The 41,618-nt window shown below is 73.6% G+C and carries 36 protein-coding genes (1 of these 36 running past the window's edge); 17 read left to right on the top strand and 19 right to left on the bottom strand.

Annotation, left to right across the window (positions count from 1 at the left end):
• From B124_RS04345 to B124_RS04335, 3 genes are all read left to right on the top strand, one after another.
• On the top strand, positions 1-588 hold a 588-nt coding region (locus B124_RS04345; protein WP_496501272.1), incomplete at its 5' end, for a UDP binding domain-containing protein.
• A 52-nt stretch (positions 589-640) separates the two neighbouring features.
• A complete protein-coding gene (locus B124_RS04340; protein ID WP_496501271.1) occupies positions 641-2,071 on the top strand; it encodes a polysaccharide pyruvyl transferase family protein in 1,431 nt (476 codons plus the stop codon).
• A complete protein-coding gene (locus B124_RS04335) occupies positions 2,071-3,156 on the top strand; it encodes a hypothetical protein (RefSeq protein WP_496501270.1) in 1,086 nt (361 codons plus the stop codon). Before B124_RS04340 ends, B124_RS04335 begins: the two co-directional genes overlap by 1 nt.
• Positions 3,157-3,437: 281 nt before the next feature.
• Here the strand turns inward: B124_RS04335 and B124_RS04330 are convergent, their stop codons facing one another.
• From B124_RS04330 to B124_RS04290, 9 genes are all read right to left on the bottom strand, one after another.
• The gene (locus tag B124_RS04330; RefSeq protein WP_496501269.1) at positions 3,438-4,040 is read right to left on the bottom strand and encodes a TetR/AcrR family transcriptional regulator; all 603 of its coding nucleotides are present in this window, start codon (positions 4,038-4,040) and stop codon (positions 3,438-3,440) included.
• 18 nt (positions 4,041-4,058) lie between these two features.
• Positions 4,059-5,342 (bottom strand): hypothetical protein, encoded by a 1,284-nt coding sequence (locus B124_RS04325; protein ID WP_496501268.1) that lies wholly within the window; start codon positions 5,340-5,342, stop codon positions 4,059-4,061.
• The gene (locus B124_RS04320) at positions 5,342-5,827 is read right to left on the bottom strand and encodes a cupredoxin domain-containing protein (protein ID WP_496501267.1); all 486 of its coding nucleotides are present in this window, start codon (positions 5,825-5,827) and stop codon (positions 5,342-5,344) included. The genes B124_RS04325 and B124_RS04320 overlap by 1 nt, the downstream gene beginning before the upstream one ends.
• Positions 5,824-8,082, bottom strand: coding sequence for a right-handed parallel beta-helix repeat-containing protein (locus B124_RS04315; protein WP_496501266.1), 2,259 nt, complete (start codon positions 8,080-8,082; stop codon positions 5,824-5,826). Before B124_RS04315 ends, B124_RS04320 begins: the two co-directional genes overlap by 4 nt.
• A gap of 143 nt (positions 8,083-8,225) precedes the next feature.
• Positions 8,226-9,122 (bottom strand): lysozyme, encoded by an 897-nt coding sequence (locus B124_RS04310; RefSeq protein ID WP_496501265.1) that lies wholly within the window; start codon positions 9,120-9,122, stop codon positions 8,226-8,228.
• A gap of 1,538 nt (positions 9,123-10,660) precedes the next feature.
• On the bottom strand, positions 10,661-11,005 hold the full coding sequence (locus tag B124_RS04305; protein ID WP_496501264.1) for a hypothetical protein: 345 nt from the start codon (positions 11,003-11,005) through the stop codon (positions 10,661-10,663).
• Between the two features lie 294 nt (positions 11,006-11,299).
• On the bottom strand, positions 11,300-13,156 hold the full coding sequence (locus B124_RS04300) for an ABC transporter ATP-binding protein (protein ID WP_496501263.1): 1,857 nt from the start codon (positions 13,154-13,156) through the stop codon (positions 11,300-11,302).
• On the bottom strand, positions 13,153-15,129 hold the full coding sequence (locus B124_RS04295) for an ABC transporter ATP-binding protein (protein ID WP_496501262.1): 1,977 nt from the start codon (positions 15,127-15,129) through the stop codon (positions 13,153-13,155). The genes B124_RS04300 and B124_RS04295 overlap by 4 nt, the downstream gene beginning before the upstream one ends.
• Positions 15,130-15,163: 34 nt before the next feature.
• Positions 15,164-15,448 carry a hypothetical protein gene (locus tag B124_RS04290; protein WP_496501261.1) on the bottom strand — a complete coding sequence of 95 codons (285 nt, stop codon included), beginning with the start codon at positions 15,446-15,448 and terminating at the stop codon, positions 15,164-15,166.
• A gap of 371 nt (positions 15,449-15,819) precedes the next feature.
• Between B124_RS04290 and B124_RS04285 the strand changes: the two genes are divergently transcribed.
• The 4 genes from B124_RS04285 to B124_RS04270 all read left to right on the top strand — a co-directional run bounded on the left by B124_RS04285 (position 15,820) and on the right by B124_RS04270 (position 19,318).
• Positions 15,820-17,055 (top strand): L,D-transpeptidase, encoded by a 1,236-nt coding sequence (locus B124_RS04285; RefSeq protein ID WP_496501260.1) that lies wholly within the window; start codon positions 15,820-15,822, stop codon positions 17,053-17,055.
• Positions 17,056-17,171: 116 nt separating this feature from the next.
• Positions 17,172-17,939 carry an enoyl-CoA hydratase/isomerase family protein gene (locus B124_RS04280; RefSeq protein ID WP_496501259.1) on the top strand — a complete coding sequence of 256 codons (768 nt, stop codon included), beginning with the start codon at positions 17,172-17,174 and terminating at the stop codon, positions 17,937-17,939.
• Positions 17,940-18,199: 260 nt separating this feature from the next.
• Positions 18,200-18,781: an ATP-binding protein gene (locus B124_RS04275; protein ID WP_496501258.1), complete on the top strand. Its 582-nt coding sequence runs from the start codon at positions 18,200-18,202 to the stop codon at positions 18,779-18,781.
• 54 nt (positions 18,782-18,835) lie between these two features.
• Positions 18,836-19,318 carry a PaaI family thioesterase gene (locus B124_RS04270; RefSeq protein ID WP_496501257.1) on the top strand — a complete coding sequence of 161 codons (483 nt, stop codon included), beginning with the start codon at positions 18,836-18,838 and terminating at the stop codon, positions 19,316-19,318.
• Positions 19,319-19,337: 19 nt separating this feature from the next.
• On the opposite strand, the gene B124_RS04265 is transcribed toward B124_RS04270, so the two are convergent.
• Positions 19,338-19,910 carry a TIGR03086 family metal-binding protein gene (locus B124_RS04265; RefSeq protein WP_496501256.1) on the bottom strand — a complete coding sequence of 191 codons (573 nt, stop codon included), beginning with the start codon at positions 19,908-19,910 and terminating at the stop codon, positions 19,338-19,340.
• A gap of 250 nt (positions 19,911-20,160) precedes the next feature.
• Between B124_RS04265 and B124_RS04260 the strand changes: the two genes are divergently transcribed.
• A complete protein-coding gene (locus B124_RS04260; RefSeq protein ID WP_496501255.1) occupies positions 20,161-22,005 on the top strand; it encodes a sensor histidine kinase in 1,845 nt (614 codons plus the stop codon).
• A gap of 92 nt (positions 22,006-22,097) precedes the next feature.
• Here the strand turns inward: B124_RS04260 and B124_RS04255 are convergent, their stop codons facing one another.
• Positions 22,098-22,781, bottom strand: a complete 684-nt coding sequence (locus B124_RS04255) for a response regulator (RefSeq protein WP_496501290.1) — start codon at positions 22,779-22,781, stop codon at positions 22,098-22,100.
• Between the two features lie 197 nt (positions 22,782-22,978).
• Between B124_RS04255 and B124_RS04250 the strand changes: the two genes are divergently transcribed.
• From B124_RS04250 to B124_RS04240, 3 genes are all read left to right on the top strand, one after another.
• Positions 22,979-23,599, top strand: a complete 621-nt coding sequence (locus B124_RS04250; protein WP_496501254.1) for an Rv1733c family protein — start codon at positions 22,979-22,981, stop codon at positions 23,597-23,599.
• 623 nt (positions 23,600-24,222) lie between these two features.
• A complete protein-coding gene (locus tag B124_RS04245) occupies positions 24,223-24,978 on the top strand; it encodes a S1 family peptidase (protein WP_496501253.1) in 756 nt (251 codons plus the stop codon).
• 68 nt (positions 24,979-25,046) lie between these two features.
• The gene (locus B124_RS04240; RefSeq protein WP_496501252.1) at positions 25,047-25,559 is read left to right on the top strand and encodes a hypothetical protein; all 513 of its coding nucleotides are present in this window, start codon (positions 25,047-25,049) and stop codon (positions 25,557-25,559) included.
• Positions 25,560-25,590: 31 nt separating this feature from the next.
• Here the strand turns inward: B124_RS04240 and B124_RS04235 are convergent, their stop codons facing one another.
• Positions 25,591-26,325 carry an ANTAR domain-containing protein gene (locus B124_RS04235; protein WP_496501251.1) on the bottom strand — a complete coding sequence of 245 codons (735 nt, stop codon included), beginning with the start codon at positions 26,323-26,325 and terminating at the stop codon, positions 25,591-25,593.
• Positions 26,326-26,770: 445 nt separating this feature from the next.
• On the opposite strand from B124_RS04235, the gene B124_RS04230 reads away from it, so the two are divergent.
• Entirely contained in the window at positions 26,771-27,421 is a 651-nt protein-coding gene (locus B124_RS04230) for a LysE family translocator (RefSeq protein ID WP_496501250.1), read from the top strand.
• Positions 27,422-27,485: 64 nt separating this feature from the next.
• On the opposite strand, the gene B124_RS04225 is transcribed toward B124_RS04230, so the two are convergent.
• From B124_RS04225 to B124_RS04210, 4 genes are all read right to left on the bottom strand, one after another.
• Positions 27,486-28,625 (bottom strand): DUF3800 domain-containing protein, encoded by a 1,140-nt coding sequence (locus B124_RS04225; protein ID WP_496501249.1) that lies wholly within the window; start codon positions 28,623-28,625, stop codon positions 27,486-27,488.
• A 123-nt stretch (positions 28,626-28,748) separates the two neighbouring features.
• Positions 28,749-29,771 carry a hemolysin family protein gene (locus B124_RS04220; RefSeq protein ID WP_496501248.1) on the bottom strand — a complete coding sequence of 341 codons (1,023 nt, stop codon included), beginning with the start codon at positions 29,769-29,771 and terminating at the stop codon, positions 28,749-28,751.
• Positions 29,768-31,225, bottom strand: coding sequence for a hemolysin family protein (locus B124_RS04215; protein ID WP_496501247.1), 1,458 nt, complete (start codon positions 31,223-31,225; stop codon positions 29,768-29,770). The genes B124_RS04220 and B124_RS04215 overlap by 4 nt, the downstream gene beginning before the upstream one ends.
• 225 nt (positions 31,226-31,450) lie before the next feature.
• Complete coding sequence (locus B124_RS04210; protein ID WP_496501289.1) at positions 31,451-32,398, bottom strand: LysR family transcriptional regulator; 948 nt, start codon at positions 32,396-32,398, stop codon at positions 31,451-31,453.
• Positions 32,399-32,589: 191 nt separating this feature from the next.
• Here B124_RS04210 and B124_RS04205 point away from each other — a divergent pair, with 191 nt between their 5' ends.
• Complete coding sequence (locus tag B124_RS04205) at positions 32,590-33,237, top strand: snapalysin family zinc-dependent metalloprotease (protein WP_496501246.1); 648 nt, start codon at positions 32,590-32,592, stop codon at positions 33,235-33,237.
• A gap of 180 nt (positions 33,238-33,417) precedes the next feature.
• On the opposite strand, the gene B124_RS04200 is transcribed toward B124_RS04205, so the two are convergent.
• The 3 genes from B124_RS04200 to B124_RS04190 all read right to left on the bottom strand — a co-directional run bounded on the left by B124_RS04200 (position 33,418) and on the right by B124_RS04190 (position 38,197).
• Complete coding sequence (locus tag B124_RS04200; RefSeq protein WP_496501245.1) at positions 33,418-34,587, bottom strand: chitinase; 1,170 nt, start codon at positions 34,585-34,587, stop codon at positions 33,418-33,420.
• Positions 34,588-34,759: 172 nt separating this feature from the next.
• A complete protein-coding gene (locus tag B124_RS04195) occupies positions 34,760-36,085 on the bottom strand; it encodes a DUF2252 domain-containing protein (protein WP_496501244.1) in 1,326 nt (441 codons plus the stop codon).
• Positions 36,086-36,301: 216 nt separating this feature from the next.
• Entirely contained in the window at positions 36,302-38,197 is a 1,896-nt protein-coding gene (locus tag B124_RS04190; RefSeq protein WP_496501243.1) for a sugar-binding protein, read from the bottom strand.
• A gap of 244 nt (positions 38,198-38,441) precedes the next feature.
• Here B124_RS04190 and B124_RS04185 point away from each other — a divergent pair, with 244 nt between their 5' ends.
• From B124_RS04185 to B124_RS04170, 4 genes are all read left to right on the top strand, one after another.
• On the top strand, positions 38,442-39,326 hold the full coding sequence (locus B124_RS04185) for an SAM-dependent methyltransferase (RefSeq protein WP_496501242.1): 885 nt from the start codon (positions 38,442-38,444) through the stop codon (positions 39,324-39,326).
• Between the two features lie 49 nt (positions 39,327-39,375).
• Positions 39,376-40,251, top strand: a complete 876-nt coding sequence (locus B124_RS04180) for an SAM-dependent methyltransferase (protein WP_496501241.1) — start codon at positions 39,376-39,378, stop codon at positions 40,249-40,251.
• Positions 40,252-40,343: 92 nt separating this feature from the next.
• Positions 40,344-41,312 (top strand): hypothetical protein, encoded by a 969-nt coding sequence (locus B124_RS04175; RefSeq protein ID WP_496501240.1) that lies wholly within the window; start codon positions 40,344-40,346, stop codon positions 41,310-41,312.
• On the top strand, positions 41,309-41,618 hold the start of the coding sequence (locus B124_RS04170) for a vWA-MoxR associated conflict system protein (protein WP_496501239.1). It continues 1,760 nt past the right edge of the window; only the first 310 of its 2,070 coding nucleotides appear in the window; its start codon is at positions 41,309-41,311; its stop codon lies off the right edge, out of view. Before B124_RS04175 ends, B124_RS04170 begins: the two co-directional genes overlap by 4 nt.

Here is a 41,618-nt window from a genome sequence, read left to right as displayed (position 1 = left end):
TATGACGAGCGGATCGGGAAGAAGTTCCTGCGCGCCGGGATCGGCTTCGGCGGCGGCTGCCTGCCCAAGGACATCCGCGCGTTCATGGCCCGCGCCGGCGAACTCGGCGTGGACCAGGCGCTGACGTTCCTGCGCGAGGTCGACTCGATCAACATGCGCCGCCGCGCCCACATGGTCGAACTCGCCCGCGAAGCCTGCGGGGAGACCTTCCTCGGCCGCCGGATCGCCGTCCTGGGCGCGACGTTCAAGCCCGACTCCGACGACGTACGCGACTCCCCCGCCCTCAACGTCGCCGGGCAGATCCACCTCCAGGGCGGCCAGGTCACCGTCTACGACCCCAAGGGCATGGACAACGCCCGCCGGGAGTTCCCCACGCTGCGCTACGCCGACTCCGCCGAGGACGCCGTCCGCGGCGCGGACGTCGTGCTGCACCTCACCGAGTGGAGCGAGTTCCGCAGCCTCGACCCGCGCCGGCTCGCCCGGGCCGCCGGGACCGCGCACCTCATCGACGGCCGCAACACGCTCGACCCGGCGCCGTGGCGCGCCGCGGGCTGGACATTCAGAGCCATCGGCCGCCCCGAACTCTGAACCGTCCCACCCACCGGGCACCGCCCCCACACGGACAGGAACTCCCCCCGCCATGAAGCACCTCCTCATCCGCTCCGGCAAGAGCCCGTTCCACGTCCCGACGCGGACCGAGGTCGTCCAGCAGGACCTCATCGGCACCAACGCCGGGAACCTGGTGTTCAGCGACGCCACGCACAAGCTGCTCCAGGTTCCCGGCACCGAGGTCGTCTCCAACGGCATCAAAACGGACTACTCCAAGGAGCGCGCGGCAGAGATCAACGAGCAGTACGACGCCTTCGTCGTCCCGCTCGCCAACGCCTTCCGCCCGTCGTTCGAGCCGTCGCTGGGCCGGCTCAGCAGACTCATCGAGCAGCTCACCGTCCCCGTCGTCGTCATCGGCGTCGGCGCCCAGGCCGGCACGGACTACGACACCGAGCGCCTGCAGGCCATCGAGCCGTCCGTCAAGCGGTTCATGAAGGCGGTGCTCAAGCGGTCCGCGTCCGTGGGCGTACGCGGCGAGCTGACCGCCGACTACCTGAAGGGACTCGGCTACAAGGACAAGGACGTCGAGGTCATCGGCTGCCCGTCGATGTTCCTCCACGGCGACACCTTCCCCGCGGTCCGCAGGCCCGAGGGCGGGATCACCGACGCCTCCCGCATCGCGGTCAACGTCTCGCCGGACGCTCCCCGCGTCGGCCCGATCGCCGCCATCGTGCAGCGCGCGTACGAGCGCTTCGCCGACCTGACGTACTACGCCCAGAACCTCACCGACGCCGAACTGCTGCTCTGGGGCGACACCTCCGTCGAGAAGGGCACGGCGGCCGAACTGCCGAACCGCGCGTCGCACGGCCTGCTGCGCGACGACAAGATGCGGGTGCCCACCGACCCGTACCGCTGGATGGCCGAGCTGCGCGAGCACGACTTCGCCTTCGGCACCCGCATCCACGGCAACATCACCGCGCTGCTTGCCGGCACCCCCGCCGTCGTGCTCGTCCACGACTCGCGCACCCTCGAACTCTGCCGCTACTTCGGCATCCCGCACGAGATGCTGGCCGACCAGCCCGCCGACCTGGACCCGGCGGACCTGTACGAGAAGGCCGACTTCGCCGGGCTGGAGAACGGCCACCAGGAGCGCTGGGACCGCTTCGCCGGCTTCCTCGACCGCAACGGCCTGAAGAACACCTACACCCACGGCGACCGCGGCGCGGCCTTCGAGGAGCGCATGGCCGGCCTCGACCTGCCGCCCTCGATGCGGCTGTGGGACGGCGCAGAAGACGGCGCCAACCGCTACCGCGTCTCCTGGCTGCACGAGCGCGCCGAGATCATCCGCAAGCGGCAGGACGGGGCGGCGCGCCGCATCGGCGAGCTGAAGGAGCGCAACGAGGAGCTGACCGCGCAGGTCGAGCGGCTGGAGAAGCAGCTCGCGGGGCTGGAGCGGCGGGTCAACGCCATGGGCGCGCGTTCGCGCCTCGGCATCTTCAAGCGACGGGGCGGGAGAGGCTGATGGCGCAGCGGCAGGGGGCGCTCCCGCCGGGTACCCGGCTGGTGCACATCGGGCCGCACAAGACCGGCACCACGACGCTGCAGGGGGCCTTCCACCGCGGGCGGCGCGCGCTGGCCGCCCACGGCGTGCGGTATGCCGGCGCCACACGGCAGCCCGCGCACGCCGCCTCCGCGATCGCCGGCGGGACGCCCGTGAACAGCCTGGAGGCGCCGACCATGGCGCACTGGGAGAAGCTGTGCGCGGAGGTCGCCGGTGCGGGGCGGCGGCGCCGGGTCGTCATCAGCAGCGAGCGCTTCGCCAACGCCGACGACGACGCGGCGCGTGCGGTGGTCGACGGGCTCGGCGGGGAGCGGGTGCACGTCGTCGTCACGCTGCGACCGCTGGTGAAGATCCTGCCGTCGCAGTGGCAGGAGTACATCAAGTCCGGTCACCACCACACGTACGACAAGTGGCTCGACGGGATGCTGCGCAGACCGCCCTACCGGAAGCCGACGCCGTCGTTCTGGCGGCGCCACCGGCACGACGAGCTGGTGGCGCGCTGGGCGAAGGCGGCCGGCGCGGGCAACCTGACGGTGGTCGTGGTCGACCAGGCCGACCCGCTGGCGCACCTGCGCGCCTTCGAAGGGCTGCTGGGACTGCCGGACGGGGTGCTTCAGCCGGAGCAGGACGGGTTCACCAACCGGTCGCTGACCGCCGGGGAGGTGGAGCTGCTGCGGGTGGTGAACCGGGAGCTGGTCAGGGCCGAACGCCCGGCGGCGGAGCGCAAGCTGGTCCGCGAGGAGCTGGTGCGCCGGCTGCGCGGCGCGTACGTGCCGAAGGGGGACGCGGACCGGATCGCCACACCGGCGTGGGCGCGGCAGGCGGCGGCGGAGGTCAGCGCGGAGATGGTGGCGGGGATCAGGGCGTCGGGGGTACGGGTGGTGGGGGACCTGGACTCGCTGGTGCCCCAGACGCGCGCCGCGGGCGCCGCGGACTCCGCCGCATCCGCGGACTCTGCGGAGTCCGGCGACGGGCGCCGGTTGTCGGTGGCCGCGGCGTACGCGGCGGTGACGGGCGCGCTGCTGGCGGCGGCCGAGGCTCCGTAGCGCAGGGACAGCCGGGGCCGGGGACCCGGCGCCGCGGGCGGGCGGTGGCGGCGCCACCCGTCCGGGCCTCGGGGCTTTGCCCCGGGCGCCCGCGCCGGGACCAGTCGACGGTTCCGCCGTGCCGGCGGGCGCGGGGCCGCGCTGCGCCACTGGAACGCCGGCACCTCCCGGGGCCGGGGGCGAGGCCCCGGGTCCCGCGCTCGGCGCGCCGCGCCCCGGGCTGCGGCTGGCCATCTGCACCGCAGGGTCGGCCGGTGCACTCCGCGGACGGCCGGGCCGGGTCACCCCGGGGCCGACCGCAGGTCCAGCGTGCGTGACAGATAGGCGTGCAGCAGCGTCCGCGTCTCCGCCAGCAGCGCCGCGTCGCCCTCGGGGTCGGTGCGGAAGGCGAGTTGGAGCAGCGCGTCGGCCGCCTCGACCGCCACCAGGCACGCGCGCTGGAGCGACGCCGTCGCCGGCAGGGACAGCCGCTCCGCGAGGATGTCGCACAGCCGGGCCGCCACCGGGTCGTTGGCCTCGAAGTCGACCTGCCGGAAGCCGGGGACCGTACGCATCATCGCGACGTACTCCGCGAGCATCGAGTCCAGGATGCGCCGCCAGTCGGCCTGCGCGGGCTCGGCGGCCAGCCGGCGGGTGATGCGGCCGGTGAAGTCGTCGAGGTTGCGGGCGGCGAGGGCGTCGGCCAGCGCCCGCTTGTTGGGGAAGAAGCGGTAGACGGAGCCGATGGGCACGCCCGCGCGGTCGGCGACGGCGCTGGTCGTCAGGTCCTCGTAGCCGGTCTCGTCGAGGAGTCGGGCGCAGGCGTCGAGTATCCGGGCCAGCCGCTCGGCGCTGCGCTGCTGGACGGGGGTGCGGCGGAGGGAGGGGGTGCTCACGTCGTCCATGGTGCCCGACCTCCGGTGCTACGCGGCCAGCAGGAGGGTCAGGCCGCCGACGGTGTAGCAGACCATCAGCGCGAGCAGCGGCAGTTGGCCGGCGACGGCGCGGGCGGGCGGGAAGAGGCGGACGGCGCGGTCGTGGGCGGCGATCACGCCGAGGACGTGGCCGGTAACGACGGCGGTGACCTGGAGCGCGGCGAGGCCGCCGGGGGAGAGCGGGGGGTCGGCCGGGGCCGGGTTGTCAGTGCCGGATGCGATCGTGAGGGTACGCGGGCCTTCGGTGACGAAGAGCGTGAAGTAGTGGGCGACGAGGTAGCCGAGCGCGATGGGCAGGAGGGAGTGGGCGAAGGCGGCCAGCGGGTGGGCGAGGCGGCCGGAGACCAGCCGCACGGCCGCCGCGCAGGCGGCGTAGAGGACGGCGACGAGGACGATGGCGGCGAGCAGTCCGAGCGTGGCGGTGGTGGTGCGGCCGAGGGAGGAGGTCTGCAGGGTGTCGATCCAGGAGGGGGCGGCGGAGAAGCCGTCGTAGGCGGTGGAGCCGAGGAGTACGCACAGGACGGCGGTCAGCCCCGGGACGGCGGGGGTGGCGTCGAGCCCGGCGAGGGGGGAGCGCAGGACGAGCAGGCCGTCGGCGGGGCGGCGGCCGACGGGGGCGAGCCGGGCGAGCAGGGCGCTGTACGCCTCGAAGGGGTCGCACCGCGCGAACCAGCGGTCGCCGCAGACGGCCGCGCCGGTGAGCTGGACGACGGCGTGGGCGGCGAGGAAGGCGGACAGTGCGGCGGTGGCGGTCGGTTCCGGGGCGGCCAGCTCCAGCCAGGCGAACGCCAGCAGCCCGGCGGCGGCGGGCCGGTGGCCGAGTCGGGCGGGCAGCGGGCGGCCGGCGGCCGGATCGCGGCCCAGGGCGCGGCAGGCGAGGGCGTGGAGGGTACGGAGCGGGTTGAGCAGGCGCCATACGGGGCCGAGGAGGACGGACGCGGGGACCAGGCCGACCCACATCAGGACGTAGACCGCGCCGGGCGCGGGGTTGCGGGCGGGGTCGTCGGGGCCGAGGAGCAGGTGGCCGGCGACGAACGCGGCGGCGGCGAGTCCGGCGCCCGCGGCGGTGCGGCGCAGGGCGGGCGCGGCGGCCAGGCGCTGCACGGCGCGGGGCAGCGGGCGGCCCGCGGTGGCGCCGGCGTAGCGGGGTTGTGGCCACAGCAGGCCGAGTGCGAGGAAGGAGGCGAGCAGGGCGGCGAAGCCGCCGGCGTAGGCGTAGAAGGCGGGTATCGGCAGGTCCTGGGTGCTGCCGACGCCGTGGGCGAGCGGCATCAGCGCACCATGAGCTGGGTGAGGACGAGACCGGATTCGTGCGTCTCGACGTCGAACAGCCCGGTGCGGTCCGCGGTGAACGTCAGCTCGGCGGGCTCGCCGGCGCGCAGTCCGGCGGTCTCGTCGTAGCCGTGGACGTGCAGTTCGTCGTCGGTGTCGCTGGTCACCCGGAGGGTGACACGCTCACCGCGTCCCACCTCGGTGCGGCCGGGCGCGGGGCTGACCCGCCCGTCCCGTACGGCGATCTCGACGGTGGTGCCGGCGTCCGAGCCGTTGGCGCCGCGGTCGGGCACGTGGGTCGCGGGCGGGACGGACCCGGTGGCGACCTCGTGGCCGGTGCCGGGCTTGTGGTGGGTGTCGCCGCGGGCACAGCCGACGGCGAGGAGGGCGCCGGCCAGCAGAAGCGCCGCGGCGGCGGCCAGGCGTGCGGCGGGGGAGGGGGAGCGGGAGGAGGCGGGGGCGGGGGAGAGAGGGCGGCGGCTCATGCGAGCCCGGCTTCCGGCGCCGGGCCGCCGGCGCCCGGCCGGGGCTCCGGGCCGGCGTGTCCCGGCCGGCGGCCCGGGCCCGCCGCCCGGCGGCCCGCGTCCGGGGCTGCCTGCGCAGGCCGTGAGTCCGGCCCGGGATCCGCCTTGCGCTCCACTCCCGGACGCGCCTCCGGGCGCGCCTCCGGATCCGCCGGATCCGCGCCGGAGCCCGCCACCGGTTTCTCCGCCGACGGCTCCGCCGCGGGCGCCCGTCTGGCCACCGCGATCACCGCCCAGACCACCCACACCAGCCCCAGCAGCGTCCGCAGCCACGCCGGGCTCAGCGGTATCCACGGGATCAGCAGCACCGACTTGTCGAAGGCGTCCAGCAGCGTCAGCGCGCCCATCGCCACCGTGACCCAGGTGAACCCCGGCCGCCCGGGGGCCGGCCGGGCCCGCAGCCGCAGCCCGGTCGCCGTCCACCACGCACCGGTCAGCACCAGTGCGACGACCGGCACCCACGTGTGCGCATACGAGCCCGCCGACCCCACGACGTCGAGCACCAGCCCCGCCGCCCCCGCCACCGCGGCGCCCGCGGCCACCGCGTCGCGCCGCAGCAGCCGCCACCACAGCACCCCGCCGACCAGCCCCAGCACCACCGCCACGGCCAGTGCGATCTGCACCTCGATCCGCTCGATGCCCCGCGCCCCGTACCAGTCGCACCCCGCCGGCAGCTTCCGCGCCTCGACGTCGTACTCCGCGCACACCAGCAACTGCGCCAGCTTCACCGGCTCGCCGACGATCCGGTCCGAGCCGCCCGAGACGTCGCCCGGCCGCGAGCCGCACTCCGGCAGCGTGCGCGGGCTGGACGCCCCCACGTCCCCCTGCCAGCAGTTGCCCCCGCCCTGCCCGTCCCAGTACACGTCCGTCTTGTTGGGCCGCTCGTTGCCCGCGCGGTCGACGCCGAGGTGGTTGTCCGCGTAGCGGTTGTGGTGCGAGGTGTCGAGCTGCTTGCCGAGCGCGTTCTCGCCGCGGATGAACGCGGGGACGGCGTTGAGGTAGAACGCCGTGCGCTGGTGGCCGTAGATCCAGTTGTCCTGGTAGACGTTCCAGTTGCCGCCCGCGGTGATGATGCCGCTCCCGGGCGGCATGGATATCTGCGGGCAGACCACGCCCTGCTCGTAGCCGCGCTCAGCGGGCGGCTTGGCGCAGGTGCCGTCGGCGACGTACGGGTAGTAGTTCTGGTTGTTGTCGTGGATCAGGTTCCGCTCGAACTTCGCGTGGTTCTGCGGCAGTCCGGGGTGCCCGGGGAAGGCGCTGTCCATGGAGGCGCCGCCCATGTTGTGGTCGAACTCGTTGTCGTGCACCCAGACGGAGTCGCCCGCGGTGCCGGAGTAGCCGACCATGTTGTGGTGGCTGCGGCAGCCGCTGATCTCGATGGAGTACCGGGGGACGTCGTAGCCGCGGCCGTCGTTGATGTCGGAGGCGCTGCCCGGGTAGATGCCGGAGTCGCCGTTGCCGTACGACTCGCAGTCGCGGTACCGGCCGTGGTCGGAGGCGAAGGTGAGGAAGCCGTACTCGTCGTTCCACCGGGTGAGCACGTCGTCGATGGCGAAGCCGTCGGCGGCCAGCACGTACAGCGAGTTGAACGTGGAGCGCTGCGCGGTGAAGTTGCGGAAGTAGACACCGTCGGCGGAGTCCGCGCGGATGACGTTGAGCTTGCGGTACTGGCCGTCGATGACGACGTCGCCGCGGTCGGCGCCGGTGCCCTCGATCTGCAGGTCCCGCTTGCCCGTGATCGCGACGAGGTTCTGGTTGTGCGGGCAGCGCTGCTGCTGCGCGTACGACAGGATCTGGTACCCGAAGCCGGACCGCGGCGCCTTCAGCCGCGCGCACGCGCCCGTGGGCTTCGGCCGGCTGGGCTCCTCCAGATAGACGCCGGGCAGCACGGCGATGGTCATGCCGGGCTCGTCGACGGCGTCCACGGCCTGCTGGAGGTGCTCGTAGCCGCGGTCGCGGCAGCGGTCGTACAGCCGGAGGTTGCGCTCGCGCAGGGCGGCGGGGAAGTCGGCGATGCGCGCTTCGAAGTCCGCCCGGCCGGGCTTGCAGACCAGCAGGTCGGGCTCCTCGTCCCGGTACTCCGGCACGCTGCCGGTGCCGTCGGGGAACTCGACGGGGCGCTCCTCGTGTGCGGCGGCGGGGGCGGCGGTGAGCAGCAGCGCGCCCAGCGCGACGAGCGGGAGAAGGGCCGTTCGGACCTTACGCGTCCACGACATGGCGGAAGAGTAGAGCAACATTCATCTTTTGTGACCCCTCCGGGTACGCACCGGTAGTTCCGGCCGCCGCGCGTGCCCCGCGTACCCGTGCCGAAGGGGCCGGCCGTCGCCCGGCCGGCCCCTCCGTCGCATGCCGTCCCGCGCTACGCGGTGTTGTTCGCCAGCGCCAGCAGCCGGTCCCGGCTGCCGTTGAACTTGTCGCGGTCGACGTTGCCGGAGATGCCGCTCACCCGGCCGGTGCTGGTGTACTGCCACACCGTGTAGAAGGGGAACCCGTTCGGGATGGTCGGGCTGTGGGCGGACGTCCAGTGCGCGACCCACAGCGGGCTGCGCGTCGACATCCCGCTCCAGTTGCCGGTGCAGGTGTTCCACCAGCTCGGGCTGGTGTAGATGACGACGTCGCGCGTGGTCCGGGACTTGTACGTGTTGTAGAAGTCGAGGATCCAGTTGCGCATCGCGGTCTGCGAGAGCCCGTAGCACTGCGAGCCCGAGGGGTTGGACTCGATGTCCAGCACGCCGGGCAGCGTCAGGTTGTCGCGGGACCAGGCGCCGCCATTGGAGGCGAAGAAGTTGGCCTGGGTCGCGCCGCTGGAGGAGTTCGGCCGGGCGAAGTGGTACGCGCCGCGGATGACTCCGGCGCGGTACGCCGCCGGGTAGTTGGTGTTGAACGACGGGTCCTTGTAGGACGTGCCTTCCGTCGCCTTCATCCAGGCGAACTGGATGCCGGCGCCGCGCACCGACGACCAGTTGATGCTGCCCTGCCAGTGCGAGACGTCGATCCCCTGCACGCCGCTGGTGTGGTCCAGCGGGCTGTACTCGGGGGGCGACTGCTGCTTCTCGACCCCCATGCCCATGTACGCGTGGCCCAGCGGCACGGGGTTCTTCTTCTTCGTGTCGTTGCCGTCCGCCGGTGAGGACGCGGCCGACGGGGCGGTGAGTCCCGCGACCAGGGCGAGGGATGCGCCCAGGACGACGGCGGCGCGGGTGCGGCCGGCGCGGCGGGAGACGAGGCGGTTCTTCAGTGATCTGTGCAAGTGCATCGCGGCCTCCTGGCACTCGTGTGTGCTCTGTGGGGGTGGGGAGAGGCGGTGCTGGATGGTGCTGTACGGACAGACCGGTGTTCTGATGCGAACACGACAAGAGTGACGCATAGGAACGCCGGTCTGAGAAGGGGGGACCGCCACCCTTTATGGTCCAGTCCAGTGACGCGTGCGCTGAGCTGCGGTTACCGGAGCGGAAATCGTCAACTTTCATGGGGTGAAAGCCGAAACGAAGAATAGCATTTCAGTCACGTAGCGTACCGTATCGGACACGCTGAGTGCCTCGGATGCTGGTAGTGTCCGAACCTGCTCCGGACCTGCCCCGAATCGCTCGGCAGTGGTCGAAACTGGCCGGACGGTCGCTTCCGTGCACACGTCGTGACGCCCTGCAAGGGGGTGGAACCGCTGGTCAGGCGCAGCCCAACCCACCGGCACATACCACGACAACCCGCCTGACCAGTGCAAACCCCCTGGTGAGTGGGTGGCGTCCTGCGGGGTGGTGTTGCGGACCCGGGTCATGACTCTGCGGATCGTGGTCCCGCCGGTGGGCTGGCCCGCGAAGGTGCCCGGCGCTTCCGTCGCGGGCAGCGGCCCCTTTGTCGCGCGCGGCGCCCGGGAGCCCGCCGCGTGCGTGTAGGTGAGCGAAAGTCGGCCCCGATGGGTGATTTGCCCTGGTTTTGCGGGCGGGGTACCGCGGGTTTGTCACGGCGAGGCGCATACGCGCGGCCGAGAGTTCATCCCGCGCCGCATCCGCCTCCCGGACCCTGCCGCCGCCGTTCCTCTGTGCACTCACGCGGGCACCTCCACTCCATGAATCCAGCGCGGACCGATATCAACGCCGCGCGTCGCAAGGACCAGAGCGCGCCGCCGCTCCCGCTGCCGACGCGCCTCCTCCCGACGCTCATAGGCCAATACGCACGGCCGGACGATCCCGATGTCCTCACCACCCACCACACGCGCACACGCCACAGGCGCAGTCGGACGATCCAGGCGACAGGCGGCCGGCCTTGAGCCGGCCTCTCGGTGACGCCCGGGGGCAGGCAGTAACCGCCGCAGCAGCGGCACGAACAGCCACGCGATAGCTTGGAACACGTCGTCAACCTCCTGGGGTTGAGGGCCACGCCCCCGGACCGTATGCAGCGCGGTCGCGGGGGTTCTGGTCGGTGAGGTCTGCCAGCGGCAACCACACGTGAGTTGGTCACCTCACGCGCTCCGGGCGCTGGGGCCGGGATACGCGGGCACGGGAACCGAGCGCTGTCATGAGCGAGGCGAGCAGAGATTCACACTCCGCGCGCGACAGGACGAGATCAACGCGGCTGCGGCATTCGTCGATCGCGTATAAGGCCAGCGGGATGCGGGTTTCCCCTGTGGTGTCATCAACGGTGGGTAGTTCATCGCGCAGGGGTGATGCGTGCGAGTGCAGGCCCATAGACATGGATCGCCTCGTTCGGTTGACGCTGCGGCAGGTGCGTCACCGTAGGGACCCACACAGCAGAACAGGGGGACAGCATGTCCCCCTGTCCCTTAACGTCCCCTGGTCAGGCGGGTGCGACCCCGACGGATTCAGCGAGTCGGCCGGCCTCTTTGCGCATGGCGCGCGGCGCGGAACGCCACAAGTCAGCGGCTGCGACGCGCGCCGACGGGGTGTATGTCACGGTCTCGGCGCCGATCTGATGGGCCATCTGCATGACATGCAGGGCGGCGGTTCTGTCGCCTCGCTGAAGGTGACCGCGTGCCACCTCGACCCACAGCCGGGCGCGCCGCTCGCGGGAGGGCATCACATCGGGATCCAGATCGTCCGCGAGCCCAAGAGCCTTACGAGCCTTGCGTAGATCGGTTGCCACGCTGATGGCGTGGAAGTCGACGTTAGCTCGGCCGAACACGGGCCTTGGGCAGGGATGCAGTGCTCTGATGCTTCTATTACCTGGTTGGGCCGTACCCGCTTATGCCGAGAGCGGCAGGCAGCACCCTGACGTGCGATGCCTCACCCAGAATCCGCATGGCTGCGTGCGGCCTACGTAGACACGTCCCTGGTGACCCGGGTCGGCCCGCTGCACGCCGACCAGGATCGTCGCCGCTGAGCGGTCCTGTTCCCGCCCCCTGCCCCGTCCGGGCCCGGCACGGGGCTGCGTGCCCCGTAGCCCGGGTCCTGCGGAATCCGCCGTCCCGGCCGGAGGTCAGAGCGTGCTGTCCTGCCAGGCCCGGTGGAGGGCCGCGAAGCGGCCCCGGTCGGCGATCAGCGTGGCCGGGGGGCCGTCCTCCACGATGCGGCCCCGGGACATCACCAGGACCCGGTCCGCGATCTCCACCGTCGACAGCCGGTGGGCGATGACCACCGCCGTGCGGCCGTGCAGTACCGTGCGCATCGCCCGCTGGACCGCCTGTTCGCCCGGGATGTCCAGCGACGACGTGGCCTCGTCGAGGATCACCACCGCCGGGTCCGCCAGCAGCGCGCGGGCGAACGCGACCAACTGGCGCTGGCCCGCCGAGATGCGCCCGCCGCGCTTGCGCACGTCGGTGTCGTAGCCGTCCGGAAGCGCCGTGATGAACTCATGGGCGCCCAGCGACTCCGCCGCCGCCTCGATCTCCTCGCGGGTCGCGTCCGGGCGGCCGATCGCGATGTTCTCCGCCACCGTGCCCGAGAAGAGGAACGCCTCCTGCGTGACCATCACCACCCCGCGCCGCAGGTCCGCGTTCGCGATCTCGCGCAGGTCCACCCCGTCGAGCAGGACCCGGCCCGCGCTCGGGTCGTAGAACCGCGCCAGCAGCTTGGCCAGCGTCGACTTCCCCGCCCCCGTCGAACCGACGACCGCGACCGTCTGCCCGGCCGGCACGGTCAGGTCGAAGCGGGGCAGCACCTCGCCGCCCGTACGGTACGAGAAGCCGACCCCCTCGAAGCGCACCTCCCGGCCCGGCAGCCCCTCCTCGCACGCCGGCAGCGGGCGCGGCTGCGCCGGCTCCGCGACGCCCGGCCGCTGCGCCAGCAGCCCGGCGATCTTCTGCAGCGAGGCCGCCGCCGACTGGTAGGAGTTGAGGAACATCCCGAGGCGGTCGATCGGGTCATACAGCCGCCGCAGATACAGCACCGCCGCGGCCAGCACGCCCAGCGCGAGATCGTCCTCGGCCACGCGGTACGCGCCCCACAGCACGATGGCCGCCACCGCGGTGTTCGCGGTCAGCCGGGAGGAGACGACGTAGCGGGCCATCTCCAGGATGGAGTCGCCGTTGACCCGCTCGTGGTCCCCGTTGAGGCGGTCGAAGTCCGCGTCGTTCGCGCGCTCCCGGCGGAACGCCTGCACCGGCCGGATGCCGTTCATCGTCTCGACGAACTTCACGATCACCTGGGCGATCGCCGTCGACCGCTTGGTGTAGATCTTGATCGAACGCCGCTGGAAGCTGCGGATCAGCGCGTACAGCGGTACGAACGACAGCAGCGCCGCGCCGCCCAGACCCAGGTCGAGCCAGAGCAGCAGCGCGGAGATGTACACCACCTGCAGCACGACGACGATCAGTTCCTGGAGCCCCTCGCTCAGCAGCTCGCGCAGCGACTCCACGTCGCTGGTGGAGCGGGAGATGAGCCGGCCGGAGGTGTAGCGGTCGTGGAAGTCGACGTCGAGGACCTGCGCGTGGCGGAAGATCCGGCCGCGCAGGTCCAGCAGCACGTCCTGGTTGATGCGCGCGGCGGCGCGCACGAAGGTGTGCTGGAGCAGCCCGGAGGCCAGCGCGCAGACCGCGTACGCGATGCCGACGGCGATCAGCGGGCCGTGGTCGTCGCGGCGCAGCGCGGGCACGGCATGGTCGATGGCGTACGCGACGAGCAGCGGGCCCGCCTGCACCGCGGCCTGCTGCAGCAGGATCAGCACGGTCGCGGCGGCGACCCGGCGGCGGTGCGGGGCGAGCAGGGAGCCCAGCAGCGAGCGGGACGCGCCCTCGGGCGCGGGCAGCAGGTCCTGGTCGAAGGGGTCGGTCCGCGGGTGCGGTCGGTCCTCCTCCGGCTCCTCGCCGCCGGGTCTCTCGGTGACCGTCGCCGTCATCGCCGCTCCCCCTCCGCCTCGCCGCGCGCGCTGGTGCCCGCGCCCGCCTGAGGTGCCTTCTCCTCGGTCACGCCCGCCATCAGCGCGCGGTACTCCGCGCTGCCGTGCAGCAGTTCGTCGTGCGTGCCCACCGCCGCGACCCGGCCGCCGGACAGCAGCGCCACCCGGTCGGCGAGCAGCACCGTCGAGGGGCGGTGCGCCACCACCAGCGCCGTGGTCGTCGCCAGCACCCGCCGCAGCGCGGCCTCGACCAGTGCCTCGGTGTGCACGTCGAGCGCCGACAGCGGGTCGTCCAGCACGAGGAAGCGCGGCCGGCCCACGATCGCCCGGGCCAGCGCGAGGCGCTGCCGCTGGCCGCCGGAGAGGCTGAGCCCCTGCTCGCCGACCTCCGTGCGGTGGCCGTCCGGGAGCTGGTGGACGAAGTCGGCCTGCGCGATGTCCAACGCCCGCAGCAGGTCGTGCTCCTCGGCCCCGTACGCGCCCATGAGCACGTTCTCGCCCGCGGTGGAAGAGAAGAGCGTCGGCTCCTCGAACGCCACGGCGACCAGCTCGCGCAGCTCGTCGCGGGGCAGGGCGGTGATGTCGCGGCCGTCGAGGCTGACGCGGCCGGCGGTCGGCTCGTACAGCCGCGGGACGAGCGCGGTGAGCGTCGTCTTGCCGCTGCCGGTGGCGCCGACGAGGGCGAGGGTCTCGCCGGAGCGCACGTGCAGGTCGACGCCGTCGAGTACGGGCGCGGCGTCCGGCCCGGCGTCGGGGTGGCGGAAGACGACGCCGGCGAAGCGGATGCCGTCCGCGGCGCCGGGCGCGGGCCCGGTGCGCTGGGCCGGCACGGCGGGGACCGGGGCGGCCGGCGGGACAGTGGCTGCCGTGCGGTCCGCGGCTGCCGTGCGGTCCGCGGCGTCGGCCTTGGGCTCGTCCATCACCTCGAAGTAGCGGTCCGCCGCGGTCGCCGCCTCGTTGCACATCGCCAGCAGGAACCCGATCGACTCCACCGGCCAGCGCAGCGCCATCGCCGTCGACAAGAACGCCACCAGCGTCCCCGCCGACAGGTCCCCGTCCGCCACCTGCACCGTGCCCAGCACCAGCGCCGCGCCGACCGCCAGCTCCGGCAACGTCATGATCAGCGCCCAGATCCCGGCCAGCAGCCGCGCCTTGTGCAGCTCCGTGGCGCGCAGCTCACGGGTCAGCCGGCGGAACGCCTGCGCCTGGCTGCGGTGCCGGCCGAAGCCCTTGACGATACGGATGCCCAGCACCGCCTCCTCGACCAGCGTCGTCAGATCGCCGACCTGGTCCTGCGCCCGGCGCGCGGCGCCGAAGAAGCGCCGCTCGAAGGCCGAGCAGAGCGCCACCAGCGGGATCACCGGCGCCAGCAGCACCAGCCCGAGCGTCCACTCCTGGGCGAGCAGGACCGCGCAGCCGACCGCGATCGTGGTGCCGTTGACGACCAGGAACGTCAGCGGGAAGGCCAGGAACATCCGGATGAGCTGGAGGTCCGTCGTGCCGCGGGAGAGCAGTTGGCCGGACGCCCAGCGGTCGTGGAAGGACACCGGCAGCCGCTGCAGGTGCCGGTACAGGCTCGCCCGCATCGCCGCCTCCACCCCGGCCAGCGGGCGCGCCACCAGCCAGCGGCGGAAGCCGAACAGCGCCGCCTCCGCGATGCCGAGGCCGAGGATCAGCAGCCCGCCGAGCCACACGCCCGCCGGGTCACGGTCGGCCACCGGGCCGTCCACGAGCCACTTGAGCACCAGCGGGATGACCAGCCCGATACAGGACGCGACGATCGCGACGCCGGCCGCGGAGAACAGCCGCACCCGCACCGGGCGGACGTACGGCCACAGCCGCAGCAGCGAGCGGACCGCCGAGCGGTCCTCCTCGCCGTCCGCCGGCGGTCCTGCGCGGCCTGGGCCGGTGACTGCGGTGGTCGGGGAGTCGGCGGGATCGGGCTCGTCGGTGCGTATGTCGGCGGCAGGCATCGCCTCCGAGCCTACGTAAGCGCAGGCTGAGCCCTCACCTCGTTTTCCCGTCTCTCCCGTCTCTCCCGTCTCCTGACCCGTCGGTGCGGGCGGCGTCCGGCTGCGCGGCAGCCGGTCCGAGAGGACCTCTCCGGCTGCCGTCCGCCCTGCACAGGTTGCGTATCGCCGGTACGGACAGCAGCGCGCCCGCCGTCAGCAGCGCCACGGCGCCGTCGACCACCAGCACCGCGTGGGCGCTGAGCAGCCCCGAGGCCGGCCCGGCGAGCGCGTTGCCGACGGGCAGCATGGCGAGCGAGCCGGCGATCTCGTACGCGTCCACCCGGCTCAGCGCCGCGGGCGGTGAAGAAGAGACCGAACTCGCGGCTGCGCAGGGTCCGCGGGGGCAGCCCCGGGTGCCGCGCGGGGGAGCCGGGCGGGGACGAGCCGGCGGACGGGGACGCGGACGGGGACGCAGGCGAGGACGCAGACGGGGACGAGGAGGTCATCGGGGTGCAGTGTCACCCGGTGCACCCCGGGGCGCCACCGGACTATCGCGGCGCAAGCTGCCGCGGGCCTGTATCAGTTGGGACCGAACAGTGACAATCGCGTGGCGTCGCATCTTCGTGGCTGGGGATACCTTGAACGCAAAGGCGCGTTTGGACCACGCGCGGGGGAATTCTGGCTCGGTGTGGCCGAGGGGAGAATGCGGCGTTGAAGGTGGAGCGGATACGAAGGGGACGTACCCGGAACAGCCTGGCGGCGCTGCTGACCGGGGCCGTGCTCGTCCTGGTGACGGCGTGCGGGGGATCCGACGGCGGAGACGACGACGGCGACGGCGGCAAGAGCGGCGGGAAAGGCGCGGGCAGTGAGCAGAAGGCGTCGCAGGCCGTCGTCCAGATCACGCCCAAGGACGGCGCCGACGCCGTCGGCACCCGGGGCGAGCTGAAGGTCACCGCCGAGAAGGGCAAGCTCGTCTCCGTCAAGGTGGCGGACGAGAAGGGCGCCGAGGTCGAGGGGGAGATCTCGAAGGACGGCGCCGAGTGGAAGCCGGCCGGCCATCTGCGTACGCAGACCAAGTACAAGGTGCACGCCGTCGCGCAGGACGCCGACGGCCTGGAGGCCGCCAAGGACGCCTCGTTCACCACCTTCGTGCCGGAGAACTCCTTCATCGGCTACTTCACGCCCGAGGACGGCAGCACCGTCGGCGTCGGCATGCCGGTGTCGATCAACTTCAACCAGCCGATCGCGAACATGGCGGAGGTCGAGGAGGCCATCGAGGTCACCGCCGACCCCGGCGTCGAGATCGAGGGCCACTGGTTCGGCAACCAGCGCCTGGACTTCCGCCCCGAGGAGTACTGGGAGCCCGGCACCGACGTGACGCTCAGCCTGCGCCTCGACGGCGTCGAGGGCGCGGACGGCGTCTACGGCAAGCAGCAGAAGGACGTCACCTTCGAGATCGGCCGGCGCCAGGTGAGCACGGTCGACGCCAACAGCAAGAAGATGAAGGTCGAGCGCGACGGCCGCGTCATCAAGACCATCCCGGTGACCACCGGCGCACCGTCCACCCCGACGTGGAACGGCAAGATGGTGATCAGCGAGCAGGCCGAGGTCACCAGGATGAACGGCGAGACGGTCGGCTTCGGCGGCGAGTACGACATCAAGGACGTGCCGCACGCGCAGCGCCTGTCCACCTCCGGCACGTTCATCCACGGCAACTACTGGTCCGGCCAGGCCACGTTCGGCTCGGCCAACGCCAGCCACGGCTGCATCGGCCTGTACGACGCCCGCGGCGGCGGCGACAAGTCGACGCCGGGATCCTGGTTCTTCCGCAACTCCCTGATCGGCGACGTGGTCGAGGTGAAGAACGCCAAGGACGAGGTCATCGCCCCGGACAACGGCCTCAACGGCTGGAACATGTCCTGGGAGGAGTGGACCGCACCGCAGTGACGGAAGGCGGCGGCGACCGCCCGTCCGGCAGGTGAAGACGGCCCGTCCCGCGGGGCCCGGTGTGTGAGCAAGCGCACCGGGCCCCGCGGCGTTAATGAGCGCTAACGTGTGGTGGCATGACTGCATACCTGGAGGTCGCCGAGGGCGTCGGTACGCTGCGCCTGGACCGCCCGCCCATGAACGCCCTGGACATCGCCGTCCAGGACCGGATCCGCGCGCTCGCCGACGAGGCGGCCGGCCGTGACGACGTACGCGCCCTGGTGGTGTGGGGCGGCGAGAAGGTCTTCGCCGCCGGCGCCGACATCAAGGAGATGCAGGCGATGGACCACGCGGCCATGGTCGCGCGGAGCCGCGGCCTGCAGGAGTCGTTCACGGCGCTGGCGCGGGTGCCCAAGCCCGTCGTCGCCGCGGTCAACGGGTACGCCCTGGGCGGCGGCTGCGAGCTGGCGCTCTGCGCCGACATCCGGATCGCCGGGGAGAGCGCGAAGCTGGGGCAGCCGGAGATCCTGCTCGGGCTGATCCCGGGCGCGGGCGGCACGCAGCGGCTGGCCCGGCTGATCGGGCCCGCGCGGGCCAAGGACCTGATCTTCACGGGCCGGATGGTCAAGGCCGACGAGGCGCTGACGCTCGGGCTCGTCAACCGCGTGGTGCCGGACGCGGAGGTGTACGAGCAGGCGCACGCCTGGGCCGCGCGGCTCGCCAAGGGGCCCGCGATCGCGCTGCGGGCGGCGAAGGAGTCGGTGGACCACGGGCTTGAGGCGGACCTGGAGACCGGGCTCGCGCTGGAGCGGAGCTGGTTCGCGGGGCTGTTCGCCACCGAGGACCGCGAGACCGGGATGCGCAGCTTCGTGGAGAAGGGCCCGGGGAAGGCGGAATTCCGCTGAGCCGCACCCGGCTGGCGGCGACGCTCCGTGACCACTACCCCCGCCCGGGGGTAGTGAACGCCTGAAGTGAGACTTCAGTGATTCGGGCGTTTTGCGGCCGTGCGGCCGTTGTCTGCAGGGGATTTGCGCAGGTCAGCGAGGTGGGAGCGAACCCGATGGCGCTGGCATATGCCAGAGTGTGCTCACGGAAAGTAGGCTTCCGCAGGACTTGTTGGCGCGGAAATGCCCCCAAAGCCGTCCGCCCGCGCCATCATGAGGCCATGGCGGGCCTTGAGGACATCCAGCAACTCCACCGGGAACAGCCGGCGCGTCCGGCGCCCCTCGCTGTACGGCAGCCGTGCGGACCCCTGCCGCGACCGCTGCCGTCGCCCGCCTACCGGAGCTTCCCCACGCCCGCCCCGGCCGGTGCGGAGGGGGGCGCGGCCCCCGCGCCCGTCGAGCTGTTGGGCAATCCGGCCGTCGGGGAAGTGCGGCTGCCCTCACGGCCCGAATCCGCCTCGACCGCCCGCCGGCTCTCCGAAGCGGTGGTCGTCGGGCACTGGGGGATGTCGCCGCGGTTCGCCGAGCACGCCGTGCTGCTGGTCTCCGAACTCGTCGGCAACGCCGTACGGCACACCGGGGCGCGCACGTTCGGGCTGAGCATGTCGCGGCGGCGCGGCCGGATCCGGATCGAGGTGCGCGACCCCTCGCGCGCGCTGCCGTGCCTGATGCCCGTACGCGACATGGACACCAGCGGACGCGGGCTGTTCCTGATCGACCAGGTCGCCGACCGCTGGGGCGTGGACCTGCTGCCGCGCGGCAAGTGCACCTGGGTCGAGCTGCGGGTGCCCGAGCGGGGGTAATCGCCGGCCGGCCGGGGTGGGAGCGCAGCTCAACAGCGGTTACCTTGGGGTCACATGACGGACCTCGGGATCGACTTCGCGCAGCAGGTGCTTGACGAGCAGCCGTTCAGCCGGCTGCTCGGCGCCCGGATCACCGCGTTCGCGGACGGCGCCGCCACGCTGGAAGTGGACATCCGCGACGACCTGCGGCAGCAGTTCGGCTACGCGCACGGCGGGCTGCTCGCCTACGCCGCCGACAACGCGCTGACGTTCGCCGCCGGCACGGTGCTGGGCCCGGCCGTCCTCACCGGCGGCTTCTCCGTCCAGTACCTGCGCCCGGCGCGGGACGGCACGCTGCGGGCCGAGGCGTACGTGGTGCACGCGGGCCGCCGCCAGGCGGTCTGCCGCTGCGACATCTACGTGATCAACGGGACGGCCGGGACGAACGGGACGGACACCGCGGCCGGGACGGACGCCGCGGACGGCGGGCCCGGCGGCGAGCTGTGCGCGGTGGCGCAGGGCACGATCCTCACCGCCCCGCCGCGCGCAGACACCTAGCCCGGCAGCCCCCCGCGGCTCAGGGGCGGCGCCCGGTCAGTCCCAGCAGCCGCGTCTGCGCGTCCGCGTCCGGCGGCACCGGCACCGGGTCGGCGAAGAGCCCGCTGGCCGCCAGCATCGCGGCCTGCGGCTCCACCTGCGCCAGCGCGAACTCCGCCAGCTCCACGGGCAGCACGTCGTCCGCGCCGATGCCCCGGGCCAGGTCCCAGGAGTGCACGACGGCATCGACCGCCATCTCCAGGCAGTACGACTCCGCGGGGCTGTCCCCGTAGCTCAGGTGCACCGTACGGGCCAGGGCGACCGGCTCCGCGAAGGCGGCGCGGGCATCGGCGGCGGCGGCGTCCCAGGCGGCCACCGGGTCGTCACCGAGCTGATCGCCGTCGAACTCGTCGCCCATGTCCTCCGGCCTTTCCCGGGCGAGCAGCGGCGGCACCCACAACTGCTCGACGACCATGTGGTTGACGAGGTCCCGCACGCTCCACTCCGTACACGGCGTGGGCGCCGCCCACTGGTCGGGTCCGACCTGGTGGACGTGCTGCGCGAACTGGTCGAGCGCGGCGGCGTGCAGGGCCAGGGTCTCTTCGTGTGCCATGTGCCCACGGTAAGGCCGGGCACCGACAGCCCGCCCGCCGAGCGGGTCCGGCCGCCCGCCGGGCGCCCCCGGTCCCCGCGCCGCGGGCCCGTTCCCCGCTCGTGGCAGCCGGCGTGCGTGCGGCTCGGCGCAGGCTCTCGCCGCCTCGTGCGTTCGGGTGACCGGGAACGCCTCCCGGAGCGTGACGACGTGGCTACCGTGGTGCAGGGCAGGTGCGGTCTGACCACCCGGGGTCCGGTGGGGGGATGCGATGGCGACAAGCGGACACGGAGGCGGGCAGTTGCCGCGGCTCCAGCTCGATCAGCTCCTCGACGAGCTGCAACTGCGCATAGACGAGGTGCGGGGCACCCGCGATCGCGTGCACAGCCTGCTGGAGGCGGTGCTCACGGTCGGCAGGGAGCTGGACCTGCGCCAGGTCCTGCGGCGGATCGTGGAGGCCGCGGTGGCGCTGGTCGACGCCGAGTACGGGGCGCTCGGCGTGATCGAACAGGGCGAGCGGCTGGCGCAGTTCGTCCCCGTGGGGGTCTCCGCCGAGGAGTGCGAGCGGATCGGCCCGCTGCCGCAGGGGCACGGCGTCCTCGGGGAGCTGATCCGGCATCCGGAGGCGCTGCGCATCCAGGAGCTGCGGGACCACCCGTCCTCGTACGGCTTCCCGGCCGGGCACCCGCCGATGCGCTCCTTCCTCGGCGTGCCCATCCGGGTCCGCGACGAGGTCTTCGGCAACCTCTACCTGACCCAGAAGCGCGGCGCCGAGGAGTTCGACGGCGAGGACGAGGCGGTCCTGTCGACGCTCGCGGTGGCCGCCGGCGTGGCGATCGAGAACGCCCGGCTGTACGAGGAGGCCCGCCGCCGGCAGCGCTGGATCGAGGCCAGCGGCGAGGTGACCAACACCCTGCTCTCCGGTGCCCGGCAGGAGGAGGTGCTGGGCCTGATGCTGGACCGGGCCCGCAGCATCCTCAGGGCCGACCTCGGCACCGTCGCGCTGCCCGCGGAGGGCGCCGACGAGCTGCGTGTCGCGCTCGCCCAGGGCACCGCCGCGGGCGTACTCGAAGGATCCACGCTGCCCATGAAGAGCACGCTGTCCGGCGCCGCCTTCACCAGGGTGGAGCTGGTGATCAGCGACGACGTGACGAAGGACCCGCGGATACGGGACAGCGAGCTGCCGGTCCACGGCATCGGCCCGGCCCTCGCCGTGCCGCTGGGCACCAGCGACGGGCTGCGCGGCGTGCTCCTCGTCGGCCGGAAGGCGGGCGGCGAGCGCTTCGGCCCGGAGGAGACCGACGCGCTCGTGGGCTTCGCCGGGCAGGCGGCGGTGGCCATGGAGCTGGCCCAGCGGCGCCGCGACGCCGAGCAGCTCGCGCTCTTCGAGGACCGCGACCGCATCGCCCGGGACCTGCACGACCTGGCCATCCAACGGCTTTTCGCCACCGGGATGACGCTGCAGAGCGCGGTGCGCTTCGTGACGCACGAGGAGGGCACCGAGCGGCTGCTGCGCGCCGTGGACGACCTGGACGAGACCATCAAGATCATCCGTACCACGATCTTCGGTCTGCGCCGGCACGAGCACGGGCCCACCGCGCAGGGCCTGCGGCTGCGCGTGCTCAGCCAGGTCAAGGACTCGGTCGCCGCCCTCGGGTTCACGCCGGTGCTGCGCACCGAGGGGCTGCTCGACACCGACGTGCCGGCGCCGGTGGCCGACCATCTCGTGGCGGTGCTCGGCGAGGCGCTGTCCAACGCCGCCCGGCACGCGGGCGCGTCGGCGGTCGGGATCACGGTGGTCGCCGGGCAGGGCCTGGTCGCGCTGACGGTGACGGACAACGGGCGCGGCCTGCCGGAGGGCGGGCGGCGCAGCGGGCTGGCGAACATCGCGGAGCGGGCCCGGCGGCTCGGCGGCGAGCTGGCGCTCGACCCGCCGCCCGGTGGTGGTACGCGCCTGGTGTGGCGGGTGCCGCTGGACTGCCGGGCGGGGGAGGCCGGCGCCGCGGCGGAGCGGGCGGCCGGGTACGGGGACGGAGCGGCCGGAGCCGGGGGAGCGGACGGAGCGGATCGCGCGGGCGGCACGGGCGGGAGCGCCGCGGACCCCGGCCGGGCGTGAGACGGCGCGGCGCAGCGGCCCGCGGCGGGGCGTACCGCCGGGACGTGCGGCGGGGCGTACTGCGGGTGCGCGGCGGGGGCGTACGGCCGGCGTCACGCGCCCGGCGGGCGCCGGGCCTTGCTGGCGAGCAGCGCCGCCTGGATACGGCGCTCCACACCCAGCTTGGCCAGCAGCCGGGAGATATGGTTCTTCACCGTCTTCTCCGACAGGTAGAGCCGCTGGCCGATCTGCCGGTTCGTCAGGCCCTCGCCGATCAGCTCCAGGACGTCGAGTTCGCGCGGCGACAGCGCGGCGACCGCCGCATTCCCCGGCGCCGGAGGGGTGTCGCGGCGCAGGCTGGTCATCAGCCGGGCGGTGGTGGCGGGGTCGAGCATGGACTGCCCCGCGGCCACGGTCCGTACCGCGGAGACCAGGTCGCCGCCCTTGATCTGCTTGAGCACGTAGCCGGCGGCGCCCGCCATGATCGCGTCGAGCAGCGCGTCGTCGTCGTCGAAGGACGTCAGCATCAGGCACGCGAGGCCGGGCATCCGCGAGCGCAGCTCGCGGCAGACCCCGATGCCGTCGCCGTCCGGCAGCCGTACGTCCAGCACGGCGACGTCGGGCCGCAGCGCGGGCCCGCGGGCGACCGCCTGTGCGAACGTGCCCGCGTCACCGGCCACTTCGATCCCTGGCTCGGACTCCAGCAGGTCGCGCAGGCCGCGCCGGACCACCTCGTGGTCGTCGACGAGGAAGACCCTGATGGGCCGGGCCGCCGAGAATTGCCTCTCCACTGTCACGTCGGGCACCTTTCAGCTCCTGCTCGGCTGGATCGATCGTCCTCGGCCGCCGTGCGCGGGGGTAGGGCCGAACGGACCCATGGCCTGGCGGGTTTGGGCGACCGCGTCCGCCCGATACTCGCCGGAACGGGGCCCGGAGTGCGACAGTCGATGCGAGGGCATTTACTCGGGCGTACGGGAAGCGGATGGGGGTGCCGATGGCCGCGGGAGCGGGGCGCAGGGGGCCGCGCCGCCGGGTACGGGCGGTGTGGAGCCGGCGCAACCCCTTCAGACGGCGTACGGACGTGTGGGAGGGCTGGGCGACGTTCGGTGCCGTCGCGGTGTTCGTCCTCGGCGGCAGCGCGGGTGCCTGGGCGGCGGCGTCCGCCGTCCACGGGGAGTTGAGCAGCCGCCGCGCGGAGGTGCACCGTACGAGGGCCGTGCTGCTTCAGGACACGCCGCCGCCGACGCTGCCGCGGGGCGGCGCCTGGTCCAGCAGGGAGGTGGTCGCCGAGGTGCGCTGGCGGGACGCGGACGGGCTGGCGCACACCGACCGCACCGTGGTGTCCGCCGGGCTGCCCGAGGGCTCGAAGGTGCGGATCTGGACGGACGCCGCGGGCCGGCACGCGGTGGACCCGCCGCCGCCCCCGGGGGACACCAGGGCGCAGAGCGCCGTGGCCGCGGGCGCGGTGGCGGGCGCGGTGGGTTGCCTGGCGTTCGGGTGCAGGACCGTGGTGCGCGTACGGCTGGACGCCAGGCGCGCGCAGGAGTGGGAGCGCGACTGGGCGCGGGTGGAGCCGTACTGGCGGCAGGGGAGCGCGGGACAGTCTGAGCGGTAGCGCGGTGGGCGCGCGTCGGCGGCCCGTGGGCGGGCGGACGAAGGTGAGCCGGTGCGGCGACGCCGTCCGCGCCGCACCGGCTCTCACCCCCCACGCCACGGGTCGCCGAGGCGGACCCAGCATCCCGTGGACGGTACGCACTCGAAAAGGGCCGAACGGCTCTGCTGTACGGGGCAGTCGGCCCTGCGCCACAATGCGGTTGCCGACCCCACGACGGGAGGATCCGTCAACTACCTGGCCCTGAAGGGCCGGGTTTGCAGGCAGAGTGAGAGCTGATGTCCCGCTGTGGTTTCCTGCGTCCGGTATCGCTAGGCGGTACTGGGGCGGTTGACTGCGCCCCGCTGCCACGCAGCATCGGCCCGGTGGGCGATGTTGCGGGAGCCGTGTTGCAGGCACGCAGAGTCGCCGCCAGTGCATGCGCGTCATGCGCGGACGCAGGCAACAACTTCACCTGCGCGACGATCTTCACACAGAGCAACCTAATAGACCTGATCACCGGAGGTCAACTTGCCCAACAAGCACGGCCTTTCGCCCTGGCGGCGAAACGCCGCCCGATGCCCTGCTCCGCAGGAACTCCGATTCCTCCCCGCCCTCAAGGACGGGGCATCCTCGAAGGAGACCAGGTGAACTTACGTCGCGCTCCGCTCACCCCGCGCCCCGCCACCGCCACCGCCCCCGCCTCCGCTCTCGCCCCCGCCCGTGCCTCCGTGAAACTGGCCCCGCTGACGGCGGTCCTGGCCGCCGTGTTCCTGGCCGTGCTCACCGCACTCGCCCCACCCGCCGCCGGGGCGCAGGAACAGGCCATCCGCGGCGGGGACATGCTCTACAGCAGCACCGGACTGTCCTGCCCGGTCGGGTTCAACGCGAGTGGCGGCGGAGAGCGTTACGCCCTCATGCAGGGCCACTGCGTCCGGAACGCCGGTGCCGTCTGGTACGCGGATTCCGCCAGGACGGTGGAGATCGGCCGGACCGACGGCGCGACCTTCCCGGTCAGCGACTTCGCCGTGATCCAGTACACCAACCCCGACTTCACCTACCCCAGCGAGCTGTCGTCCGGCGCACCCGGGGGCTCGATCGCGATCACCGGCGCCGCGTCGCCCTCGGTCGGTCAGCAGGTGTGCCACGCGAGCGGGACCACCGGCGTGCACTGCGGCGTGGTCACCGCGGTCAACCTCACCGTCAACTACCCCGAGGGCGTGGTCTACGGCGTGTTCAGCTCCACTACCTGCACCGAGCCGGGCGACCGCACCGCCTCCGCGTACTCCGGCGGGACGGCGCTCGGGCTGATCGTGTCCGGCGGCTCGTGCAGCCTGGGCGGGACGACGTACTACCAGCCGGTGGTCGACGTGCTCCAGGAACACGGGCTCACCCTGCCCTGACCCGGGCGGCCCGGCGAACGGCCGCCGGGCGGAGGGGCGTTGTCAGTGGCCTCGTATAGAACGGGTGTATGAATGCTACGGATGCCCGCCGACAGCACTGCGCCTTCGCTCACGCCGTGCTCCGCGACCTCGCCCTGGCCGCACCCGGGCGCCTGCTCGCCGCCGCGCTCGACGGCTCGCTCGACGCCGAGCTGCGGGCGCTGTGGCGGCAGGCCGGGGCGGGGCTGACCGCCGCGGAGCAGTCGGACGACGGGCCCGCGGGCCGGCTCGTCCGGCACGACTCCGTCCTCGTCACGCTGCCGCCCGCGGCGGCGCCGCCCGAGGCGCACTTCGTGCTGGTGACGGCGCCGCCTGGGGCGCCGGTGCGCTACGCCACCCTGGAGGCGGCGCCGGACGCCGCGGGGCGGCCGGCGGCGATGCTGTGCATGTGGGCGATGACGGCGGACGGCCCGGCCCACGCGAGTACGCTCCAGTTCCTCCCGGCGCGCGAGGACCGGTTCCTGGACGCCGCGATGGAACTGCCCAGCGTGCCGCCGACGTTCGCGCTGTCCTCACCGGCCCCCGGCGCGCCGGCCGCCTGACCGCCACCCGCCTGGGGCGGCAACGCCGGATTCAGGCGTCCTGCGCCCCCGGGTCGAGCCCCTCCTCGACCACTTCACGGGCCACGTCGGTCAGCGGCCGGCGGGTGTTGCGGGCGTGCCCGCGCAGCAGGTGGAACGCCTCGTCCACGGCGATGCCCCGGCGCTGGGCGAGAGCGCCCTTGGCCTGCTCGATCACGATGCGGGAGTTGAGGGCGTTCTGTAACTGCGCCGCGACCGCCGTCTGTTCGGCGAGCGCGCGCCGCTGCAGGATGCCGATCGCGGCGACGTCGGCGAGGGCCTGGCCCAGCCGCAGTTGCGTATCGGGCAGGGTGCCGGGCCGGTCGTGGAAGAGGGCGAGCGCGCCGACCGTTCTGTCCCGCGCCCGCATCGGGGTGGCGGCGACGAGGGCGAACCCCAGCTCCAGCGCCCGGCCGGCGAAGCGGGGCCAGCCGGCGTGCGCCCGCGCGTGCGCGAGCGGGGTGGCCGGCACGGGTCTCGCCGTGCGGTAGCAGTCGACGGCGGGGCCCTCACCCCACTCCACCGCCGCCGACACCAGGGCGTGCGCGCGCTCGTCGGAGGCCGAGGCCGTGAGCGCGGCACCGCCGTCGGCGGCGAGGACGACGCCCGCGGCGCTGACGTCGACCAGCTCGGCGCAGTGCAGCGCCAGCCTGCGCGCGTGCTGCTCGACGTCGAAATCGCTGACGAGGGTGTCGGCCAGGTCCACGAACGCGGCGGCCAGACCGTCCTCTCGCGACTCCTCGGGCATGGGGTCGTCACCTCGTTTCACGGCTGTCTGCCGGCCGGATGTGCGGCCGGACGTGTCGCCGGAGGTCACGCGCGACCCGCTGCCCGATCCGGGTACGGGGGCTGGATCCGGGAGTGTTCCCGGCCGAGTGTGGGAGCGCGGCGGGACTGCTCCCAGCGATGGGCGGTTCGCTCGTGCTCCGGCGACGGCCCACCGGGGTCCGGGGTGGTCGTGGCAGACCACATTAGACGGCCGCCGCACGGGGGGCGAAGCTGCCCCGCGGAGGCGGGCGTTCAGCGAGCGTTCCCTGGTCGTACGGGACCGGGGATGGCATATGCCGCCGCCATACCGCCGCGGATCGGCAGCGTACGAGGGCCGGGCGACGGCCCGGCGGATGCGGGCCCTCACGTTCCGCACCCGGAATTCCAGTCGCCCGGCGGGGCGGCGCGGTGCGAGTATCGGCGCCATGGTCGACATGTCTCTCCTTGCCGCCTTCGCCGCGGCGATCTTCGTGCTCGCCGTCACCCCGGGTCCCGACATGATGTTCATCGTGGCCATGGGCGGGCGCGGCGGCTCCGGCATGGGCGTCATGGCCGCGGCGGGCGTGGCCTGCGGCATGCTCGTGCACGCCTGCGCCGCCGCCCTCGGGCTCTCCGCGCTCTTCGGCGCGCTGCCGGTGCTCTACCACGTGCTCCGCTGGCTCGGCGCCGCCTACCTCCTCTACCTCGCGGTCCGCGCCTTCCGGGACCGCTCGGTGCCCGGCGACGAGGACGACGCGGCGGCCGGCGCGGACGGCAGGCGCGCCGGGCCGCGAGCACGCCGCGCGTTCTGGCAGGGAATGGTCACCAACCTGCTGAACCCCAAGGTGATCATGTTCAACATCGCGTTCCTGCCGCAGTTCGTGGACCCCGGCCGCGGCCATCTGCCGCTGCAACTGCTTCTCCTCGGCATCACCGGCGTCGTCGTCGGCTTCTGCGTGGACGGCTCGGTCGGTCTGCTCTCCGGCCGGCTGGCGCGGGCGCTGCGCCGCAGCCGCCGGCTGGCGCGGGGGCTCAACATCTTCAGCGGCACGGTCTTCGCGGGCCTGGCCGTACGGCTGGCGGCCACACCGCGCTGAGCGCGGACCCGCGCGGGCCGGATCCACGTGCCGTACCCGGGCGCCGCCGCGGCGGCGCCCGGGGTCACGCCGGGGCCAGCCCCGCCCGCCGTGCGGGCCCGGGGGCCAGCAGCGCCCAGCTCCGCTCGTCGCCCCACGCCGAGTCCCCGGCGACGTACGGGCGCAGCAGCTCGTCGAGTTCTGGGTCGGCGAGACCGGCCAGCGCGTCGGAGGCCCGCTTGCGTGCGATCCCGGCGAGGAAGTCGGCGAGCTGCACCCGCGGATCGCTCTCCGCGTCGGTGAAGCGCAGCTCGCGCAGGTGCGCGCGGGGCGGGCGGCACACCTCGTACAGCCGCCCCACCCGCTCCTCGGTCAGCGCCGTCTGCCGGTCGTGCACGACGGTCACCGCCGCCCCGTCCCGCCCCCAGTACGCGACCGCCGCGGCCAGCGCCGGCAGCAGCGAGTCCAGCGCCGGCACCGTCCGCGGGTCCTCCAGCAGCGCGGCGCGCAGCGCTTCGGCCCGCGGGCGCGCCCGCCGTACGAGCTCCAGCACGCGGCCCGCCTCGCCCGGCGCCCCCGCGCGGTGGAGCTCGTCGGCCAGGGAGAAGAAGCCGTCGGCGGAGGTCTCCGCGCCGCGGCGGGTGTTGATCCACATCAGCTCGTTGAACGAGGCGAGGAACGCCTGCCAGCGCTCGCGGCCGTAGACCCGCGGGCCCTCGCGGTACAGCGCGAGGGCCGGGCCGCGTGCGGCCCCCGTGGCGTACCGCAGCATCGACGCGGCGTTCGCCGGGTCGGTCCCGGCCACCAGCAGGTCCACGACGCGGGCGACGGTGAAGAACGCCTTCTCGGTCAGGTGCACGCGGGCGCGGCCGGGGAGGGGCCCGTCGGAGCCGAGGAACCACAGCATCGTGCCGCGGTGCTTCTCGCGCTGCAGGTGGTTGGCCTTGTACATGGTCGCGGGGGAGCGGATGCGGTCGCGCAGCGCGCGGATGCAGTCGGCCGCGTCCGCGGCCGGGACCGTCACGCCGGCGTGGGCGAAGACGTCGGTGACGCCGCCGAGGAGGTTCTCGCCCTCGTAGCCGGACTCGTCGCAGAACAGCTCCGCGCCCGCCGCGGGCCCGTCAGCCAGGGGCCCGTCAGCCAGGGGCCCGTCAGCCGGGGGCCCGCCCGCCGGGGGTACGCCACCGCCGTCGCCCGCGGGCGGGCCGGAGGGCACATGGTGCATGAGCAGCCTCCCGCCGTTGCCGAGAGCGCGACCGTACCGCGGCCTGCCCCCGCATACGAGGGGTTTTCGCGCGCGCCGCCGCCCGCCGGCCCCTCCCCGCACCGGGGGCCGGCGGGCGGGAGCTCACGCCGCGGCCGGTGCGGGGCCCACCAGCTCCGACAGGACGTCCTCCATCGTGACGAAGCCCAGTACCCGCCCCTGGTCGCCGGTGACGGCGGCCAGGTGGCTGCCGGCGGCGCGCAGCGCGGTGAGCGTGTCGTCCAGCGGGGAGTCGATGGCCACCCGGGTCATCGGGTGCAGCGCCGTACGCGGGAACGGCGCGTCCCGCTCCGTGACCCCGAGGGTGTCCTTGATGTGCAGGTAGCCCAGCAGCGCCCCGGCCGCGTCGGTGACCGGGAAGCGGGAGAAGCCCGCCTCGGCGGCCAGTTGCTCCAGCCGCGCCGGGGTGACGGTGTCCTCGACGGTGGTCATGGTGCCCGCGGGCACCAGGATCTCGCCGACCGGCCGGGTGCCCAGCTCCAGCGCGTCCCGCAGCCGCTCGCCGTCGGCCGGCTGGAGGAGCCCGGCCTGGCTGGCGTCGGTGACCATCCGGACGAGCTGGTCGTCGGTGAAGACCGCGGCCACCTCGTCCTTCGGCTCCACCCGCAGCAGCTTCAGCAGCGCGTTCGCGAACGCGTTGACACCGAAGACCACCGGGCGCAGCGCGCGGGTCAGCGCGACCAGCGGCGGGCCCAGCAGCAGCGCGGTGGGCACGGGCGCGGCCAGCGCGATGTTCTTCGGGACCATCTCGCCGATGAGCATGTGCAGGTACGTCGCGACCGCCAGCGCGATCACGAACGCGATCGGGTGCACGGCGGCGTGCGGCACGTGCGCCGCCTCGAAGCCGGGCTCCAGCAGGTGCGCGATGGCCGGTTCCGCGACCGCGCCCAGCACCAGCGAGGAGACGGTGATGCCGAGCTGGGCGGTGGCCAGCATCGCGGAGAGGTGCTCCAGGCCGTAGAGCGTGGCGCGGGCGCGCCGGTGCCCCCGGCGGGCCTGCGGCTCGATCTGGCTGCGGCGTACGGAGATCATCGCGAACTCCGCGCCGACGAAGAAGGCGTTGGTGACCAGCGTCAGGGCGCCGAGCCACAGTTGCAGGGCGGTCACCGGCGCACCTCCTGGGCGGGCCGGCGCTGGTCGGGCGCGGCGGCCTGGTGCGGCTCCGTGCCGCCGGCGTCGGTGCCTGCGTCGGTGCCTGCGTCGGCGTCGGTGCCGGCGTCGGTGCCGGCGGCGGGCCCGTCTGCGGTGCCGTCCGCGGCGCCGGCGGGAGCGGTGATGCGGACCCGGTCGGCGCGGTGGTGCTCGACGGCCAGGACGTCGAGGCGCCAGCCGGCGAGGTGCACCGCGTCGGCCTCGGCCGGGATCCGGGCCAGCCGCGTGGCGATCAGCCCCGCGACCGTCTCGTACGGGCCCTCCGGGGCCGTGAGGCCCAGCTCGGCGAGCTGGTCCAGGCGGACGCTGCCGTCCGCGTCCCAGGTGGGCCGCCCGTCCGCGCCGACGCCGGCCGGCTGCAGGTCGGGCAGCTCGACCGGGTCGTGCTCGTCGCGTACCTCACCGACGACCTCCTCCACGATGTCCTCCATCGTGGCCACGCCGGCGGTGCCGCCGTACTCGTCGATGACCACGGCCATCGTGCGCCGCTCGCGCAACTGCTCCAGCAGCCGGTCGGCGGGCAGCGTCTCGGGCACCAGCAGCGGATCCGTGGCCAGCTCGGTGACCAGGGTCGCGGCCCGGGTGCGGGGCGGCAGCGCGAGCACGTCGCGGATGTGCACCGTGCCGACGACCTCGTCCAGGCTGCGGGCGTAGACGGGGAAGCGGGACAGGCCGGTGGCGTGGGCGAGGTTCGCGGCGTCGCCGGCGGTGGCGCCGGCCTGCAGCGCCTTGACGTCGACGCGGGGGGTCATCACGTTCTCCGCGGTCAGCTCGTGCAGGTGCAGGGTGCGGACGAACAGCTCGGCGGAGTCCGCCTCCAGCGCGCCGCCCTCGGCGGAGTGCCGGGCCAGCGAGACCAGCTCGTCGGGCGTACGGGCCGAGGCCAGCTCCTCGGCGGGCTCCAGGCCGACGCGGCGCACGACGCGGTTCGCGGTGCTGTTCAGGTGGCGGATGAACGGGCCGAAGGCGGTGGTGAAGACGCGCTGCGGCCCGGCCACGGCCTTCGCCACGGCCAGCGGCCGGGCGATCGCCCAGTTCTTCGGCACCAGCTCGCCGATCACCATCAGGACCACCGTGGACACCGCCACGCCCAGCAGCGTCGCCACCGGCGCGGCCGTGCCGCCCAGGCCGAGGGCCGCCAGCGGGCCGCGCAGCAGCGTGGCCAGCGAGGGCTCGGCCAGCATGCCGATGACCAGCGAGGTCACGGTGATGCCGAGCTGGGCGCCGGAGAGCTGCAGAGTGAGCCGGCGGACGGCGGCAAGGGCGCCCTCGGCGCCCCGCTCACCCGCGGCGGCGGCCCGCTCCAGGTCGCCGCGCTCGACGGTGGTCAGGGAGAATTCGGCCGCCACGAAGACCGCGCAGGCCAGGGTGAGCGCGAGGGCGGCGAGGAGCAGAAGGATCTCGGTCACCGTGCCACCTCCGCCTCGTCACTCGTGTTCAGGCGGGCCGTGGCACGGCCGGTACTCGGAGGTTCGCCCATCGCGGGACCGCTGCTCCTTCATGATCGTGGGACGGGTGTCCGGGAGTGTCTCGTATTCGAGTGTCTCCGACACCGGAGTAAAGGGATAGTAAACCGGCTTCCGCGCCCGCGGCCAGGCACGGGCCGCGGCGCCCGGGTGCGCGGGCGGGCGCCGTCAGGTGAGCAGCAGCGGGTTGTCGTTGCGGTGCAGCCAGGCCAGGTACGTCTCGGTGGACCTGGCCGCCTCGCGGTAGGCGTCCTCCAGCGCGGTGTAGACGGCGTGGAACTCGCCGTCGGTGGTCGACGCCGCCCGGGCGGCCAGCAGCAGCCGTACGGTCAGCGGGTCGCCGTGCAGCGGCCTGATCGCCATGCCGGGGCGGGGGGTCGAGGTGGGCTGGCACGGGGTGACGGCGACCCCGGCCCGTACCAGGTCGGCGGCCGTCAGGTAGTCGCCCTGGATGACCCGCAGCTCAAGACCGGCGCTGGCGAACATCCGGCGGATGCCGTGCCACTCGCCGTCCACGTGCGGGTCGACGACCCACGGGTGCCCGCGCAGGTCGGCGAGCGTCACCTCCTCGCGCTCCGCGGCGGGGTGCGCCGCGGGCAGGGCGACGAACTGCGGCTCGCGCCACAGCAGGGTGCGCTGGCCGATGCCGTCGGGTACGCGCAGCGGGCAGCCGGTGACCTCGTGCACGAACGCGACGTCGAGCTGGCCCTCGGCGACCATGCGCAGCAGCGAGTTCGGCGAGGGGTCGACGCGGATGGAGACGTCCGTGTCCGGGAACCGGCCGCGCAGCCGGCACAGCCAGCCGGCCACCGCGCGGTTCGCGGTGCTGCCGAGCCGCAGCCGCGGCCCGCTCTCCAGCGCGCGGGCCTCCTCACGCGCCTCGCTGACCAGCGTGGACATCTCGGCGAGCAGCGGCCGGGCCCGTGCGGTCACGGACCGGCCGAGCGGGGTGGGGCGGCAGCCCGAGCGGTCGCGCACGAACAACTGGCCGCCCACGGCCCGTTCGATGCGGTTCAACTGGGCCGTCAGGGCGGGCTGGGAGACTCCGAGCCACCTGGCCGCCCCGTGCACGCTTCCGGTGTCGGCGATCGCGCACAGGGCGCGCAGGTGCCTCAACTCCAGCTCCACGCGGGGAGCATAACCACACTTTCTTGTCAGGGTCACTACACCTATGCGCCGTTCCGCCCCGGCCGGGGGCGGGATCGTACGCCGCTATCACCGGATGAGATCTGCCCCGGGCCGCCCTTGTGCCCGCAGACTCCTCACCGAACGACCGACCGACCAATCGTTCGTGAGGAGAAACCCCCATGAAACTCTCCGGAAGACTGGTCTCCGGCGCCCTGGGCCTCGGCCTGGCGCTGACCGGCCTGGCCGCCTCCCCGGCACCCGCGGCCGACCAGCATGACGGGCAGCCGGCGCGGGCCGCCACCGCGCAGGCCGCCACCGCCTCCGCGGCGTACACCGGGCAGGACCGGGAGCAGCAGGCCGAGAACCGGGCCTTCTTCGAGATGATCCGGGAGAAGGCGCGCGAGAAGCAACTGGCCGAGCCCGGCTTCCAGGCCGTCACGATCACGTACAACGACGCCGGCGCCCCCAACTACCAGAGCGACATAGCCCAGAGCAGCCAGATCTGGAACGACGCCACCAGCAACATCACGCTCGCGGAGACCTCCGGCACCGGTGACTTCAGTTACCGCCAGGGCAACGACCCGCGCGGCAGCCACGCCGTGACGGACGGCCGCGGCCACGGCTACGTCTTCCTGGACCTCCAGCAGACCCAGCAGTACTACTCGCTGCGCGTCGTCGCCCACGAGACTGGCCACATCCTCGGCCTGCCGGACCACTACAGCGGCCCGTGCAGCGAGCTGATGTCCGGCGGCGGCCCCGGCACGTCCTGCAGGAACGCCTACCCGAACGACAACGAAGCCGCCCGCGTGGACCAGAACTTCGGCTGAGCCGGCACCGGTTCCGGGCCCCGCCCGGACCCGCCGGCCGAGCCCGGTCCCGGCCCCACACGGGACCGGCGGGCCGCCGCCCACGGGCCTGGCGCCCGGCGGCCCGACCGCGCCCGCCCCGCACCTCGCGGGGCGGGCGCGGCGCGCGCGGTCAGCCGATGCTGCCGGCCCATTCGAGGTCTACGGCCAGTAGGCGTCGAAGTTCCTGGAGAACTCCCAGTTGCTGTACCGGTCCCAGTTGATCGACCAGGTCATCAGCCCGCGCATGCCGGGCCAGGTGCCGTGGGTCCGGTACGAGCCGCAGTCGCCGCCCTTCGTCAGGCAGTCCAGCGTCTTGTTCACCTCGCTGGGCGGTACGTGCCCGTTGCCGGCGTTGGTGCTGGCCGGCATCCCGATGGCCACCTGGTCGGGGCGGAGCGCCGGGAAGAGCCGCTCGGAGTTGCCCGCGACCGGGAAGCCGGTGAGCAGCATGTCCGTCATCGCGATGTGGAAGTCGGCGCCGCCCATGGTGTGGTACTGGTTGTCCAGGCCCATGATCGGGCCCGAGTTGTAGTCCTGGACGTGCAGCAGCGTCAGCGAGTCGCGCAGCGCGTAGATCACCGGCAGGTACGCGCCGCAGCGCGGGTCCTGGCCGCCCCACTGCCCGGTGCCGTAGAACTGGTAGCCCATCTGCACGAAGAACGTCTCCGGCGCCATCGTCAGCACGAAGTCCTCGCCGTACCTGGCCTTGAGGGTCTGCAGCGCCGAGATGAGGTTGACGATCACCGGGGTGGTCGGGTTGCGGAAGTCGGTGTCGCCGCTGTCGAGGGAGAGCGAGTGGCCCTCGAAGTCGATGTCGACGCCGTCGAGCCCGTACTCGTCGATGATGCCGCTGACCGACCGGACGAACGCGTCGCGCGCGGCCGTGCTGGTCAGCTGGACCTGCCCGTTCTGGCCCCCGATGGACAGCAGCACCTTCTTGCCCGCGGCGCGCTTGGCGGCGATGGCCGCCTTGAACTCCGCCACCGGCTCCACGTTCGGGCACTCGGTCTGCGGGCAGAGCTGGAAGCGGATGTCGCCGGAGGTCGAGGAGGTGGGCTCGCCGAAGGCGAGGTTGATGACGTCCCAGCTCTCGGGTACGTCCGCGAGCCGGGTGTAGCCGGAGCCGTTGGCGAAGCTGGTGTGCAGGTAGCCGACGAGGGCGTGCGGCGGCAGGGCGGTGCCGTCGGGGCCGGAGCCGCCGTCGTCGTCGGTGGCGCCGGTGGCGGTGCCGGAGAGGGCGCCGATGAGCAGGGCGAGCGCGGCGATCAGGGCCGCGAGGGGGGCGGCGGGGCGGGAGCGGTGTCTGGAGAAGCGCGGGAAACGGTCCACAACTGCCTCCGGGGCTTGGGGTGTTGGGGCCTTGCGGGGGTGCGCGAGGGACAGGTTGGTCCAGACCAATAATGATGTCAAGGGGACGCGTACACGTCAGGGCGCGTACGCCGTCCGCGTACGCGCCTGCGCCGTGTGCCGTTGGGTGTTCCGTGGTGGTCCGGGGGTCCCGTCAGAGGCCGGAGATCCGCCCGTTGCGGAAGAGGTCGACGAAGATCTGGTGGTCCGCCCGCGCCCGTGCCCCGTAGTCGTGTGCGAAGTCCACCAGCATCTCGGTGAACCCGTCGGCGTCCGCCGAGATCGCCTCGTCGATCGCCCGCTCGGTCGAGAACGGCACCAGCGAGTGCCCGCTCTCCGCCACGTCCGCCGCCGCGTGCATGGTGGCCGTGGCCCGCCCCAGGTCGCCCACGACGGCCCTGGCCTGCTCCGGGTCGTCGATGTCCGACCAGTCCAGGTCCACCGCGTACGGCGAGACCTCCGCGACCAACTGCCCCGCCCCGTCCAGCTCGGTCCAGCCCAGCCACGGGTCGGACGCGGCCTGCAGCGCGCGCTGCGAGATGACCGTGCGGTGCCCCTCGTGGCGGAAGTAGGCGCGTATCGCCGGGTCGGTGACGTGCCGCGCGACGGCCGGGGTCTGGCCGCGCTTCATGTAGATGACGATGTCGTTCTCCAGGGCGTCGCTGTGCCCTTCGAGAAGGATGTTGTACGACGGCAGGCCCGCGCTGCCGATGCCGATGCCCCGGCGGCCGACGACGTCCTTCACGCGGTACGCGTCCGGCCGCCGCTCCCGGCCGCCGGGGGGCAGCGTCTGAAGATAGCCGTCGAAGGCGTCGAGCACCCGGGCGCGCGTGGCCGCGTCCAGCTCGATGGCGCCGCCGCCGGAGGTGAAGCGGCGCTCGTAGTCCCGTACCTCCGTCATCGACTCCAGCAGCCCGACCCGGGTGTGCGCGCGGGCGGCGCGCAGCGCGCCCAGCAGCGGGCCGGTGGCGGTGTCGAGGGTGAAAGGCGGCACCTCGTCGTCCTTGGCGCCGGCGGCCAGCGCGCGGACGCGCTCGCGGTAGGCGTCGGCGTAGGCCCGGACGAGGCCCGATATCTGCTCGTCGCTGAGCGCCTTGGTGTAGCCGATGAGCGCGAGCGAACCGGCGAGCCGCTTGACATCCCAGGTGAACGGGCCGACGAACGCCTCGTCGAAGTCGTTGACGTTGAAGACGAGCCGGCCGTTGGCGTCCATGTAGGTGCCGAAGTTCTCGGCGTGCAGATCGCCGTGGATCCAGACCCGGCCGGTCTGTTCTGTCAGGAACGGGTCGTCCCGCTCGCCGGCCTGGAGATCGTGGTAATAGAGGCAGGCGGTGCCGCGGTAGAAGGCGAACGCCGAGGCGGCCATCTTGCGGAACTTCAGCCGGAAGGCGGCGGGATCGGCGGCGAGCAGCTCGCCGAAGGCGGAGTCGAAGACGGCGAGTATCTCCTCGCCGCGGGCGTCCCTGGTGTCCGTGACCATGCGGGTCACGATATCCGGTGCGGCACCGGGTTCCCGGGGTGGTCCCGGGGTGGTCCCGGGGTGGTCCCGGGGTGGTCCCGGGGTGGTCCCGGGGCGTACGGACCGCGCCCCGCCGGGGCAGCGGGGCGCGGTGCGTACACCCGGCAGGCGCGCGTCAACAGCGCGCGCCTGCCGGGGACTTCGGCGGGCCGGCCCCGAGGCGGGCGGCCGGCGAGGTCAGCGGCGCGGGCGCGGGCCGACCGCCAGCGGGACGCCCGTACGCTGCGACTGCGCCACCGATTCCGGCGAGTCCTCGCTGCGTGCCGCGTCCTTCGGGATCACCGGCTCCGCCGGCTCCGTCGGCCGGTCGGCCGGCGGGGTGTAGCCCTCCAGCGTCGCGTTGCCCCAGACGTACGGGTCGGCCTGGGCGCTGCCGAACGGGGACCACGCCAGCCGGGTCTGGCCCGTCTTGTCGTCGGTGTCCGAGTCGTACACGAGCACGTTGAGCGCGAACTTCTCCGGGTCCGCCGCGGCCGGCAGGTCGGCCAGGGCGATCTTCGCCTCGATCGTGTAGCCCTGGTACGGGTCCGAGACCACCGAGACCACCTTCATCCCGGGCGCCGTGACGGCCGCCGGGCCCTGCCAGTTGTCACCGTCGCGCTCGGCCACCGCACCGCCGCCGTTCGCGGTGTACGGGAAGATGCCGGTCTTGAACGTGGTCGAGGTGTCGTCGGCCGTGCCGCGCGGGTCGAGGGTGATCTCGACGGCGTCCGTACGCCAGTGGCGCTTGGCGTCGCCCTCCTCCAGCGCCGTGCCCGCGCGCTCGTCGGTGACCTTGACGAACACGTACAGGTCGTCCCCGTGCCGCGAGAGCTTCGCCGTCGCCGACACGTCCTCTGGGCCGACCGCGGTGCCCTCCCAGTGCACCAGCGGCAGCTCGGGGCCCGGGTACTCGCCGGGGCGCTCCACGCCGTCGAGCACCGGGGCGGTGGCGACCTCGGGGATCGTCGTGGCGGGCGGCTCGGGGTAGGCCGGCTGCGTGTCGTTGGCCAGCCACGGCAGGCCGACGCTCTGCGTCCAGTCGCGGAACTCCGCGAACACCGGGCGCAGCTCGCCCTGGGACCGCACCGCCGACTTCACGGCCCTGCCGTCCGCCGCCAGGACCGTGTACCAGTCGGACCCGAGCTGCTCGGGGTCGGTCGGCACCTCCGGGGGGCGGGAGGCCCAGCCCTGCGTGACGTACTTGCGGGCGGCGTCCCGCTCCACCTGCGCCCAGCTCGTGCCGTGCTCCGTGCTCTGCGTGCCGGTGAAGACGCCGAAGACGGGCAGGCCGCTGGCGCGGTCCGTACGCCGCTGCTTCGGGGCGTCCGGGCCGAGCAGGCTGCCGAAGGTGTAGTTCTGCGCGAGCAGCAGGCGCGCGGTGTGCGGGCGGTAGCCCTCCTGGGTGAGCTGCGAGCGGAACGCGCGCGGGTCGCCGGCGAGGAAGAACGCCTCGATCGCCAGCCGCGCGGACATCTGGTGGCCGCCGTGCTGGTTGAAGGGGCGCGGGTCCATCGTGATGACCGTGTCGGGCGTGGTGGCGCGGATCAGCCGGACGACGCGCTCCAGCGTGTCGTCCCGGTCCCAGATCGTGCCCGTCAGCGGGCCGGACAGCGTGTACCAGAAGTCGGGCTTGTCCAGGTAGTAGATGTTGGTGATGCCGGCGAGGCCGACCGCCGCGCGCTCCTCGTCCTCCCGCATCTGGCCGAGCGGCGGACCCTCCTCCGGGCCGACCGCGTTGCCGCCGCCCTCGCCGCGGGTGACGGTGAGCACGCCGGTGCTCAGCCCGTACTGCTCCCGCCACTGCCCGAAGGTCGCGAGGTTGCCGCACTCGTCGTCCGGGTGCGCGCCGACGAAGAGCACGTCGTTGTGGGCGCGGTCCCGCCCGCCGGGCGGCGCCTTGCGCGGGCGCGGCACGCTCCAGTCGTCCGCCCACGCGGACGGTGCGGTCGCGCCGAGCGCCGTACCGACGATGCCGGACACCAGCGCGGCCGAGACGACCCGCCGGCTCGGCCCCGACCGGTCCGCTTTCTGTGCCCGTACGGGCTCTGTTCCTCTGCCCTGCGGGCTGTCCCCCTGCGCCGAGTTCGTCACCGATGGCCTCCCCTTGACGTACGAGGTGAGCCCTGCTTGATGAGGCTCACGATCGTCCGTTCTATGCCAAAGCGGAAGACGGGGCAAGAGGTTTGTCAGGACATCTTGTCAACTGGATGCGGGGCGGTGCGCGCCGGCACCGCCCGGGGTGTGCCCAACTCCCCGCAGGGGAAGGGGTATCCGAGACGCCACGCACCTCGTATGACAGAGTTCGGATCATCCGACGGCGTAATCCGGAGTGCATGTGACCACCGAGAACGGCGGGGCGGCCTGGCTGAGCACCGTGGCCGGGACGTCCTGGACCCCGCCCGAGATCGATTTCACGAAGCCGCAGACGGCCCGTATGTACGACTACTACCTGGGCGGCAAGGACCACTACCCGCCGGACCAGGAGACCGCCGAGCGCGTCGTCGGGGTCTGGCCCAGCGTCGGCAAGTTCGCCCGCGCCAACCGGCACTTCATGCACCTGGCCGTCGAGCGCCTGGCCGCCGCCGGCGTCGAGCAGTTCCTGGACATCGGCACCGGCATCCCCACCTCGCCGAACGTCCACGAGGTCGCCCAGGCCGTACGGCCCGCGGCGCGCATCCTCTACACCGATCACGACCCCGTGGTGCTCGCGCACGCCCGCGCGCTGATGAACTCCACCGCCGCGGGCCGCATCGACTACATACAGGGCGACCTGCGCAGCCCCGGGACCGTGCTCGGCCACCCCTGCATGACCGGCCCGGACCCCGCCCTCGACCTGACCCGGCCGGTGGCCCTCAACCTGGTGGCGATCATGCACTTCATCACCCCCGAGGACGACCCGCGGCGCATCGTCGGCACCCTCATGGACGCGCTGCCCGCCGGCAGCCACCTCGTCCTCAGCCACATCACGGCCGAGTTCGCCCCCGAGCAGGTCCAGGCCGCCGCCGATCTCTACCACCGCCAGGGCCTGCCCGCGCACGCCCGCGGCGAGCGCGAACTCGCCGATCTGGTCGACGCCCTCGGTCTTGAACTGCTGCCGCCGGGTATCCTGCCCGTCAACCGCTGGTCCGCGCCCGCCCCCGGCACCCCCGGCGATCAGCCGGCCCCCCGCTACACCGACGCCGAGGCGTCGTGCCTGGGCCTCATCGCCAGGAAGCCGTGACGGCGGGCCACCGCCGGGCGGCACGGACCACCACGAGAACGGAGTGCATGTGACCACCGGGAACGGCGGAACGGCCTGGCTGANCACCGCGGTCGGAACGTCCTGGACGCCACCGGAGATCGACTTCACGAAGCCGCAGACGGCGCGTATGTACGACTACTTCCTGGGCGGCAAGGACCACTACGCGCCGGACCGGGAGACCGCCGAGCAGGTCGTGAAGGTGTGGCCGACGGTGCGCCAGGCCGCCCGTGCCAACCGGCTCTTCATGAACATGGCCGTCGAGCAACTGGCCAGGGCGGGCATCGACCAGTTCCTCGACGTCGGCACCGGCATCCCCACCTCGCCGAACGTCCACCAGATCGTGCAGCGCGAACAGCCCGGCGCGCACATCCTGTACACCGACCACGACCCGGTGGTGCTCGCGCACGCCCGCGCGCTGATGAACTCCACCGACCAGGGGCGTATCGACTACATCCAGGGCGATCTGCGCCGGCCCGAGGACATCCTCGGCCACCCCTGCCTGGCGGGCCCCGAGCCGGTGCTCGACTTCGGCCGGCCGGTGGCGCTCACCCTCCTGGCGATCATGCACTTCATCACGCACGAGGACGACCCGAAGCGGATCGTCGGCACCCTGCTGGACCCGCTGCCCTCCGGCAGCCACCTCATCCTCAGCCACATCACCGACGAGTACGCCCCCGAGCAGGTCGAGGCCACCGCCCGCCTCTACCGCAGCCAGGGCCTCCCGGCACAGGCCCGCACCTCGCAGCAGCTCGTGGAACTGGTCGACGCCCTCGGCCTCGAAATGCTGCCGCCGGGTGTCCTGCCGGTCAACCGCTGGACCCCGGACACCTCCGACGAGCCGCCGACGCTCCTCTACACCGACGCCGAGGCGTCGTTGGTCGGCCTCATCGCCAGGAAGCCGTAACGCCGCGCCGACCGCGTTCCGGGGCGGTCGGCGCTTGGCTATGGTTCATCCGGGACGGTGAGGCGAGTCCGAGGCGGGGCAGGGGACGCTCGATGAGTGCTGCCGACAGGGTCCAACTCGTGCTGGTGCACGGCATCGGCGGGCCGCGGGACCCCGAGCGGGAGCTGCGCGCGTGGCTGGAGGCGCTGGCCGACGGCGCCCGGGACGCCGGCCACGCCGACGCCGTGTCCGCCCTCACCCGGGGGCGGCTGGCGCAGCCGCGGTTCGCCGACTACAGCGACCTGTTCGCGACCCCCGGCGCGCAGGGGCCGGCCGGGGACCCCGGCGACGCGGACGTCGCGTTCCTCCACCCGCTCGTCGCGGAACTGACGGACGAACTCCTCCGCCAGGCGCGGGAGCGCGGCGACCGGCGCGCGGAGCGGGTGATCCTCGATGCGCGCGCGCAGTCACCCGACGCGTCCCGTGCGGTCCAGGGGCTGGGGGAGCCCGTACGCGTCATCGCGCGCATGCTGACGACGCTGCTGCAACTGCCGGGGCTGCGGCGCGCCGGCCAGTGGGCCAGCGGGTCGCCGCTGCTGGGGCAACTGGCCCAGGTCGGCCGCTATCTGGACCGTACGGCGCACCCGGCGGACGGCGACTCGCTGGGCGCGCGGATCCGCCGCCGGCTGCTTCAGACCGTGGATCCCCGGCGGCCCGTGGTCGTCGTCGCGCACTCCCTCGGCTCCGTCGTCGCGTACGAGGCACTCCACCACCTCGACCGGGACGTCAGGCTGCTGGTGACGCTCGGCTCCCCGCTGGCCACGGCCGCGGTGGTGTGGCAGCGCCTCCAGCCGCGCCCGCCGCGGACACCGGGCTGCGTACAGCGGTGGCTGAACTTCTGGGACCGCGACGACATCGTGGCCTGCCGCCCGCGCCTGGAGAACTGGATGCTGCCCAGCCCCGCCGGCGTGCTGCCGCTCTCGCACCGGGTGGACTCCGACGGGATCTGGGTGCACACGGCGACCAAGTACCTCAGCCGGCCGGCGGTGGCCGGCCCGATCGTCGAGGCGCTGCAACGGTGAGCGCGCCAGGGGCCGTACGGCACGTGCAGGTGATCGCGGCGCAGTGCGCGGCCATGGGCACCCTCGCCCCGCTGGGCGCGGCGGCCCTGGAGTTACACGAGGTCCTGACCGACCCCGAGCGGGGCGGCTGCCGCCCCGCCGCCGGGGAGCATCCCTCCCTGCTGGTCGGGGACGACCTGACGCCCGAGCGGGTCGAGAAGGCGGTGGACGCGGCGCTGCGGCGGGCGCGGGCCGACGGCGCCGTCCTCGTACTGGCCCTGCTGGGCCACGGGTTCACGCCCCCGCAGCGCTCCGAGCTGTACTTCA

This window comes from Streptomyces sp. CNP082, assembly GCF_059570535.1.
The sequence above is the reverse complement of the archived record's forward strand: the minus strand, read 5'-3'. Positions and strand labels throughout refer to the sequence as shown.

Bases quoted from the DNA above. Each gene is read 5' to 3' on its own strand.
- B124_RS04175 (WP_496501240.1), top strand. From the start codon at position 40,344: ATGAGTGCTGCCGACAGGGTCCAACTCGTGCTGGTGCACGGCATCGGC.
- B124_RS04225 (WP_496501249.1), bottom strand. From the start codon at position 28,625: ATGCACCATGTGCCCTCCGGCCCGCCCGCGGGCGACGGCGGTGGCGTA.
- B124_RS04195 (WP_496501244.1), bottom strand. From the start codon at position 36,085: ATGGTCACGGACACCAGGGACGCCCGCGGCGAGGAGATACTCGCCGTC.
- B124_RS04320 (WP_496501267.1), bottom strand. From the start codon at position 5,827: ATGAGCCGCCGCCCTCTCTCCCCCGCCCCCGCCTCCTCCCGCTCCCCC.
- B124_RS04250 (WP_496501254.1), top strand. From the start codon at position 22,979: ATGGCCGCGGGAGCGGGGCGCAGGGGGCCGCGCCGCCGGGTACGGGCG.
- B124_RS04335 (WP_496501270.1), top strand. From the start codon at position 2,071: ATGGCGCAGCGGCAGGGGGCGCTCCCGCCGGGTACCCGGCTGGTGCAC.
- B124_RS04300 (WP_496501263.1), bottom strand. From the start codon at position 13,156: ATGACGGCGACGGTCACCGAGAGACCCGGCGGCGAGGAGCCGGAGGAG.
- B124_RS04315 (WP_496501266.1), bottom strand. From the start codon at position 8,082: ATGTCGTGGACGCGTAAGGTCCGAACGGCCCTTCTCCCGCTCGTCGCG.
- B124_RS04230 (WP_496501250.1), top strand. From the start codon at position 26,771: ATGGTCGACATGTCTCTCCTTGCCGCCTTCGCCGCGGCGATCTTCGTG.
- B124_RS04330 (WP_496501269.1), bottom strand. From the start codon at position 4,040: ATGGACGACGTGAGCACCCCCTCCCTCCGCCGCACCCCCGTCCAGCAG.
- B124_RS04260 (WP_496501255.1), top strand. From the start codon at position 20,161: ATGGCGACAAGCGGACACGGAGGCGGGCAGTTGCCGCGGCTCCAGCTC.
- B124_RS04270 (WP_496501257.1), top strand. From the start codon at position 18,836: ATGACGGACCTCGGGATCGACTTCGCGCAGCAGGTGCTTGACGAGCAG.
- B124_RS04340 (WP_496501271.1), top strand. From the start codon at position 641: ATGAAGCACCTCCTCATCCGCTCCGGCAAGAGCCCGTTCCACGTCCCG.
- B124_RS04275 (WP_496501258.1), top strand. From the start codon at position 18,200: ATGGCGGGCCTTGAGGACATCCAGCAACTCCACCGGGAACAGCCGGCG.
- B124_RS04325 (WP_496501268.1), bottom strand. From the start codon at position 5,342: ATGCCGCTCGCCCACGGCGTCGGCAGCACCCAGGACCTGCCGATACCC.
- B124_RS04205 (WP_496501246.1), top strand. From the start codon at position 32,590: ATGAAACTCTCCGGAAGACTGGTCTCCGGCGCCCTGGGCCTCGGCCTG.
- B124_RS04265 (WP_496501256.1), bottom strand. From the start codon at position 19,910: ATGGCACACGAAGAGACCCTGGCCCTGCACGCCGCCGCGCTCGACCAG.
- B124_RS04295 (WP_496501262.1), bottom strand. From the start codon at position 15,129: ATGCCTGCCGCCGACATACGCACCGACGAGCCCGATCCCGCCGACTCC.
- B124_RS04240 (WP_496501252.1), top strand. From the start codon at position 25,047: ATGAATGCTACGGATGCCCGCCGACAGCACTGCGCCTTCGCTCACGCC.
- B124_RS04280 (WP_496501259.1), top strand. From the start codon at position 17,172: ATGACTGCATACCTGGAGGTCGCCGAGGGCGTCGGTACGCTGCGCCTG.
- B124_RS04310 (WP_496501265.1), bottom strand. From the start codon at position 9,122: ATGCACTTGCACAGATCACTGAAGAACCGCCTCGTCTCCCGCCGCGCC.
- B124_RS04235 (WP_496501251.1), bottom strand. From the start codon at position 26,325: ATGCCCGAGGAGTCGCGAGAGGACGGTCTGGCCGCCGCGTTCGTGGAC.